This window comes from Nostoc sp. DedSLP04 (assembly GCF_034530775.1).
Lineage (GTDB): Bacteria > Cyanobacteriota > Cyanobacteriia > Cyanobacteriales > Nostocaceae > Nostoc.
Window position 1 is genome coordinate 1 of the sequence record NZ_JAVRCL010000017.1, and the last position, 57,671, is coordinate 57,671.

General features: G+C 42.1%; 50 protein-coding genes, 1 pseudogene and 1 CRISPR repeat array. Of the genes and pseudogenes, 27 read left to right on the top strand and 24 right to left on the bottom strand.

Features of this window, described 5'->3' with window-relative positions:
* Window positions 1-79: 79 nt before the first annotated feature.
* A complete protein-coding gene (locus RMX89_RS12210) occupies window positions 80-2,209 on the top strand; it encodes a class I SAM-dependent DNA methyltransferase (RefSeq protein ID WP_322689182.1) in 2,130 nt (709 codons plus the stop codon).
* A 4-nt stretch (window positions 2,210-2,213) separates the two neighbouring features.
* A complete protein-coding gene (locus tag RMX89_RS12215) occupies window positions 2,214-3,455 on the top strand; it encodes a restriction endonuclease subunit S (RefSeq protein WP_322689117.1) in 1,242 nt (413 codons plus the stop codon).
* A 225-nt stretch (window positions 3,456-3,680) separates the two neighbouring features.
* Here RMX89_RS12215 and RMX89_RS12220 read toward each other — a convergent pair whose 3' ends face one another.
* On the bottom strand, window positions 3,681-4,889 hold the full coding sequence (locus RMX89_RS12220; protein ID WP_322689118.1) for a Fic family protein: 1,209 nt from the start codon (window positions 4,887-4,889) through the stop codon (window positions 3,681-3,683).
* Window positions 4,890-5,400: 511 nt separating this feature from the next.
* On the opposite strand from RMX89_RS12220, the gene RMX89_RS12225 reads away from it, so the two are divergent.
* Complete coding sequence (locus tag RMX89_RS12225; protein WP_322689119.1) at window positions 5,401-8,613, top strand: type I restriction endonuclease subunit R; 3,213 nt, start codon at window positions 5,401-5,403, stop codon at window positions 8,611-8,613.
* Between the two features lie 12 nt (window positions 8,614-8,625).
* On the opposite strand, the gene RMX89_RS12230 is transcribed toward RMX89_RS12225, so the two are convergent.
* The 4 genes from RMX89_RS12230 to RMX89_RS12245 form a co-directional block, all read right to left on the bottom strand.
* On the bottom strand, window positions 8,626-8,808 hold the full coding sequence (locus RMX89_RS12230; RefSeq protein WP_322689120.1) for a hypothetical protein: 183 nt from the start codon (window positions 8,806-8,808) through the stop codon (window positions 8,626-8,628).
* Window positions 8,809-8,829: 21 nt separating this feature from the next.
* A CRISPR array of direct repeats spans window positions 8,830-9,149; the repeat unit is 36 nt; unit sequence TTGAGCAACGCCTAACGGCATAAAGCCACGACTCAC.
* 247 nt (window positions 9,150-9,396) lie between these two features.
* On the bottom strand, window positions 9,397-10,035 hold the full coding sequence (gene cas5 / locus RMX89_RS12235) for a type I-MYXAN CRISPR-associated protein Cas5/Cmx5/DevS (RefSeq protein WP_322689121.1): 639 nt from the start codon (window positions 10,033-10,035) through the stop codon (window positions 9,397-9,399).
* The gene (locus RMX89_RS12240; RefSeq protein ID WP_322689122.1) at window positions 10,032-11,000 is read right to left on the bottom strand and encodes a CRISPR-associated protein; all 969 of its coding nucleotides are present in this window, start codon (window positions 10,998-11,000) and stop codon (window positions 10,032-10,034) included. Before RMX89_RS12240 ends, cas5 begins: the two co-directional genes overlap by 4 nt.
* Complete coding sequence (locus tag RMX89_RS12245; RefSeq protein WP_322689123.1) at window positions 10,981-11,205, bottom strand: hypothetical protein; 225 nt, start codon at window positions 11,203-11,205, stop codon at window positions 10,981-10,983. The genes RMX89_RS12240 and RMX89_RS12245 overlap by 20 nt, the downstream gene beginning before the upstream one ends.
* 714 nt (window positions 11,206-11,919) lie before the next feature.
* On the opposite strand from RMX89_RS12245, the gene RMX89_RS12250 reads away from it, so the two are divergent.
* Entirely contained in the window at window positions 11,920-13,233 is a 1,314-nt protein-coding gene (locus RMX89_RS12250) for a hypothetical protein (protein WP_322689124.1), read from the top strand.
* 18 nt (window positions 13,234-13,251) lie between these two features.
* Here the strand turns inward: RMX89_RS12250 and RMX89_RS12255 are convergent, their stop codons facing one another.
* Window positions 13,252-14,172 carry a lysylphosphatidylglycerol synthase domain-containing protein gene (locus RMX89_RS12255; protein ID WP_322689125.1) on the bottom strand — a complete coding sequence of 307 codons (921 nt, stop codon included), beginning with the start codon at window positions 14,170-14,172 and terminating at the stop codon, window positions 13,252-13,254.
* Between the two features lie 342 nt (window positions 14,173-14,514).
* Between RMX89_RS12255 and RMX89_RS12260 the strand changes: the two genes are divergently transcribed.
* The gene (locus tag RMX89_RS12260; protein ID WP_322689126.1) at window positions 14,515-15,081 is read left to right on the top strand and encodes a DUF6658 family protein; all 567 of its coding nucleotides are present in this window, start codon (window positions 14,515-14,517) and stop codon (window positions 15,079-15,081) included.
* 99 nt (window positions 15,082-15,180) lie between these two features.
* The gene (locus tag RMX89_RS12265; protein ID WP_322689127.1) at window positions 15,181-15,771 is read left to right on the top strand and encodes a hypothetical protein; all 591 of its coding nucleotides are present in this window, start codon (window positions 15,181-15,183) and stop codon (window positions 15,769-15,771) included.
* Between the two features lie 656 nt (window positions 15,772-16,427).
* Here RMX89_RS12265 and RMX89_RS12270 read toward each other — a convergent pair.
* Complete coding sequence (locus RMX89_RS12270) at window positions 16,428-17,300, bottom strand: S-methyl-5'-thioadenosine phosphorylase (protein ID WP_322689128.1); 873 nt, start codon at window positions 17,298-17,300, stop codon at window positions 16,428-16,430.
* A 397-nt stretch (window positions 17,301-17,697) separates the two neighbouring features.
* On the opposite strand from RMX89_RS12270, the gene RMX89_RS12275 reads away from it, so the two are divergent.
* Window positions 17,698-18,825 (top strand): metallophosphoesterase family protein, encoded by a 1,128-nt coding sequence (locus RMX89_RS12275; protein ID WP_322673380.1) that lies wholly within the window; start codon window positions 17,698-17,700, stop codon window positions 18,823-18,825.
* Between the two features lie 237 nt (window positions 18,826-19,062).
* On the opposite strand, the gene RMX89_RS12280 is transcribed toward RMX89_RS12275, so the two are convergent.
* Window positions 19,063-20,295 (bottom strand): FIST signal transduction protein, encoded by a 1,233-nt coding sequence (locus tag RMX89_RS12280; protein WP_322682305.1) that lies wholly within the window; start codon window positions 20,293-20,295, stop codon window positions 19,063-19,065.
* 363 nt (window positions 20,296-20,658) lie between these two features.
* Here RMX89_RS12280 and RMX89_RS12285 point away from each other — a divergent pair, with 363 nt between their 5' ends.
* From RMX89_RS12285 to RMX89_RS12345, 13 genes are all read left to right on the top strand, one after another.
* Window positions 20,659-20,904: a Calvin cycle protein CP12 gene (locus RMX89_RS12285; RefSeq protein ID WP_322673382.1), complete on the top strand. Its 246-nt coding sequence runs from the start codon at window positions 20,659-20,661 to the stop codon at window positions 20,902-20,904.
* 479 nt (window positions 20,905-21,383) lie between these two features.
* A complete protein-coding gene (locus tag RMX89_RS12290) occupies window positions 21,384-21,980 on the top strand; it encodes a DUF3177 family protein (protein ID WP_322673383.1) in 597 nt (198 codons plus the stop codon).
* Between the two features lie 34 nt (window positions 21,981-22,014).
* Window positions 22,015-22,311, top strand: coding sequence for a hypothetical protein (locus tag RMX89_RS12295; protein WP_322682306.1), 297 nt, complete (start codon window positions 22,015-22,017; stop codon window positions 22,309-22,311).
* 175 nt (window positions 22,312-22,486) lie between these two features.
* Complete coding sequence (locus RMX89_RS12300; protein WP_322689129.1) at window positions 22,487-23,338, top strand: hypothetical protein; 852 nt, start codon at window positions 22,487-22,489, stop codon at window positions 23,336-23,338.
* An 88-nt stretch (window positions 23,339-23,426) separates the two neighbouring features.
* Window positions 23,427-23,651, top strand: coding sequence for a DUF433 domain-containing protein (locus tag RMX89_RS12305; protein ID WP_292867582.1), 225 nt, complete (start codon window positions 23,427-23,429; stop codon window positions 23,649-23,651).
* Window positions 23,648-23,980 (top strand): DUF5615 family PIN-like protein, encoded by a 333-nt coding sequence (locus RMX89_RS12310; RefSeq protein ID WP_322682308.1) that lies wholly within the window; start codon window positions 23,648-23,650, stop codon window positions 23,978-23,980. The genes RMX89_RS12305 and RMX89_RS12310 overlap by 4 nt, the downstream gene beginning before the upstream one ends.
* 73 nt (window positions 23,981-24,053) lie before the next feature.
* On the top strand, window positions 24,054-24,392 hold the full coding sequence (locus tag RMX89_RS12315; RefSeq protein WP_322689130.1) for a DUF433 domain-containing protein: 339 nt from the start codon (window positions 24,054-24,056) through the stop codon (window positions 24,390-24,392).
* Window positions 24,393-24,480: 88 nt separating this feature from the next.
* Window positions 24,481-24,780, top strand: coding sequence for a DUF705 domain-containing protein (locus RMX89_RS12320; RefSeq protein ID WP_322689131.1), 300 nt, complete (start codon window positions 24,481-24,483; stop codon window positions 24,778-24,780).
* 220 nt (window positions 24,781-25,000) lie between these two features.
* Window positions 25,001-25,273, top strand: a complete 273-nt coding sequence (locus tag RMX89_RS12325; protein ID WP_322689132.1) for a hypothetical protein — start codon at window positions 25,001-25,003, stop codon at window positions 25,271-25,273.
* Entirely contained in the window at window positions 25,270-25,647 is a 378-nt protein-coding gene (locus RMX89_RS12330) for a clan AA aspartic protease (RefSeq protein WP_322689133.1), read from the top strand. Before RMX89_RS12325 ends, RMX89_RS12330 begins: the two co-directional genes overlap by 4 nt.
* A gap of 142 nt (window positions 25,648-25,789) precedes the next feature.
* Window positions 25,790-26,905, top strand: a complete 1,116-nt coding sequence (cbiD, locus tag RMX89_RS12335) for a cobalt-precorrin-5B (C(1))-methyltransferase CbiD (protein ID WP_322689134.1) — start codon at window positions 25,790-25,792, stop codon at window positions 26,903-26,905.
* A 228-nt stretch (window positions 26,906-27,133) separates the two neighbouring features.
* Window positions 27,134-28,756: a glutamine-hydrolyzing GMP synthase gene (guaA, locus tag RMX89_RS12340; RefSeq protein ID WP_322682316.1), complete on the top strand. Its 1,623-nt coding sequence runs from the start codon at window positions 27,134-27,136 to the stop codon at window positions 28,754-28,756.
* Between the two features lie 595 nt (window positions 28,757-29,351).
* Window positions 29,352-29,756 carry a response regulator gene (locus RMX89_RS12345; protein WP_322682317.1) on the top strand — a complete coding sequence of 135 codons (405 nt, stop codon included), beginning with the start codon at window positions 29,352-29,354 and terminating at the stop codon, window positions 29,754-29,756.
* Window positions 29,757-30,276: 520 nt separating this feature from the next.
* Here RMX89_RS12345 and RMX89_RS12350 read toward each other — a convergent pair.
* Both RMX89_RS12350 and RMX89_RS34495 read right to left on the bottom strand, forming a co-directional pair.
* On the bottom strand, window positions 30,277-30,603 hold the full coding sequence (locus RMX89_RS12350; RefSeq protein WP_322689135.1) for a TetR family transcriptional regulator C-terminal domain-containing protein: 327 nt from the start codon (window positions 30,601-30,603) through the stop codon (window positions 30,277-30,279).
* Window positions 30,604-30,699: 96 nt separating this feature from the next.
* Window positions 30,700-30,891, bottom strand: a pseudogene (locus RMX89_RS34495) (TetR/AcrR family transcriptional regulator); the annotation flags it as partial.
* An 84-nt stretch (window positions 30,892-30,975) separates the two neighbouring features.
* Here RMX89_RS34495 and RMX89_RS12355 point away from each other — a divergent pair.
* Together RMX89_RS12355 and RMX89_RS12360 are read left to right on the top strand one after the other, a co-directional pair.
* On the top strand, window positions 30,976-31,722 hold the full coding sequence (locus RMX89_RS12355) for a 3-oxoacyl-ACP reductase family protein (protein WP_322689136.1): 747 nt from the start codon (window positions 30,976-30,978) through the stop codon (window positions 31,720-31,722).
* 340 nt (window positions 31,723-32,062) lie between these two features.
* Window positions 32,063-32,416, top strand: a complete 354-nt coding sequence (locus RMX89_RS12360) for a hypothetical protein (RefSeq protein ID WP_194046709.1) — start codon at window positions 32,063-32,065, stop codon at window positions 32,414-32,416.
* Between the two features lie 525 nt (window positions 32,417-32,941).
* Here RMX89_RS12360 and RMX89_RS12365 read toward each other — a convergent pair.
* From RMX89_RS12365 to RMX89_RS12375, 3 genes are all read right to left on the bottom strand, one after another.
* Entirely contained in the window at window positions 32,942-33,178 is a 237-nt protein-coding gene (locus RMX89_RS12365; RefSeq protein ID WP_094347157.1) for a DUF4327 family protein, read from the bottom strand.
* Window positions 33,179-34,268: 1,090 nt separating this feature from the next.
* Entirely contained in the window at window positions 34,269-34,688 is a 420-nt protein-coding gene (gene rbfA, locus RMX89_RS12370) for a 30S ribosome-binding factor RbfA (protein WP_322682321.1), read from the bottom strand.
* Window positions 34,689-34,807: 119 nt separating this feature from the next.
* Window positions 34,808-35,014 (bottom strand): DUF751 family protein, encoded by a 207-nt coding sequence (locus tag RMX89_RS12375; RefSeq protein ID WP_322673395.1) that lies wholly within the window; start codon window positions 35,012-35,014, stop codon window positions 34,808-34,810.
* A gap of 165 nt (window positions 35,015-35,179) precedes the next feature.
* Here RMX89_RS12375 and RMX89_RS12380 point away from each other — a divergent pair, with 165 nt between their 5' ends.
* The gene (locus tag RMX89_RS12380) at window positions 35,180-36,037 is read left to right on the top strand and encodes a DNA adenine methylase (RefSeq protein ID WP_322689137.1); all 858 of its coding nucleotides are present in this window, start codon (window positions 35,180-35,182) and stop codon (window positions 36,035-36,037) included.
* Here RMX89_RS12380 and RMX89_RS12385 read toward each other — a convergent pair.
* The 3 genes from RMX89_RS12385 to RMX89_RS12395 all read right to left on the bottom strand — a co-directional run bounded on the left by RMX89_RS12385 (window position 36,009) and on the right by RMX89_RS12395 (window position 39,181).
* A complete protein-coding gene (locus tag RMX89_RS12385; protein ID WP_322689138.1) occupies window positions 36,009-36,485 on the bottom strand; it encodes a PD-(D/E)XK nuclease superfamily protein in 477 nt (158 codons plus the stop codon). The two genes, RMX89_RS12380 and RMX89_RS12385, sit on opposite strands and share 29 nt — an antisense overlap.
* A 410-nt stretch (window positions 36,486-36,895) precedes the next feature.
* Window positions 36,896-38,116, bottom strand: coding sequence for a HetZ-related protein (locus RMX89_RS12390; protein ID WP_322689139.1), 1,221 nt, complete (start codon window positions 38,114-38,116; stop codon window positions 36,896-36,898).
* A gap of 405 nt (window positions 38,117-38,521) precedes the next feature.
* Window positions 38,522-39,181, bottom strand: coding sequence for an L-threonylcarbamoyladenylate synthase (locus RMX89_RS12395; RefSeq protein ID WP_322682325.1), 660 nt, complete (start codon window positions 39,179-39,181; stop codon window positions 38,522-38,524).
* 182 nt (window positions 39,182-39,363) lie between these two features.
* On the opposite strand from RMX89_RS12395, the gene larC reads away from it, so the two are divergent.
* Window positions 39,364-40,650, top strand: a complete 1,287-nt coding sequence (gene larC / locus RMX89_RS12400) for a nickel pincer cofactor biosynthesis protein LarC (protein WP_322682360.1) — start codon at window positions 39,364-39,366, stop codon at window positions 40,648-40,650.
* Between the two features lie 46 nt (window positions 40,651-40,696).
* Here larC and RMX89_RS12405 read toward each other — a convergent pair whose 3' ends face one another.
* From RMX89_RS12405 to RMX89_RS12420, 4 genes are all read right to left on the bottom strand, one after another.
* Window positions 40,697-42,250 carry an NAD(P)H-hydrate dehydratase gene (locus RMX89_RS12405; RefSeq protein WP_322682326.1) on the bottom strand — a complete coding sequence of 518 codons (1,554 nt, stop codon included), beginning with the start codon at window positions 42,248-42,250 and terminating at the stop codon, window positions 40,697-40,699.
* An 83-nt stretch (window positions 42,251-42,333) separates the two neighbouring features.
* Window positions 42,334-43,740 carry a family 2B encapsulin nanocompartment shell protein gene (locus RMX89_RS12410; RefSeq protein ID WP_322689140.1) on the bottom strand — a complete coding sequence of 469 codons (1,407 nt, stop codon included), beginning with the start codon at window positions 43,738-43,740 and terminating at the stop codon, window positions 42,334-42,336.
* 301 nt (window positions 43,741-44,041) lie between these two features.
* A complete protein-coding gene (locus RMX89_RS12415) occupies window positions 44,042-45,451 on the bottom strand; it encodes a family 2B encapsulin nanocompartment shell protein (RefSeq protein WP_322689141.1) in 1,410 nt (469 codons plus the stop codon).
* A 93-nt stretch (window positions 45,452-45,544) separates the two neighbouring features.
* Window positions 45,545-47,896, bottom strand: a complete 2,352-nt coding sequence (locus RMX89_RS12420) for a family 2 encapsulin nanocompartment cargo protein terpene cyclase (protein WP_322689142.1) — start codon at window positions 47,894-47,896, stop codon at window positions 45,545-45,547.
* Window positions 47,897-48,779: 883 nt separating this feature from the next.
* Between RMX89_RS12420 and RMX89_RS12425 the strand changes: the two genes are divergently transcribed.
* On the top strand, window positions 48,780-49,955 hold the full coding sequence (locus RMX89_RS12425; protein WP_322689143.1) for a homospermidine biosynthesis protein: 1,176 nt from the start codon (window positions 48,780-48,782) through the stop codon (window positions 49,953-49,955).
* A gap of 178 nt (window positions 49,956-50,133) precedes the next feature.
* Here RMX89_RS12425 and RMX89_RS12430 read toward each other — a convergent pair whose 3' ends face one another.
* The 4 genes from RMX89_RS12430 to RMX89_RS12445 form a co-directional block, all read right to left on the bottom strand.
* Window positions 50,134-52,038, bottom strand: a complete 1,905-nt coding sequence (locus tag RMX89_RS12430; protein WP_322689144.1) for an adenylate/guanylate cyclase domain-containing protein — start codon at window positions 52,036-52,038, stop codon at window positions 50,134-50,136.
* Window positions 52,039-52,828: 790 nt separating this feature from the next.
* Entirely contained in the window at window positions 52,829-53,974 is a 1,146-nt protein-coding gene (locus tag RMX89_RS12435; protein ID WP_322689145.1) for a hypothetical protein, read from the bottom strand.
* A 748-nt stretch (window positions 53,975-54,722) separates the two neighbouring features.
* Window positions 54,723-55,787: an agmatinase SpeB gene (speB, locus tag RMX89_RS12440; RefSeq protein WP_322689146.1), complete on the bottom strand. Its 1,065-nt coding sequence runs from the start codon at window positions 55,785-55,787 to the stop codon at window positions 54,723-54,725.
* A gap of 108 nt (window positions 55,788-55,895) precedes the next feature.
* Window positions 55,896-56,198: an acylphosphatase gene (locus tag RMX89_RS12445; protein WP_322674686.1), complete on the bottom strand. Its 303-nt coding sequence runs from the start codon at window positions 56,196-56,198 to the stop codon at window positions 55,896-55,898.
* Between the two features lie 150 nt (window positions 56,199-56,348).
* Here RMX89_RS12445 and RMX89_RS12450 point away from each other — a divergent pair, with 150 nt between their 5' ends.
* Window positions 56,349-56,708, top strand: a complete 360-nt coding sequence (locus RMX89_RS12450; protein WP_322689147.1) for a hypothetical protein — start codon at window positions 56,349-56,351, stop codon at window positions 56,706-56,708.
* A 149-nt stretch (window positions 56,709-56,857) separates the two neighbouring features.
* Window positions 56,858-57,235: a DUF1823 family protein gene (locus tag RMX89_RS12455; RefSeq protein ID WP_322689148.1), complete on the top strand. Its 378-nt coding sequence runs from the start codon at window positions 56,858-56,860 to the stop codon at window positions 57,233-57,235.
* Window positions 57,236-57,671: the final 436 nt, after the last annotated feature.

The window sequence follows — 57,671 nt, forward strand, 5'->3', positions numbered from 1 at the left end:
TCTAATTCTATTTGATTCGCGTTCTCTCATATCGCTTTTAGTCTAAACTCCAGTCAATATCAGTCAACTTGAATCTTCCCTGTGGGAAGCCGCAGACCAACTCCGCGCTAACTCAAAACTCAATGCTAATGAATACAGTATGCCCGTACTGGGGCTAATCTTTCTTCGCCATGCGACAAATCGCTTCAATGCTGTACAAGCGGAGATTGAAAAGGGTTTACCCTCGCGGGGTGGAAAAAAACGCCCGATTACTAAAGATGACTTTAAAGGAAAGTCAGCAATTTTTTTACCAATTGAGGCTCAGTACGATCGCATCTTGAATTTGGCAGAAAACGCAGATATTGGCAAGGCAATCAATGCAGCGATGAAAGCCATTGAGGATGAAACTAAGATGTTGGAGGGGGTGTTACCGAAGGAGTACACCAGTTTTGAGCAAGATTTGCTGTATAATTTGGTGCGAATTTTTGACCGGGAGGAGTTACGTACAGCCACTGGTGATGTGTTTGGGCGAATTTATGAGTATTTTCTGAATAAGTTTGCTATGAGTGGCGCACAGGAGGGAGGAGAATTTTTTACACCGCCTTCTTTGGTACGCACCATTGTAAATATGATTGAACCTGACCGGGGAAATGTTTTAGACCCTGCTTGCGGTAGTGCAGGTATGTTTGTGCAGACGGGACATTTTGTGGAAAATCGCGGTGAAGATGCGGCTGCAAAGATTACTTTTTACGGACAGGAAAAATCGGATACTAACACCCGTTTGGCGCGAATGAATTTAGCAGTTCACGGGTTAGAAGGGATAATTCGCCAGGGTAATACTTTTTACGATCGCTGGGAAGAGTTGCAGGGTGAATGTGATTTTGTCATGTCTAACCCGCCGTTTAATGTGGATGGGGTAAGTCCAGAGAAGGTGAAGACTGACTCCCGGCTGTTTACTGAAAAAAAGATACCGGGAATTGCTGCGAAAACTAAAGCAGTCAGTAATGCAAATTACCTCTGGATACAGTATTTTTACAGTTATTTAAATGAGCGAGGTAGAGCCGGGTTTGTGATGGCGAGTTCGGCCTCGGATGCGGGACATGGGGAAAAGGAGATTCGAGAGGAGTTAATCGCCACTCAAGCGGTGGATATGATTATCTCTATTGGGACGAACTTTTTTTACACAAAATCGCTACCTTGTACTTTGTGGTTTTTTGACAAGGGAAAACCAGCAGAACGCCAAGATAAGGTGTTGATGATTGATGCGCGGAATGTCTACCGGGTAGTGACGCGCAAAATCCGCGATTTTAGTGAAGAACAACTCCAGAATATCACTGCGATCGCTTGGTTGTATCGCGGTCAGCAGGAACGTTATTTAGGATTGGTGCGGGAATATTTAAACAAGACGCATCAGGAAGCAGGGACTATAGAGGGTGCGTTGACACAGTTAGAAGAACCGTTAGCTAAGTTGACGCAGATGTTGCAGACTTTTAATGATAGTCTTGGGGCTTCCCTTCCTTTATTAAAAGATTTACCGGAAGTTGAGGGATTAGTTGCTGAAGATATCGCTAATCAGAATATAGAGACTTTCCGCGCTACTTTGGCTGAGTTGGAAGCGGGGATTCAAGAATTTACTGCGGCTAGAGTTGGTTTAATTGGTGAGTTACAAGTGCATCTTGCATGGTTTGCAACTCAAGCTGAGTCACTTTCTACTAATGAAATGCAAAAAGAATGTGCAGCAAGGTTTGTACATTTTATTCCGCAATTGAAAACTCTGCAAAAGCACATTAACGAAGTGCATAAAGTCGGTACTCGCGCTGTAGAACTGGCCGAGAAAAAGCTAGAAGCGCGGAAACAGGATATTTGGGATGGAAAGGAAGTTAAAAAACAACGTGATGCACTGGATATAGTGCGAGATCAGGCTATTTTTGTTATTAAGTCTACGCTGTATATGAAAGCACAAGTTACCTGGTTACAATCTCGCTTTCCCGAAGCGGTGTTTGTGGATGTAGCAGGGTTGTGTAAGGTGGTAACGCGGGATGAAATAACCCAGCAGGATAGTAGTTTAACGCCTGGGCGTTATGTGGGTGTGACGGCTTTGGATGGGGAAGATGAGGAGGATGTTGAGGAGAGGTTGCGGGAAATTCATTTAGAGTTGGCGAGTTTGAATGAGGAAGCAGTGGAGTTAGCGGCGAGTATTGCGGCGAATTTTGAGGAGTTAGGAATTTAGTTGAATGCGACAAATATCCAACTTTTTATTACTTAAAGATTTGCTAGTTCTTACAAAAGATGGTGAATGGGGCAAAAGTGAGCCAACAAGTGATTCCATAGAAATGTATATCATTCGTGGCACAGATTTTGCTGCTGTCCGTTACGGTAATTTATCCAATGTTCCCATTCGCTACATTTCAGAAAAAATAGCAGAACGAAAAAGCCTTCAGCCGAATGATATCTTGATTGAGACTGCTGGAGGTACTAAAGAACAACCAACTGGACGAACTGTTTTTCTAAAACCTCGAATTTTTGAAAAAGCTAGCCTTCCAATTACCTGTGCAAGTTTTAGTAGATTTCTGAGAGTTAATCCACAACTAGCAGTGCCAGAGTATATATATTGGTATCTTCAGTTTCTCTATCAGACAGGCAAAATGGAGCAACACCAAATTCAACATACTGGTGTTGCTCGATTTCAATATACAAGGTTTGCCCAAAGTGTTAATATTCCTTTGCCTTCACATTCAACCCAACAACGCATAGTTGATATCCTCTCAACCTACGACAACCTCATCGACAACAACAACCGCCGAATAGCACTGCTGGAAGAGTCTATCCACCAGCTTTACAAAGAATGGTTTGTGCGATCGCGCTTCCCTGGCTACGAGTCAGTGAAGGTAGTTGATGGCATTCCAGAGGGTTGGAATCGAAAAAGACTTAAAGATATTGCATTATCTATTCGACAATCCATTCATCCTTCAAACACTGAACCAAACACACCTTACGTTGGACTTGAACATATCCCACGACAATCAATGGCCCTTACCTCTTGGGGGTACAGTCATGAAGTTGATAGCAATAAATTCGTATTTACTAAAGGTGATATTTTATTTGGTAAAATCAGACCTTATTTTCACAAAGTTGTTTTTGCTCCAGTAAATGGGATATGTTCTTCTGATGCAATTGTAATCCGACCTATAAACCAAGATTTATTTGGATTAACGCTATCACTTGTTTCTAGTGTTGCGTTTGTTGACTACACTTCAAAGACATCTAAAGAAGGCTCAAAAATGCCTCGTGCTAACTGGGATGTCATGGAACAGTATCCAATACTAATTCCTAATCCAAAATTGTTACAGGAATTTAATAATTTAGTAAGCCTAGTAACTTACCAAATAACCAGCTTAATATTTACTAATCAACGTCTTCGCCAAGCCCGTGATTTACTTCTTCCTCGCCTGATGAATGGAAGCATCGCCGTGTAATTCAGAGGTTTTCCTGCTAATATAGTACACCTTGAGCAACTATTAACAAGCAGATAGCACCACCATAAGAGAGGTACAATTGTCCAATAAATAAATTGTTTATTGTGATGAATCAATTGCTCTCTTCTCTTAAACCAAAAGCTTGAAATACTTGTAGGTAAAATTTTTTACTTTGTAAATATACTTATAAAGTAAATTTATGAAAATTAAGTAATGACAGCATTCTCAAGTAGCACTTAGAAAAGTGTCATCGGAACTAAAGATTTTTTCTTCCTCTATAAAATCGTTATATGCAACGTTCACTATTTCTAAAGCGAAATAGGCTTGAGGGCGATATTCGGATTCAAGTTCATGTAAAATCTGAGCGTTTACAAGTCGCTGTATGTCACTTTTTGCTGTTGGATAAGATATATTGTGTGTACTAGCTAACTGAGTAACAGTTACAACTGGACTTTCAAAAAGTTTGTCAATAATTTTATGCAGACGGACATTACCCCCTATTTGAGAGATAGCGTCGTCATATTTTTTATGAAGATAAACAAGTTGGTCAAAACGCTTGATAGCATCTTTTGATTGTGCAATAGTACCTCTTAGACAAAAAGCTATCCAATCTTGCCAATTACCTTTTGAACTGAATTGAAACAAGTAATTAATATATTCGTCCTTATACTTATCAAAAAACGCGCTTAAGTATAGCCAAGGGTGGCTAAGACCACAAAATTTATAAATCATTAAAGAAAGTAGCAATCTACCTACCCTACCATTGCCATCAAGAAAAGGATGGATAGCTTCAAATTGGTAATGTACCATGAAGCAAAAAATTAATGGGTCAATTTCAATGTTATCTTTATGTATGTACTTTTCTAGATTATCCAAACAGTTGATTATCTCATTATGGGGTGGTGGAATAAATCTTCTGTCTGCACCAATATGGACTTGAGAACGACGAAAATTACCTGGATCTCTGTGGTGTCCACGGACACCACTAAGAAGTTCTTTATGAATATCTTTAATTAGGCGTAGTGAGATTGGGATGTTCTCCAGAAGTTTCTGACCTAAAACTAAAGCTTTGCCGTAATTTGATACTTCTTTCCAAGCATTTACCGGGTCATGGGTTGATTTAGGCTCTCTCGGATCTATTTCATAAAGTAGTAGCTGTTGCGGGGTAGCATAAGTTCCCTCTAGACTAGATGAGCGCAAAGCTTCCCGCTGTTGTAAGGGGCGAAGTAGTAATTCGTAAGCCTCAATATGTCTTCCTACTCCGTCAAGTCTGGCTAATTCTTCACGCGCCTGTACTAACAAGCACCAAATTTTTTCTGGGAGTTCTAATTTATTGGGTAATGGTGCGGGGATAAAAGACCAGTCTTTAGTGCCTTCAACAATAATTTCTCTCAATTCTCCTGGTACTTCATGCAGGAATAGTGATTTATCCATCAATAATATTCTCTCAAAAAATTTTAATTAGACGGGTGCGAATTAAAATTTTAGCCTGTTTTTTTTAAAAATCTGAAACGAATTAAAATTTTTATAGAGTTTGGTGGCGTTGCCTCGTACTTTATAAACATAATTTTGTCAATCGTATAACTAATTTATGCAGAGACTAAAAATATACAAATATAAAGACTGTATAGGATTAGGCCAAAAAATAAATAAAATATTTTTTCTTTACCCCTGCTAATGGTTATTTAAATTTGAAATTGCGAAACAAATATAATTTTGTAATTAGTCACAGTTAGGATCAAAGTCTCAGTTAATAATTTAACCACTTGTTAAATTATTTGACAAGTAACAATAGTGACGACTAAATGCCTTAAAAATGGCAAAAACCCTAAAAATAGCAAAAAATAGAATCATTGTTATTTGAAGTGCATTATGAATGATAATTGTGACTCCACTAATGGGAAAGCTATTTATAGAATAGCTACTCATACCACCCATAACGTCAATGAGTGCCGAATATTCCGAAGACCGCTTAGTGCAGCAAACTACTTCTGATTTTTTTGCAAATACGCTCAAATGGAAATCTATCTACGCATACAAAAAGGAAACCTTCGGCACTAACGGTACACTAGGACGCAAAGATAAACGAGAAGTTGTTCTCACACGCTATCTTCGCCAAGCATTAGAGAAATTTAATCCTGGTCATCCACAGCAAGTATACGACGATGCGATCGCTCAATTCACCACATCCAATATTTCAGAGCAATTAATCACCATCAACCAGAAAAAATACCAACTCATCCGTGAAGGTATCCTAGAGAAACCCTACAAAAACCCACACGGTGAAACCATCAATCCCCGCCTCAAAGTGATTGACTTTCAAAACCCCGAAAATAATCATTTCTTGGTTGTGCGGGAGTTGTCTATTAAAGGCTCTCTCTATTCCAAACGGCCTGATATTATCGGCTTTGTTAATGGAATTCCTTTACTATTTATCGAACTTAAAGCCACGCACCGCAACGTCAGAGTGGCTTACGAAGACAACTACACCGATTACAAAGACACTATACCCGAAATTTTCCATCACAACGCCATAGTCATGTTGAGTAATGGAATAGTAGGCAAAGTAGGTAGCATCACCAGTCGCTACGGCCACTTCCAAGAATGGAAACGTCTAGAAGAAGAGGAACTCGGCAAAGTTGACTACCAAACAATGTTAATGGGGATGTGCCGCAAAGACAATTTCCTCGACATCATCGAAAACTTCATCCTCTTTGATGACAGTAGCGGTAAAACAATCAAAATTCTGACTCGTAATCACCAATTTCTTGGTGTTAACCGTGCATTTACCGCCATTCAACAACGGCAAGTCCGAAAGGGGAAACTTGGCGTTTTCTGGCATACTCAAGGTAGCGGTAAATCTTACTCAATAGCATTTCTCACGCGCAAAGCCCACCGCCAATTACCAGGTAATTTTACCTTTGTCATCGTCACAGACCGCCAAGAATTAGATAATCAAATCGTGCAAACCTTTGCTGGCGTTGGTGCTATCAAAGAAAATAACACCCAAGCCGCCAGTGGTGAACAATTAGCTGAATTACTCAAAGACAACCATCGCTACGTTTTCACGCTAATTCACAAATTCAACAAACCCGGTGAGATTTACTCTCTCCGTCCCGATATTATCGTCATCTCCGACGAAGCGCACCGCACCCAATACGGTAAACTCGCGGAAAATATGCGCCAAGCTTTACCCAACGCATCTTTCATCGGCTTTACTGGTACACCCTTAATGGAGTCGCAAGAAGACCAACTCACCCGTCGAGTTTTCGGCAGCTACGTTTCCACCTACGACTTCCAACGCGCTGTAGAAGATGGTGCAACAGTTCCCCTCTACTACGACAATCGAGGCGAAGAATTATATTATGACGACAAAGGTATTCAACGCCAGGTTGCAGCTGACGAGGAACTAAATCAACGCCTCGCCACCGCCATCGAACAATTTGACCTCGACGCAGAACAAGAAGAAGCCGTCCGTCGCCGCTTGGGGGGAGAATATCTCATCCTCACCGCCGAAAAACGTTTAGACCGAATCGCCCAAGACTTAGTAGCTCACTATACCCAACGTTGGCAAACCGGAAAAGCGATGCTTGTTTGTCTAGATAAGATTACGGCTGTGCGAATGCACGGACTTATCGATAAATACTGGAAACAAGCAATACAAATACAGAAACAATTAGTCAAACAAGCTGGTGATGAACAAGAGGAAGTGGAACATCAGCAACATTTGCAATGGTTGGAGTCAACAGAATATTTAGTTGTGATTAGCGAAGCCCAAAATGAAGTTAAAACTTTCAAAGATTGGGATTTAGATATAGTTCCCCATCGCCAAATTATCAAAAGTCGTAATCTAGAAGAAGAATTTAAGAACGAAAAACACCCTTTCCGCTTTGCAATTGTCTGCGCCATGTGGTTAACAGGCTTTGATGTCCCCAGCCTTGCCACATTATATATAGATAAACCCTTGCAAGGACATACTCTCATGCAAGCGATCGCTCGTGCAAACCGCGTCCACGAAGGGAAAAATAACGGGTTGTTAATTGATTACAACGGTATTTTAACAAGTCTCCGTGCCGCCCTTGCAAGATACTCCCGTGCAGAAGTAGGAAGCACAGACGAGAGTATAACACCTTACAACGACCTGAACCAATTACAAGAAGATTATGCGATCGCACTTCAAAGTTGTATTGACCACATCGCCAACCTGGGGTTTGACCTGCAAGAACTGGTGGAAACAGAAGGATTTGATAAAATTGCTGCTTTAGCAAGTGCAGTTAATGCAGTTTGTACAAACGATGAATCTCGCGCCCGCTTTGAAGTATTAGCCAGGGAAGTCTTCAAAAAGAAACAGGCGCTAATTACTGAACCGAAATTAACAGCACCCTACCAAGGAAGATATAACGCCATTGAGCAAATTTACAAACACTTACACGAACAACACAAAATATCTTTAGATATTAACGCTGTCATCCGTTCCTTACAAGGTATCGTTAGCGAGTTCATCAACGTTGATACTTCTCGTCTTCCAGGTGCAGAGTCAGGCAAAAATTACGATATTAGCAATATAGACTTTGAGTTATTAAAAGCAGAATTTGCTAATTCTCAGACCAAAAATACCTCAGTCCAAACCCTCAAAGAAGCCGTCGAACGCCAACTCCAGCGAATGGTACAACGAAACCCATCTCGCATTGACTACTACACGCGCTATCAACAAGTTATCCAAAACTATAACCGCGAAACTGACCGAGTAGCCATTGAACAAACATTTGAGGAACTTCTACAACTTGTCAAAGACCTCTCGGAAGAAGACACCCGTGCTGTCCGCGAAGGTTTAAGTGAAGAACACCTTGCCGTTTTTGACTTGCTTTGCTCATCTAAAGATAATTTGGATACCAGAATTAGAAACCGCGTCAAACAAGTTGCTCAGTCGCTAATTGAAGCCGTGAAATCACAATTACAGCAACTAGAAAACTGGCGCGATAAGGAATCTACGAGAGCCACAATTAAGAGTTTTATTTATGATTACTTGTACAGCGAAGACACAGGTTTACCTGTAGATGCCTACGATGATAGCGATGTAGACAACCTGAGTAATATAGTATTTCTCCATATTTATCAGCAGTATAAAAGTGCTAATAAGCATCCTTATGCGGCGTAATAGTACTTAATATTACTCCCTAAAGCGTTTGAGGTTTTGGTGTAAGACTTCGTGAATGCGTTGGCGTAGCCCGCCGCAGGCATCGCACCAAAAAAGAATTACAGTCTGCCCCTGACAAAGAGCTTCTAGCGCTACTTGCTTGTCAAACTCTGCCAATTGCAAAGGTTGTTCAGGCGATGAAGTGGCTAATAACATTAGCCACTTCATCTTGCAAGATTGAGCAACGCCTAACCGCATAAAGCCACGACTCACACCGAACGGATCGCATTGGCTCGACGTTTCTGATCTTGAGCAACGCCTAACCGCATAAAGCCACGACTCACACAGGTATTTTTCCACTCAACCAATCACTGGGTAGCTTGAGCAACGCCTAACGGCATAAAGCCACGACTCACGCGATCGCATATTCCGATTAATCCGGTGGAAGTCTTGAGCAACGCCTAACGGCATAAAGCCACGACTCACTCTTCGCTATATAATTTTGCGGATGATTCCATAGTTTGAGCAACGCCTAACGGCATAAAGCCACGACTCACAGCAAAGGCTAAAACCCTTGATTGATGAAGGCTCGCTCACAATTTTACAAGTACCCCTCAGCCGGAGATCCCAAAAAGACAAAACTTATCAATTTCTTGTATTTCTTCAACCTTTAAAACTCAATCCCCCTAACTCTTTCAAGGATTTACAAGCACCTTTTTTTTATCTAAATTGCTATATCCCTTAACCCTGTAATCCTTTCCGTCATTTTTTACCCTCAATTCTCCTCGCCAGCAGGGGTACTTGTCAAATCGGAGATTGAACCATTGTCCAGGCTAAATCAGGAGGTGATAATCTATCCATTTCCTCAATCCGATACCTCAAAAATTGGGTATTTCTTGACCCCACATGGTCAACCCAATAGGGTAAGGTTAACCTGCCTCGATTATCTCTAATCGCCCACTGTCTCACCCCCTCTAGATAATCTTCCGAGACAAGTTTGATCGTTTTAATCAACTGGTCACTTTCTCCCAAAAATAAACAACCAAACCGTCTTACTAGTTCAGGATGGTCAAACGCTAACTGTATCCTCTCCCTTAAACTTGGTTGTATCTTTTCCTCGTCAGAACGAACCCAAATTAAACACTTCAGATTAGACAAAATTTCTTGATAACAGGGAATAACATTCTCTGGATGGCTAAAATCAGCATTCTTAAACCGTCTCATTTGACGCAAAATTCGCGACTTTTTGGGGCTAGATAACATTGCGATCGCCAATTCTACCCCACAGTGGCGATAGACATTCGTTTCGCCTACCAAAGACAACAACATTCCATACACTGTCGCTGGAGGAGGGACAGGATAGGTTTTTCCCATTTCCCTTGCATGGGACTCCCGAAAAGTCGCAAATGGAACATCCAAATAGAGAATTAATGGTGCAATCATTTTGATTCTTCTAAGCCCAAATCTCTTTTAATGACTGTTTTCAAAGCTGCAATCAGTTCATTTCGATTACGATAAATATGCGCCCTGTTAAAAGGGGAATTATCAAAATTATCTAATTGCTGTAACTCCTTAACAATTGTTCCCCCAATCCACAACTTACTAGGGTCAATCTGTCCGCATTCCACTTCATCTATAAACTCTTGTGAAAGTTTTACTTCTTTACTCTTAGGATCAGAATATTCAAAGCAATAGGAAATATATGAAGCAAAATGATTTGTCCATTGAAATACCAAACTATCGGGACAGAAAGGATAATTAAAAATATTACTACTCCCTCCTACCTTGGGCAGATTCATAATCCCATCTATAAAAGGTAAAATCCGCGAAAAATCTTTGAGATGAGTGGCATCAATTCCAAAATAATATTGATATCGAGTTGCATGATATTCTGTAAAATGAAGCGATGTACTATCCTTTTCTCTGCCACTTTTTGCCCCTAACTTGACTGCACCATCATAAGGCGTTAGCGAAACAGCCATATTCATCCCTAAAGCACCCATTCGCTGATTAGGAGTGCTGGCTTTTCTTTGTTTGTTTTTTCTCTTTGTTGTTGAAGTCTCCTCCTCTGTTTCAGCAGACTCTAGTAAAGCAAACCCAAAAATATCATCATCATAGAATTGTTCTGGATCGAAATCTTCACTTGTTAACCGATTAATATTTTCGTCCTCATCCCAAACTCGATTAACTAAATAACCTTGCTTTTGAAGATAAAAACGTAACGCCCAACGAATTGCACTTGAACCTACAAAAGAATGAATCTTACCATCATTCCAATAGCCTTTTTGCAGAATAGTCTTATTTCCTCGTCTAATGTCATGATTTAAGGATGCTAAACCATAACGAGTGAGGACTGTTCCGTAAAGATAATAATTGGGGATATTATTGTCATTCTTCTTCTGACTCATAATTCAATTCTTCTACTTTTTGATTGTTTGGGAATGAACTATCATCCATATTTGTGGGTTTATCTTTGGGTTTATAACTGGCGATCGCTAACAATGACCAAATTCTTAGTTCTTGCCAAGGTGATTTTTTAATTAGTAATGCAATTTCTTCCTGATGCTCATTAAAATACTTATTTAATCCCCCTCTTACTAAAAAGTCGGACAAATATTCCTTGAATGACAATTCATCATAACAATAGTTTAGCTCTGCCCTTAATCAGCGGCAAAGTTATGGTTCCAAGCTGTCAATTTCATCCAAAATTAGCTGACGCAAGAATGAGGGTTATAATGTTGTCGGCGGCAAAGTTATGCTTCCAGTAGCGGCAAAGTTATGGGTAAAGTCACAAATTCAGGTATTTACAGCTAATCCAGGAGCGATCGCCGCAGCTACAAATCAAGGCAAACTTATAACTAGGTAAGCATTGCCCTAACAAACTGCCAGAATTCATACAGCAGTTACTCGCATCTTCAAAATCCATCAAAATGCGATCGCTTGAGCTTCTGTCATTGTTTACAACCCATATTCTTCTAAACCGCTATAACCTATACTGAGTAAGGATTTAATGGATGACATTAATTTGTCACGACGACAAATAATTAGTCACTGTACAGTATGGGCGGGTTATATCTAAATTTATAGATAAACTCGCCCATATACATATATTTATGTGTGGTTTTTTCTAGCAATAAATAAGTAATTTTACTGAACCATTTGATGAAGAATTAAACAATTTATCTTTAATACTTTATTTATAGCCCTAGTTAATCAAATTTATGTAAAAAGATGACTGAATTTCTGAAGAATAGATTGATGCTCCTGTTCGCCAAGGTTAAGCTGGTAATAATATGAACAGGAAGTCTTTTTGTCCTGATAACTGAAATGACCGCTAATCGTTTATCAATTAGTCAGGAAAATTCCCATTGTGTTACATCTAATTCTAGACAATTAGATGTGCAAACTGCCCAAGAAGAGGTTTATAGCTTCTTTATGGGAATTGTCAATAAATTGCCACCAGAAGATGTTTTAGGAGAATTCAAAAATTTATTTATAGACGGTCTTGATTGCGAAGATTCCGATTATATACCTGGAATATATAGTGTTTTTTTAGATGATAACGAGGAAGAATTATACAATACACTTAAGCGGTGTTGCTACATCATAGTTAATAATTGGAAAACTAACCGAAAAGACAAATATATCCAAGACTTAGTTAATTTATTTGTTCATGAAAATCTGAAAATCCAAGACAATAATCCTCCAGTAGTAAAAACTTGTAAAATCTGGTTAGAGAAGTTTGCTAACAGCAAAGATTACAATGATCTGAAATTATTTGCTACTAAATATGAAGAATCATCTAAAGGTCATTGGGCTAATCGCTACACTTCCTATTTATTGATCGATCAATCTGTTAATAATAAGAACCCTAAAGAGCAACAAGAAGCTGCTAGAAGGCTTTCTAAACAGATTAAAGACAAATTTAAGTTTGAACTAGCAATGTATATTGCTCGTTCTCAATCTGCTGTTTCAAGCACAACACGCTATAAAAATCCCAGTATTTTGGGAGATCAAGCTCTGCGCTTAATAAAAGCAATTGTCTTAAAAAAAGGCGTATTTAGCCATGATAATATTGCCCATATATTTATCAAGCAAACAGAAAATCAAACTCTGAAAGAATTTAAAAAAAGTCTAGAAAAATACCTATTTTTTCCTGTAGAAAATCAAGAATCAGTCGAAACTTGGCGGCGGCAGTTTGCACATAGTTTATCGTTATGGAAGACAGATTATAATCAAGAAATTATCACTAAAGAATTGTTTTTGAGAACCTGTAATCGAGTGATTGATTACTTTACAATCGAAAACTCTAAAGAACCTTCACAATTATTTATTTTATTAATTGGTCAAGGTCATGCTCTCACCTTAGTAATTATATTATTAAAGATTATTTTGATTTGTAGAAATTCTCGGAGACATTTAGAAACCCGGATTGCTCATTTGATTCGTTTTTACGAAAACTATTCCGAAGAGGAATGCAAAGGGGTAATAAATTTTATCGAGATTTTTAATATCACTTTCGCAATTTATGCAGAAAATGTAGAATATAACTTGATTAAGATGAAAGAAGAACAAAGCAGTAATCAGCAATTAAATCTGGATAGTTATCGTGTGTTTTCACAGATGAAAGTAGATAGATAAAAATGAGTTTTGCCTGATTCAGGATTTCGCAAGGCGTTCATCTAACCAAGCTAAGGCAGCACCCGCAGTTTCAGCTAAAATACTGATGAGGCGATATAGAGCGATCGCACTAAATACTAAAGCAGATGGAAAGTGGTGTCGTAAAAGTTCATACGCAGTCGCTTCAAACACACCTAACCCACCAGGCGCACCAGGTATAACAAACCCCAACAACCAAGCGCAACTAAAAGCCCCGAATAACAAAGGAATTTGATTCGCATTCAACGAACCCAAGGCGAACATAGTTAGTATAAACCCAGTGGCGCGTAGTCCCATAAAGCCCACTTCTCCTAACAAAGGGCGCAAAGGGTAGCTTTTAAGACTGAAGGGAACAGTTGATTGAGTTGTAGCAGCAGACTTTTTTGCTTTTAATTTATACAAAAAACGAATAACGGGGTTCAAAAACCACGGATGAATCGCACTAAGGACTACAGCTAAACTCAGAAATTGTAGTATTTGGATAACAAGGGTAGTATTAGCTGCTGCAAATTGGCTACTACATAAGACAATGATGATTAAAGCAGCCGCTAGCATGAGTAGCGGTTCTAGCAAAACGCTTAAGGTGGCTGCACCTGTAGGAATATTGGCATTTTTGGCGGCGACAATTCGCCCGTAGTGATGCCAGATATTACCTGGTAAATACTTAGCTATGTTCGTTTTTAGGTAAACTTGGATGAATTGGGGAGATGATACAGGTTGATTTAACTCTTGCAGAATCCAAGTCCAGATCCAGCCTGCCCAAGTATGAGCTAGTAAAGTTACCCCTGTTGCGATCGCCATAATTGCCCATCCTACATCATCAATACGGATAGCAGTTACCTCAATCCAATTGTCCTTCAGAGCTTTCCCTAAAAAAAACAGCGTTCCTCCCAAAATTATCCAGCGTAAAAATTGCTTCATGAATTTAGTCATTTAACGTTGAGAGCAACAAGGGCTGAATACCTTAAGTTTTATGGTGTATCAGCTATATATCCAAATATTTTGAAGTATCAGACAGCTTCATGTAGTTCTTTTTACGAAAAGTATATTACTTTATTTTATATCTCTCTAGAGTTAGATAAAAATATTATTTTTGTACTCCTTAAAATGTAGCCTGCGCTAGAGGTAAAGAGCATTTTATTATTCATATGCTGAATACAGGTTATCAAAAGTGAGCGAACCAAAACAAGCACAATAACTTGCTGACCAATCCAATGATTCAGCAAATTCTTAGTTTATTAATATTTTGGTAAGGAGGACTAAGTGAACGCAGTGAGAGTATTCTTGAAACAAATAAGATTGCGCCAGATATTAACTATCTTTTTAGCTGGACTATTGTTGATAGTTAGCACTGCTTGTAGTGGGGCAAATGCTCAAGGTGCAAATCCACAAAATCCTGCTGTACAAGCCGGTGGAGCAAACAACCCTTATAAGAATGGTGGAGACAAGTATAGCAACTATAGAATGTCTACCGATCCGAAAATAGCAAACCCAAAAGCCAATCAGGGACGTGACCAAGCTAGCTTACAACCAAGTTCGCAATTGTTGATTGCTACAAATACAGAATCTGAGATCCTTTATCCTGGTGGCGAGACACCAGCAGGTCGAATCCAGAAAGAAGCAGAACTGCCATTGATCACAGATAAAGACTTCCGCCAGCCTGAACCCGGCGGTTTGATTCAGAATGAATCAAATGTAGGAGAGCGGGTTAAAGATCGGCTTGAGACTGTAAAAGAAGCTGTTGAAGAAGCTTCCGGCTTTTTGAATAACAAGGCAGATGAAGCTAAAGCAAGACCTGAATTACAGCCAAATCCAGCAGTAAACAGATAAAAATCTTGTTTTTTCTGAATGCTTTGGATGTAAAATTAATTCCAAATGCCATCTTGGTTGAAGTTTAACTTAGTCACAAAAATGCAAGGACTTAGAAGTATGAGAAAAGCAATGAATTGGCTGAAAAATATTCGTCCCTTGAAAGTTGTAACTGTTTTTTTAGCAGGAATCTTTCTATTTATGGCACAGGCTTGTGGTGCTCCAGGAATAGCAACGCAGCCACCACAACCTGGTGCTCAAGCACCTAATATCGAACGATACGATGCCACGAAAGATTATCCTCTGAATTCTCCCACCGGTGGAATGAATAACTTTAGTGATGTAGATCCCAGAGCGACTGATGAAAAGGCAGCTAATGACAAAGCTGAGGCATTAGTGAAAAATGCTCAAAAGAATATTGACCAGAAAGGGGTTAACAGTCCAGGTGAATATATCCGTAATTTCAAGGAAGGTACACCCTTGGGTCAAAGAGGGAAAAATCTGGGTGAAGATATAGGTAGTTCAGCTGAAGAACTTGGCAAAGGTCTTGTTAAGGGAACTCAGCGAGGAATTGAAAATATTAAGGGTAATACCCAGAATGCTGCTGAAGACGTGACGACAAATGTTCAGCGTGGAGCTGAGGATGCTGGTAAAAATGTTAAGCGCACAGCTGAAGATGCAGGCAAAGCAGTTAAGAACACAGTCGATTGAAATTAAGCTGATGCGCTTCTAAATTGTACATTTTGACGTTAAGACTGTCCTAAGTCAATTGGTCATCTGTCCTTTGAAAACAAATAACTAATGACAAGGATCGCTCCTTTAATATACAACTTAAATGCGTAACAGCTTATTCATTGAATCTCTTGTAAAAATATAAAAGCGCCCACAGATTAAAGTCTGGGGTTACTAAAATAAAGCCTGCTTATGCAGGCTTTATTTTAGTTTTATGTGGGCAGGATTTAATATCGCGTGAGTTCGATGAACCTCTCCCTGCCTTGAACTAAAGTTCAAGTCTGTCCCTCTCCGAGTCGGAGAGGGACGGTTTTGCGTAGTAAAACCAGGGAGAGGTCTTTTGATTAGATTTTAGTAATGAGCGATCGCCTCTATAATTTCATGATGATGTTACCTCACCGAATAGCTCTTCGTAGCGATCGCTCTTGTTTTAATCTAAATACAGCATTTCATTAATTCCTAGCGAATTAATGAAAGGCAATACCCTGCATTGTTAATGCGGTGGCCGCCTTGTTAATGCGTTGGCTTGCATTGTTAATGCGTCGGCTTGCATTAAAAACGCTACGCACGCAAAACTGTATTAAGAAACTGCGTAAGCGTAGCCCGTCATAAACATCGCTCATTCATCAGCAATACTACAAATACTTCTGCAACAACAACCCTAACTTTTCCTTTGTCGCTGGTGGTGCTTTATCCAATTGAGTCAAAATTGCATATTGCAACGCCGAATGCGCTTCACTCGGTGGTGGATTTTCACTCAAGCGCCGCACAGTTTCTTGAATCACCTTTTGAGCATTCACAGCATTCCGCAGCAAATTGCCAATCACCATCTCCACTGTCACATTGTCATGGTCTGGATGCCAACAATCGTAATCTGTCACCAGCGCTAAGGTTGCATAAGCAATTTCCGCTTCCCTTGCCAACTTCGCCTCTGGTAAATTCGTCATCCCAATGATTGTTGCACCCCAGCTGCGGTAAAGATTCGATTCTGCCTTAGTAGAAAAAGCTGGCCCTTCCATGCATACATAAGTGCCGCCGCGATGGAGAGTAACTTCTGGTAAATTGAGAGATGCGATCGCATCTGCCAACACAGTCGCCAAATTCTGACAAATCGGATCGCCAAAGGCAATGTGAGCAACAATTCCCTCACCAAAAAATGTTGAAATTCGATTTTTCGTTCTGTCAATAAACTGATCTGGCACCACCATATCTAGTGGTTTCGCCTCTGCTTTCAAGGAACCTACAGCACTAGCTGAAATTAAATATTTCACACCCAATTGCTTCATTGCATAGATATTAGCGCGAAACGGTAATTCAGAGGGTAAAAGCGTGTGATTGCGGCCATGACGCGCTAAAAAGGCTACCCGTGTACCATCCAAAGTCCCTAGAATCAAAGCATCAGATGGTGAACCAAAAGGAGTCTCGACTCGCACTTCTTCGATATCTTTGAGCGCATCCATTTTGTAAAGACCGCTACCACCTATAATCCCAATACTAGCTTGAGCCATGATTCTGAACCTGTTCTTTACCGATCTGCTCAGTTATTTTATCGAAAAGGGGAGTAGCAGAAAACAAAGCGATGTCTACAATGAGCTATGCGATCGTATTTCGTGCCGCTAACACTATTGAATTATTACCCATTAATTGTTTGTTTAGGTGCAGATAGAAATCATCACCCAGTTATTCGAGGGTTAATTAATAATTTTGAGCAATCAAATTTCTGATAATTTTTGGGGATTAATGGTTATCATTAGCCCTTAAGTTAATCGTCACCATAGTGTGTAATCAATATTTAATGTATATAAATATTAAATATACGCACTTCTACGCAGGGAAACAAAGCAAGCGTTATACTTTTGGGAAAAGGCTTATTTTAACCCCTGCTTTTAACATTTTCATAAATCAATGAGTCTCAATTTTCGCTTTGCGGTAGTCAGCGACTTACACCTGGCACTTCCTCACACAATCTGGGATCATCCCAGCCGATTTCATCTGGTGGAAGTAAGTATCTCAGCATTTAAAAGTGTACTAGAACATTTAACACAACTCGATTTAGATTTCTTGTTGTTGCCAGGAGATTTAACCCAGCACGGCGAACCAGAAAACCACGCCTGGTTACAACAATGTTTAGCCCAGCTACCTTTTCCCGTCTATGTTGTTCCTGGTAATCATGACGTTCCTGTGCTGTTGGCCGATCGGCAATCGATTGCTTTTGCCGATTTTCCCTACTATTACACAAAGTTTGGCTACGAAGATCCGCAGCAGATTTACTACATTCGTCAGTTATTGCCTGGAGTTAAGCTGATTGGACTAAATTCTAACTCCTTTAACGACCGGGGAGAGCAAGTGGGGTGTTTGGATACCAAACAGCTACGGTGGTTAGAAGAAGTGCTAGCGGCATCTGGTGATGACTTAGTTTTGGTGATGGTGCATCATAATGTAGTGGAACATCTGCCCAATCAATCGAACCATCCACTGGCAAATCGCTATATGTTGTCCAATTCAACAGAACTATTGCAGCTGTTGAGGCGCTACGGAGTCAAGTTAGTATTTACAGGGCATTTGCACGTTCAGGACATTGCTTACTCAGATGGGGTATATGATATTACCACTGGTTCTTTAGTTAGCTATCCTCACCCTTATCGAGTGTTAGAGTTTCATCGGGATAACCAAGGTAAAGAATCGTTGCAGATTTTATCCCATCGCGTAGAGTCAGTGCCTGAGTTCCCTAACTTGCAACAGTTATCAAGGCAGTGGATGGGCGATCGCTCTTTCCCTTTCCTAATTAAGCTACTAACTCACTCTCCATTAAACTTACCATTATCACAAGCAAAAGAATTAGCTCCTGGTTTGCGCGACTTCTGGGCAACTATTGCCGATGGGGATGCGGTGTTAGATTACCCTCATTTTCCCCCAGAAGTGCGGCGCTACATTCAAACATATAGTGCATTACAACCCCATCCAGGCATAGCCACTGCTGAAAATTTGACGATGATTGATAATAACAGCACACTTGTACTGAATAAGAGTTAGAAGTCATTCAATTTTGGATTTTAGATTTTAGATTTTTACAAAGAAAGGCAATCTAAAATCCGGCATTGCACTGTCAGCATACCAAAGGTGCGGCCAAAATCTCAAATTGCCGAATTAGGAGTGAGGAGTTATATCAAGTCCGGTTGAACACGTAATTATTAGGGCTGACGCAAGGCAGAAGGGAATAATAATAACCAACGCCCAATGACAAATGACAAACGACAAATGACAAACTCATTACTGATTTTGGCGACAAATTCCAAATGCTGAGGTGTAGGCGTGTAAAAAGGTTCTGCCACCAACAGGGCCGATTTCACCGCCACAGAAAAAGCCACCTATAGGAATATCGTTAAGGTAGCGCTGAAATAATTCAGAATCGAAGTTAGGTTTACCATAGAGTCCTTCACCTCGTCCCAGACAAGAAAACATCAAAGCAGCTACAGCCGAGGGTTCAGATTCTCGTTGATGTTGATAACTTTGGAGGAGTAATTCGAGGTCTTCAGCAGAGGCTTGGGCATCGCGTAGATGGAATTGCAGCCTTTGACCAGGACGAACGCGATCGCCAATTGCGATCGCCCCTGCATTTGGATCGACTCCAAGAATACCACGTATTAAAAAGTCTCCTTGCTGCAAAGCCAGCTTAAATTCATCCATTGCCACACCAACAAACAGAGAATGCTGTGCTAAAATCCGTTCTTGTTCGCTGAGACTAGCAATCAAATCTCGCAACACCACTAGAGGCACTTGCTCATCTAACTCTAGAATGATATTGCGATCGGCTTTTGTAACTTGCAATGGCTTGCCAATCGGTCGGCATCCTTGGGCGACAATCGTTTCCAAAACAATATTGCCAGTCAAAGCTATACCAACAGTGCCCTCACGATACAAGTTTTGCTGTTCCTCACCGTTAGTATCGTTACAAAAAAGGGCAACACGACCACCCATACCTCCACCACTAGCCTGTCCCCCGACGATCGTCGATCCTGGATAAGCAAAATCCAGCCCCTGCAACAAATCGTTGATTCCAGAGGCGAAAGAACTAGACAGCAAAATAAACTGCGGTGTCGGTGATGCTGGCACACCGATCAAATCAACCCAAGCATCTGGAGAACTATCTAAATCAGGTAATTCTTCAGCAACAACATGAAAAACTTGAATCTTCACCCCTGGAAGGTGTGCTAAAGTCAAGCTAATAGCTGGTTCAGCTTCTAATTCTTGGGTTTCTCCGCTAACTGTCGTCCCAATTACACCACCACCACTACAGCCAATTAGCACAGGCACAGAAAGTTTCTCAGCTAACAAGGGTAACAGTCGGGAATACTCACTCGTAAAAGCAGACGAAATGAATACCAGTCCTAAATCCGCAGGTGCTGTTAACGATGAAACAGCTCGTTCCACCACATCTGTAACAGCGGCTTCCAGAGAATGACGGGTTGATAGGGCATTTGCCCACTGCATTTGGTCTGCCATGAATTTTGAGCTTCTTTCTCTATTTTAGGCTAGTAGATTTTGACTTTTTATTTTGGGAAGAATTGCATCTTACAATAATTGATGCCAGCCCTTTGTCTCCTCCATCCCAAGAAGCTAGAGTTGTCATTCCCTAATATAGGCATCTAAATATATTGTATGATTATTTATCTATGCTACTAATTCCACAAAATCTTAAAAAATAAAGATAAATGCATTATAGATAGAGTAGCTTGCTGTATTGGTTATAAATCAATGGCTAAAAAACTAACTTACCATCGGCTAAATGGTTAGAATGGTTATTAATCAAGCGAAAACCTGCCATTTTCTATACTAGTATTAACAACACATAACGAGACTAAAGCAATGACCAACATCCAAGAAACAGCAAAAAGCGACATCCAAGAGCAAATCCAACAAGAAGTGGAACAAGCGCGTACTGTCTGTGATATTAACGGTAGCAACTCACCAGAGTGTGCTGCTGCTTGGGATGCAGTAGAAGAATTACAAGCCGAAGCTTCCCACAAGCGCCAAAGCAAGCCAAAAAATTCTCTAGAACAGTATTGTGATGACAACCCAGATGCCATTGAATGCCGCGTTTACGACGACTAGAAATTGAGGTAACTGGATTTTATGTTGCTTGGTTAGCAAACAACCAGCATTGACTAAAGAAGACGCCCAGAGTAGAGGACGTGGAAACTTACCAATGTCCTCCACTCACAAGCGTTTTATTTGGAGCTACTGATTTTAGCCGTGGAAACAAAAAATAAATTCCTTATTTGAATCAATAGGCTTCTTCCAAAGGGATAAGTTGCGATTTTCATAAATTAAACAACCAATTAATTGGCACTAGGGGCGTACATCTGTACGCCCCTATAAATTTTTTGTAATACTCGTGACTTCTAGTCATACGAGATTCAATAAACTATTATCAAGAAGAATTCAGGATGAATTGGAGTCCGACTGACTCCTGAATAAAAGGGTTTAATACCCCTGCCTTATTTAGCAGTCTACATTCAGGTAGTGGTATAAAATCGCACTTACCTTATTCATACTCCTGACTTCTTTTTATCTATTGTTTGAGAAAAAATATGGACTATGATATTTGGTTTCGACCTTTCGTCTGGATTGATTACCGACTGGCAGTATTATTCTTGGTAATTATTCCGCTAATTCTGCTGATTTGGGCATTTGTACAAAAAGCAGAAGGCATACAACGCTTATTGGCTATATACTGGCGAGTATCAAGCTTGGTGGCAATCACGGTTTACTTAATGATTGCCCAGTATCCAGTTAGCTTTATCTCTGGGTTAATAGCTCAGATTTTGATCCCGATATCGCTGTGGTTTTGGGTGGATATCAACGATGAAATTGAGTATCAAACCAGTGGTTCTTTGAAATTGATTTTTACTTCTTGGCGCTGGGCGACAACTGTTTATTGCTTTTTGGGCGCATTAGCATTTATACCTTTTTTGGGTTGTGCTTTTTCTGGCAATATGCTGAAGACTCCCTATTGTCGTGTCTGGTTTGAGGCTCCGTTACTATTCAAAGAATATTTTCATGCTAACAGCAAGGCTGAGTTTTTAGGTTTTCTTGGCATAACTAGTTTAGTAATTTATGTGCTTTATTTAAGCTATTTTGTTTTGATTAAGCTGGGCAAGCAGGGACGTTCAGCCACACCACAGTAACTATCGCTGTGCCACTTAACCTACTCTTAAAAACATGAATTCCATTGGTAAGCGACTGGAACAATACACCGCTAAACGCCCTCAAGAAGTCCTAATTGTAACGGTGGAAATTGCCGATGAGCAAGATACAATTGCTATTTTCAAAGGCTTTTCCAGTTCTTTGATGCGCCCTACAGCATTTGATGCAGATGTACCAGTCCTACCAGATGGGGCAAACATCCTCAATATTGACCGAGTAGCCAGTCCTTACAATCCTGAAGCACCCCGTTATATTCAACAAGGAATTTCTTGGGAAGCGATGGAAGCTCTATTATCAGAAGTAGATGTTTGACTAATTACTAATTCGTAATTCTTAATTTTGCCGAAAGACTTACTCAATTCTGTCATTATTTTAGTTCAGTGACCATCGCCAGTTGCAAAAAATGCTTCCGCTATCACCTATTGCTGAATTGAATTCCGTTGTAACCGACGGAAACATTGTTGCATTCAATGTTGGTTTCGATGAAATGGTCTATGTCGTGCTTGCTGTTAAACCACTCGATTACCGGACTGAACAGCCAGGATGGGCAAGCTTTGCAAAAACGACTCCAGATACTCCGCAGCGTTACCGCATAATTGCCTTTCAAGAAGATAGGCTAACACTCGACATCGATATTGCAGAAGAACAATTTAACATTCACGATATTCAACCTCTTCCTGCAAAAGAGATACTGCTTGTATGTGCCCGTTCTCATTACAAAAGTCCGAATGATTTTGAAAGAAACGGTCGTATTTATAGCCTTGGTGGAAAATTTAGTCGAGAAATCCTGCTTGGCGATGGCATCCAATCTGTTCAAGCAACTTCAAACGGAACCATTTGGACTAGTTTTTTTGATGAAGGAGTTTTCGGGAATTTTAGTTGGGATGAGCCAATTGGATCGTCTGGGCTTGTTGCATGGGATTCAACGGGAAATAAAATATACGATTTTCAGCCAACGGATGGCTTAGATTCCATTTGTGATTGTTATGCATTAAATGTGGAATCTGATACAGATGTCTGGTTGTACTATTACACAGAATTTCCACTCGTTCATTTACATCATAATAAAATTCAGTCAGTGTGGAATATGCCTATTTCGGGCAGTGATGGTTTTGCTGTTTCTGGAAATCGAGCCTTATTTCGTGGAGGATATAGCGATCGAGATACGTATGATTTGTTTTCTCTGAACAACAATGGCAAGGTCAAACTACTCAAACAACTCAAGTTTACAGATGAGGCAGGACAAACAATTATTGCGGAAAGTGTTGTAGGCAGAGGAGGTTCGCTATATATTCTCAGTAATGGATTAGTGTATCGGGTATTTGTATGGGCAGTTTAACGATGTTCTTTCAGCAGACTAATACTGCGTTGGAGCCGACGGACCAAGAGTGATCTGTGAAAGCCAAAGAAAGGTTATGTACTTTTTTATGAATTATCACGACATTATTACGATCGAACCTGGAAAACGCAGTGGTAAACCCTGTATCCGGGGAATGCGAATCACTGTTTATGATATTTTGGAATATCTTGCTGGTGGAATGACTGAAGCAGAAATCCTAGAGGATTTTTCGGAATTAACTTCCGAAGACATTAAAGCGTGTCTAGCTTTTGCTGCTGATCGTGAGAAGAAGTTATTTGTGGTATCCCTGTGAAACTGCTTCTAGACGAAAATTTGTCTGATCGAATTATTTCACGGATTGTAGATTTGTATCCTGATTCAGTACACGTTAAAACTTTAGGGTTAATCAACACAGACGATGTGGTTATCTGGGAGTACGCTAAAGTACACGATTTTGTAATTGCTTCCAAAGATTCTGATTTTCATCAGCGCAGTCTTCTATATGGTCATCCACCTAAATTTATTTATCTCCGTATTGGCAACAGCCCAACTTCTAAAGTTGTCCAAATCCTGCGAGATAACTTTGGTATAATCAGCCAGTTTGGAGATAGCGAAGTAGAAAGCATTTTGGTGTTAGCGTAGGTTGAAAATATGAGCGAAGCCGTCTACATCGAAATCAGCTATTTTGATTAATTTATGGAATTGCAAGACGTTCATGACACTATCAATTATGCCTGAAGTTGCTCCTCTAAAATCGAATGAGGATGGGGTAGTTCTCGTCAGTAAAACCCGCGTCACATTGGACACTGTGGTTGCTGTCTTTAAGCAAGGCGCGACAGCAGAGGAAATTGTTTATCGCTATCCGTCGCTCAATTTGGCTGAGGTTTACGCTACGATCGCCTTCTACCTCAATCATCAACCGGAAGTAGAAGCCTACTTGCAACAGCGACAGCAGCAATCACAAGAGATTCGGGCAATAAATCAAGGGAATTTTGACCCACAAGGCTTACGCGATCGCTTGCTTGCCCGCCAAGCAGCACAGGAAGCATGTTAAAATTCCTTGCTGATGAAAACTTTGATAATACGGTTGTTAGAGGATTATTCCTTAAGTAAAATCAAGCTTTAGCACAGAAAATTCAACTGTGGTCATTTTTGTTGATGTCGATGACACTCTTGTTCGCTCCGTTGGAACGAAACGAATTCCAATACCCAGTGTCATTGAAGTAGTTCGACAGTTAAAGGCGCAAGGATCAGTACTGTACTGCTGGAGCAGTGGAGGCAGTGATTATGCTTGTGCTTCAGCAAAGGAGTTTGGACTAGAGGATTGCTTCGCTGGTTATCTCCCAAAGCCAGAAGCAATGATTGACGATCAACCATTTCCGGCTTGGCGAAGCTTACGTCATGTGTATCCATTGCAGGCTAACAGTTTGCTCAGTGAGTAGGACTGTGGACGACTGTGATAGAGCGATCGCCCAGTTTGATAAGATGGTTGGCATAGTTGGAAAAGCTCATAAGTCATTCACCCTATGACAACCAAACAATATGTTGACTGGCAAGATGAGGAGATGTGGCTTGGCTTTATCTAACCGTAGGCTCTGAGCGAAGCGAAAAGCCCCTAGCCTAAAATAAAAAAATTAGAGGCGTGAACACGAGGCTATTTCTATGACAGTTCGCCAACCCTGCTACGGCAAAGAAGAATTCGCTCGACGTGGCGATGAGATTTATGAATCTCAGGTGCGCTCACAGGTTGAAGCAGATAATCATGGCAAGATTGTGGCGATTGACATCGAAACCGGAGCTTTTGAAGTAGATGCTAGTGAAATAGCTGCTTGCGATCGCCTCGAAGCCCGTCACCCAGACGCTCAAATCTGGATTGTCCGCATTGGTTCTCGCTATGTTCGTCGATTCGGCGGACGCGTGAAAAAAGCCATATGATCGCCGGAATAGTTAACGCGGATTTTGAACCGATTATTTCACTTTCAGTTTGTGGTTCCGATGGCAAAATTTACACACAAGATGCGATTGTGGACACAGGCTTTAATGGTTGGCTTTCACTGCCTCCAGATTTGATGGCTCAGTTGAATCTGAGATGGAAGAGGCGAGGACGAGCCATTCTTGGAGATGGGAGTGAATGCGTTTTCAATGTCTATGAAGCAGTTTTAGTTTGGGATGAAGATATTCTGACAATCCCGGTCGATGAGGCTGATTCAGAACCACTCGTCGGGATGTCCCTGATGGAGGGTTATCAGCTAATGGTGCAAGTATTTGAAGGCGGTCGCGTTGAACTCAGCAAAGTAAACACGGTCTAAATTGCCCATTGCACGCCGACCGTATTGAGGGAGGTAAAGAGGGAACTTTACCCTAAAGGAAGTAAGCTACAACTGATGTCTCAATTGCCATCTGAAACTGTCTTTATTTTTGAAGAATTATTTTTATTTTTAAATTTAAAAAATGTCCCGTTCTGGATACACACTTCCCGTCTTTGCCTGCGCTGCTGCTATTGCAGCTTTACACTGGTTACGCGATCGCAAAACCCTAACTTTAGCATCTATAGATTTGATTGAACCCGCTCAAATCGCAGAAATCCCCATTGAACAGGTAGCAGGACTGTCTGAGAATACAGCTTTAGCGATCGCTCGCAGCGATCCTGGTGATAATCTCGATTTGACTAAAGATACACCGATTTGGGCGCTGGTGGAATGGCGCGAACAGGGTGATGATGCAGTAATTATTAAAGGTGGAGAAGGTATTGGTAGGCAATTAAATGCTGATGACAAGCCGGCTATTTATGCTTATGCTCAAAAGCTGTTGCAAGAGAATTTGCAACGGATACTAGCACCGGGGGAAAAAATCACGGTGACGATTATTTTACCCGAAGGGCGATCGCTTGCTGTTCGGACTTCAAATTCTGCCTTTGGTGTGGTTGAAGGACTTTCGCTTTTAGGCACAACTGGTATTTCTCAATCCTTAAGTACACCAGATCAGCTTGCCGTTTTTCGAGCGGAATTACAAAATAAAGCCAGTCGTTTTGAAACTTTAGTATTCTGTATCGGGGAGAATGGCCTAGATTTGGCGCGTAAACTAGGGATTAATCCCGAACAATTAGTCAAAACTGCTAACTGGCTCGGCCCAATGTTAGTAGAAGCTGATGTGCTGGGTGTAAAAGAAATCTTATTATTTGGCTATCACGGTAAGCTGATAAAGCTGGCTGGCGGGATTTTTCATACCCATCATTACTTGGCTGATGGACGGCGAGAAATTTTGTCAGCGCACTGTGCGATCGCAGGTTTAAAATCACCAGATATCCAAGCTGTGTTTAACAGTGCAACCGCCGAAGCAGCACTAACATACCTAAAATCCCTAGATGCTGCAACTGGTAGTGATTGGGTAAATAAAGTTTACAGTGCGATCGCCGAAACTATCGATGTTCGTTCCCAAGAATACATTCAAAGCCATAGCGAAAGCGGCAAAAAAGTAACAGTCTGTGGCTCTATTCTCTTCGATCGCGATCGCAAAATTATCGTGAAGAGTAAAACTGCTGGTCTGTTGATCGGAAAATTATGTTAATTTATTATGAATAATCGTAAACAATCCAAAAAAATAATCCTTTAAGTAACCACTCTAGGGTAGATTTATCGTTTTAATACCATCTCCAACTCCGGGGTTTGACAAATGCACGTAAACTAGCGTTTGTCAAGGCTTTCTATACCATTATCAGCCTATCCAGGCTGGATAATAGCATCACCATAAACCACAAAGCATCTATTTATCCTTAACAGATATAACACTCCCGTCATGAATACAGCGGTGACTCTACCAACAGAACAAGCGCCCCAAACATTGGAAACTTTTGGGCGGCTCGATCGCCAATTGATTGTAATTTTGGATTTTGGCTCTCAATATTCTGAGTTGATTGCCCGTCGCATCCGCGAAACTCAAGTATACTCGGAAGTCTTATCCTATCGCACTACTTCTGAACATTTGCGCCAACTTAATCCCAAGGGAATAATTCTCTCAGGTGGGCCAAGTTCAGTTTATGGTGATAACGCTCCCCATTGTGACCCAGAAATCTGGAATTTGGGAATACCCATTTTGGGTGTTTGCTATGGGATGCAGTTGATGGTAAACCAACTTGGTGGGGAAGTGGCAAAGGCCGATCGAGGTGAATACGGCAAAGCCTCATTATATATTGACGACCCTACAGATTTGCTTACTAATGTTGAAGATGGCACTACCATGTGGATGAGTCATGGAGACTCAGTTATCCAAATGCCATCAGGGTTTGAATTGCTAGCACATACAGAAAATACTCCCTGTGCTGCGATCGCCGATCACGAAAAGAAACTTTACGGCGTTCAGTTCCATCCAGAGGTGGTGCATTCTGTTGGTGGTCTAGCATTAATCCGTAATTTTGTCTACCATATCTGCGATTGTGAACCCACTTGGACAACAGCGGCTTTTGTCGAAGAAGCAATTCGAGAAATTCGCGCCAGAGTTGGTGAAAAACGGGTACTATTGGCGCTGTCTGGTGGAGTGGATTCTTCTACCCTAGCTTTCTTGCTATACAAAGCGATTGGCGAGCAACTGACTTGCGTGTTTATCGATCAAGGCTTTATGCGAAAATATGAGCCAGAGCGATTGGTAAAGCTGTTTCAAGAACAGTTTCACATTCCTGTTGAATATGTTAATGCCCGCGATCGCTTTTTGGCTAAAGTTGCTGGAATCACAGATCCAGAAGAAAAACGCCGCCGCATCGGACACGAATTTATCAGTGTATTTGAGGAAACATCCAAGCGCCTCGGTCACTTTGACTATCTAGCTCAAGGAACTCTTTATCCAGATGTGATTGAATCTGCGGACACCAACGTCGATCCCCAAACTGGTGAGCGGGTAGCGGTGAAAATTAAGAGTCATCACAATGTTGGCGGTTTGCCCAAAGACCTAAGATTTAAATTGGTGGAACCACTGCGGAAACTATTTAAAGATGAAGTCCGCAAACTTGGGCGTTCCATTGGTTTACCAGAAGAAATTGTTCAACGACAACCTTTTCCTGGGCCTGGTTTAGCAATTCGGATTCTGGGGGAAGTTACATCTGAGCGGTTAAATATTTTGCGCGATGCTGATTTGATTGTGCGGCAAGAAATTAACCAACGCGGTATGTATCATGACTTCTGGCAAGCATTTGCTGTATTGCTGCCAATTCGTAGTGTTGGCGTTATGGGAGATCAACGTACTTACGCTTATCCCATTGTTTTGCGGATTGTTACCAGTGAAGATGGCATGACTGCTGATTGGGCAAGAGTGCCTTATGATGTCTTGGAAGTGATTTCTACTCGAATTGTGAATGAGGTAAAAGGGGTGAATCGCGTGGTTTATGACATCACCTCTAAGCCACCTGGAACTATTGAATGGGAGTAATCAAGCTTTGAGTTGGTCTTTAAAGATGCGAGAAATTGCGTCTCTACATCTAGGTTTTGAGCTGATTTGAACTGTATTGATTTAAAAATGATAATGCCGACCTGACTAGTTTTAAGATTCGGCATTGTCTATTTTTTTGACTTTTTTCAAGCTCCATCAAAATCCAAACCTAATACTTTTCGGTTAAGGGTAAAAGGAGAAAAAGAAAGGGTTTGAATTTACCTTTCCCCCTTTGCCCTTTAACCTTTCCCCAGACCAAAAAAGAGATTATTGGGTTTATCCGAAGAGTATTGAATCCAAACCTGTTAGTAATAAAGTAGTCAGTAGTTAGCAAGATTATTTTTAAACTTTAACGAATAGTTAAAGTTAATTTTTTAATGTAAAGGAATTTAAACAATAACATAATTTTATCCGGTCAATAATTATAAATACCAGTGAATAATTAAGTATCAATTAAATGGTGACTAGACAAATTGAGTTATATTCTAGGAAAATAGGCGCGATCGCAGTAAAATTACCAATGGTATGGTGATAGAGAAAAAATAAGCAGCTCATTGGAAATACATTTCATTCGATCAACATTAATGGAGATGTTATGGAACCTGCTCTTCCCCTTGCTGGCTTAAACATCCTCGTAGTTGATGATGATGATGATAGCCGCTTTTACATTACTACTGTGTTGGAAGCTGATGGAGCCACCATTATGGCAGTTGCATCGGCAGCGGTAGCATTGAAAGTATTACCTGAGTTGCAACCAGATGTCTTGATTTGTGATATTGCAATGCCTGATGAAGATGGCTATACCCTGATCCGCAAGATCCGAGCACTAAAGCCTGATATTTATGGAAAAATTCCCGCGATCGCTTTAACTGCTTATGGTGATAGCGAGTATCGTAGCCGTGCTTTGGAAGCGGGTTTTCAAACTCATGTGCCTAAACCAGTCGATCCCGGAGAACTAGTTGCGATCGTCGCAGATTTGGTTGCTTCTTATAAGAATTAACACAAAAATGCAGTCATTTGTCGGTTTTTATTTGTTATTTGCCTTATCTGCCTCATGTTCCTCATCTAAAAGTGAATTGGTTATTTGAGAGTTATAAGTTTGTTTGAGTGTAAACCCGATCGTACTTAGATGGAAATTTTCTCATTTAGACATTAACTAAAATTTACCTTTGATTAAAAATAAATAAACAATTATCTATTTAAGTCTGTTAGTTTATTTATCTGTATACTCTCTCATTTTTCTATCTGCTCGATTTGAAACGATGTTATGTTTGACAAAGATTCTAGACTAAAAATGAGTTTTCTTTTTCTTTGTTTATGAGCGATCGCTACTTATAAGGTTTGCGAGCATTATAAAAACCATCAGTAGTCTGTATTTCCTCTAAATAACCGATCGGCTTAATGAGTGTTATTTACTATTTGATAAAGATAAGGAAGCTCATAGTTTTTTCAGAAAATTGTCAAAATTTGAGGAGCGAAATCTGACAGTTTCCCCATGTGATACCAAATAGGCACTATCTTTACTGCGGCCACGCTTGCAACGCTGTCTCCACAACCCGCAGGAGTTCCGTTCGGGTAGCTCCGGTTGCTGCCAGAACTGATATTCCACAATTGACCGTTACGACAAAGCGGGCGAGAGCCGCTGGATCGCAATCAGCCGACAAGTCCCCCTCCAAAATCGCCTGCTCGAAACGCTTACGCACAGAAGCTTCACTCGATTTTCGGCGTGCAGACAATTCCTGCCGAATCGGATCGGCTGGATCTCCGCATGAAAGCGTGCCATGAACCCAGAGACATCCGGGTGGATTGTGCGGATTGGTTCCCAAGTCAACGACCCCGTGCATCATCCGCTCGGCGACCTGGCGCGCAGTTGGCTCTTTGAGAGCCTCACGAAGATAAGCTGATGGCCCGTCGGCATAGCGAGCCAGCACTTTGCGAAATAGAGATTCTTTGTTCCCAAAGGCGGCGTAAAGGCTAGGACGATTAATGCCCATAGCCTCGGTCAGATCCGAGAGGGATGTGCCTAGATAACCCTTGCGCCAGAACACATACATTGCACGATTGAGCGCTTCATCGGTATCGAACTCGCGGGGTCGGCCTATGGCGGCAGTGGTTTTTTCCTGTTTCATACTCATCAGTATAATAATTTCTTGACAGGCTTACCCCCATGCTTTATATCTATACCAGACGATACAAAAGTTTAACGACAAAAGAATACTATGAGCAACAAAAAACTTACTGGAAAGGTGGCATTGGTAACAGGTGGCTCACGCGGTTTGGGGGCAGCGATCGCTAAACGTCTCGCCCAGGATGGGGCAGCTGTTGCCCTCACCTACACTAGCTCGCCGCAAAAAGCCGATGAGGTGGTGCAAGCGATCGAAACAGCAGGTGGGCAAGCTTTGGCTATTCGCGCCGACAGTGCCAACGCTGAAGCGGTGAAAAATGCTGTCACCGAGACTGTAAAAGCTTTTGGTCGTCTCGATATCCTTGTGAACAATGCGGGGATCGCCACTTTGGCTACTATCGATGAGTTCTCATTAGATGATTTTGACCGAATCATCGCGGTTAATATTAAGGGCGTGTTTGTGGCAACTCAAGAGGCTGTCCGCCATATTGGCGAGGGCGGACGGATTATTATGATTGGCAGCGTCAACAGTGACATCATGCCATTTGCTGGTGGTTCCGTCTATGCTTTGACCAAGGGTGCGATCGCAAGTTTTACGCGCGGTCTGGCCCGCGATCTCGGCCCTCGTAACATCACAGTAAACAATATCCAACCCGGCCCGGTGGATACCGACATGAACCCAGCGGAGGGTTCCTTTGCCGACACTATGAGAAGTATGACTGCCCTCCAGCGCTATGGTCGGAGTGAAGAAGTAGCCGACATGGTTTCCTATCTTGCCAGTGCAGAAGCCGGTTTCGTTACTGGTGCGAGTCTGAACATTGATGGTGGCTTCACAGCCTAATTCGGCGGTCACAAAACGACCAGATAATACTGTGATTGCAAGCCAATGAAAGCCTGTTACGTAGTAAGCACTTCATCCTAACAAAGACGATGCGCGAACGGGTTCGTTAGTCGCTCATGGGGGAAACCCCCTTGGCGCTAGCCTCTCCCTTTGGGAGAAGACCGCGCTAACTTACTACAAACTTATTTACCCAGGACAGAATACTTGTCTTGACAGACTAACGAATTAGCCGCAACGGTAATAATGGTCTTTGAAGAAGACACCGCAAACTACAGAGTGGGATTCAAACCCCTTATTCCGGTAATATAAGTACTTATCAAGAAGTTTTAATCAAAAAAATATGTCTTCAATTCCTCTAACATTGAACTTGATTGAGGGTTCAGTCTCCTTCAGTTTTTCACCCCAAGCAGCACGAGAATTAAAAACAGCAACGGATCAACTGATGGAACGCCTAAAAGCGATCGCCGCTAAACCTACTCCTGGCGGTGGTAGAGTCACTCCCCAGCCTCCCCTGGAATATCGTTATACGGGTGAAGTATTTTTAGAAGTTTTTTGTAATCCTAATATCTGGCCAACACCCTTTGCAGCCAAAGTTTTGCTGACTGTCCGCAATGTCAACATTCGCTTGACTACTGAGGCTGAACTTACTCGCATCATTGAAGACATTAATCAATATTTAGAGCAAGTAGGATAATAGTTCATCCAATTTTTCTGTTCTTTTCGAGATTTTTTCAGAAAAAATACTATAAAAATTTTGGATTTTGTGAAAGTTGAGCCAGTTGCTGGCGAAGTTCCCTTTGTTGTCGCAACTGGTGTCGGTTAGCCCGACTTAGCAAACTTTTCTAGACGGATTTTGGTTTTGAACAGCAAGCAGCTTATCACTTACTTGAGGGAAGCGATGCCATAAATTGCGAGTCAAAAGTGAAGTTCCTACACTTCTATCGGATCGATGTAGGAACTTCACAGAATTTACATACTAAACTCAAGCCGTGACACCAAATGTACAGAACAAATGGTTTTGATGCCTTCTTTAACTTGAAAAGTTGTATAAATTCAGACTCAAATGCTTCTGTATTAATCAATAACGCAAGATTCTATATAGAGTAATGCTCATCAAAAAACTAGAGATTATTCCCCTAAATTGAGGGTTGAATCGTTGATGGTGAAATCCACACATCAAAAACAAACTCCCAATCCCAAACCCAACATCAAACATTGATTAGTCGTTGTCCCACTGTTCGCGACCAATTAGGTCGCCAATGCGATCGCGTAACAAAAAGTCACATTTCTCTAATTCACATTCAACGCAAACCCACTCTCTCGCTGGAATGTATTGGCAGAGGCTATATATTGGCTGTTGTCGGCTAACCATTCCCTTTTGCACCAGTCGGCGTGCTTCGTCTTGAATCACATCTAGAGAGTAGTAATTGATAGAAGGCACCGTATTCACACTCATGGTTTTTACTCACAAATTAACACTTACGATAGTGTTCCCGTTAAAAATTAGGAACAAACATTACAGAAATTAGACTTGTGGCTAAGATTTTGTAGTTTGCTATACGGAACTATTTTTATTTTGACGCTACATCTCCTGAAATTATCTCAAGAAATGTTAAGAAAGTCAACGAATCCTGACATTACTCGAAAATCCGCTTTACAAAAAAAATTCCCAGTAGTTAACTTAACCTGCTTATGTAACTGTATGACTTTGATGCCACAAGTCTGAAAGTCTTGCCATTACTGTATTTAGACAAGATTTGGTGGGTAGGAAGGGTTTATATCGCCATCGCTTACATATCAAATAATCACCTTAAAAGCTGGATCTACAACTGCGGGTTATTCATCTAAGGTAAGCAACACAATAATATTTGTCAGTTATTAAGGTATAAATTGTTGCAAAACATAACGGACAAAGTATAGTACGAAGGCTTGAACTATAGCATCTGTTAACAATTTCTTAAGTAAGCCTGTATTTTCTTAGTTAATTTCAGCACTAACACCATCCAATTTTCTTTTGAAAAACATCTGTAAAAGGGTCGAGTAACAATACTTGTCGGTTAAAGGGAAAAGGGAAAGAAAAAACCTTTAACCCAACCCCAGTAACCTTTTCCCCAAACCAAATTCTGAGTTCAAAATGCACAAAGCGAGTAGTATTGGGTCGAGTAATACTCTAATTCATAATCAGGACATACATAAACAGGAGTCAGAATTTCAGAATTAGTGAATATTCCACCCATCAAGGAATGGAGTTTTAGCAAGGAAGAATAGACATCTTGCAAAAGTAGCTTTTGCTTTCCGGTTGGAGAAAGGTTAAAGGTTACTGGGTTTGGGAAAATTCCATACCTTTACCCTTTAACCCTTCCCCTTTTCCCCACAAATGCCAAGAAGTCTGATGTTTAAACCTTGTTTCGCCTACAAGAAGAAAAGTATCTTGCTGAATTAGGTTATGTTCACATTAAAACAGACGCGATCTAGTCACGTCTGTAAAGTGTTTGGCGGATTTGCTGAGATTAATTGTTCTGAAGTTACATTGTTGTTTTAGTTACTTATTCGGAGAATTCTTCATCATTTTGAACAGTGCTGTCTTCTACTGCTTGCAGATTTTCTGGCGGGCGATCGTGGTTAAGTTGATTTAGTAGTGCTAATACTTTATTACCGCGTTCTATAGAGCGATCTTCAAGAAATATCACCTCTGGTGTACGACGTAGCCGTACTCGCGCCCCCAGTTCGCTGCGGACATAACCTGTAGCCGACTTTAAGCCTGCCATTGTTTCTACCTTAGCTTCATCTGTACCATAGATGCTGACGTAGATTTTGGCGTGTTGCAGGTCGCCGGAAACATCAACATCAGTCACACTGACCATTCCGGTACCAACACGGTCATCCTTAATTCCGTTAAGCAGCATTTGGCTAACTTCCCGTTTGATCAGTTCAGCAACGCGGGAAACCCGACGATTTGTAGCCATAAAAATTTCGCCTCATCACAGAGGTTGTACGACAAAAATAGATACAGAATAGACAGTACTTAGCGGGAGCAACGCCAAAAGCAACCGTCTGTGGGGCACAGCCCCGATATAACGCTAGTCTAGATTGGACTCAAGCCCAGCATTGCCCGTAGGGTGAAAGTAAGGAAGACTAGGCTGCTCACAAATAAACCCAAGATAGCGATCGAGGTGATAGGGCGTTTCAACAATGGCACTAATGGCGCAAAGGTGTTCAAAAACAAGCCTAAGACGATCGTAATTAAGTACCGGGGGTAGCGAAAAACGTTATCCCAAAATCCGTCAAACATCTGAATTTAAACTGCCTTGTTATATACTTACGTTTGTTTTGATATGCTTTATCTACTCAATTGTAATATATGCGGCTGGAAAATTAGCCAGTTAATCTAAAATTTGGCTTGTCGGTTATATTGGCTTTATTTAGTCATAATTATTTTCAGTTAAATTGTAAGTAAATGGTTATTCAAGCCTCGAAGGAGACTAGTCCGCGTCCATTTTTGAAGTGGGCAGGGGGTAAAAGTCGGTTGATACAGCAATATATTCCTTATTTTCCGAAGAGTTATAAAAATTACTATGAGCCATTTTTAGGTGGTGGTGCTGTTTTTTTCTATCTCCAACCAAGTGCAGCCATTTTAACTGATATTAATGCCGAGTTAATTAACACTTATTGTTGTGTTAGAGATCGCGTCGAAGAATTAATTTCTCTATTAAAACAGCATAAAATCCAACATAATAAAGATTATTATTATAGTGTCCGAAACAACTCTAGTGGTACTGATATAGAAAAAGCGGCTCGTCTAATTTATCTTAATAAGACTTGTTTTAATGGTCTTTATCGAGTTAACTCACAGGGAAAATTCAATGTGCCATTAGGCAGATATGACAATCCCAATATTTGTGCTGAGGTTTTACTAAAAGCTGCTTCCGAAGCACTTTTCCATGCAGAAATTAAACAAGCAGATTTTACAGAAGTCCTAAATCATGCGACTAGCAGTGATGACTTTGTATTTTTTGATCCGCCCTACCATCCTATCAGTGATACTAGCTATTTCACTGCTTATAGTCAAAATTCTTTTAGTCAAAAAGACCAAGAACTTTTAAGAGATACTTGTGCAGAGTTAGCAAATCGTGGTGTCAAAGTTATGGTATGCAATTCTGATAGTGAATTTATTAAAAAAATTTATACTGATATTAATTTTGAAACCTATAAAATTAAAGCAGCACGTTCAATTAACTCGAAAATAAAAAATAGAGGCACGATTGACGAACTATTAATTACATCTTTTAAATATTTTTATTTGCCCAAGCAATGAATCTATCTAAGCTATAAACTGCTAATAAATTCTGGTTATCATTAACTCTTGCTTTCAGCCATTGGCTTGCGCCTTCTCGCATACCTTCACCGCCTAAAATTACAATAGTTGGTGCTGGGTAATAGTGCTGAATATTCATGTTCAAGTAAGGAAACTTTTCATCAACTGAACCGGGGCTTTCTTGCCATTTGCACTCAAAAATTAAACCAGATGGCATTGCAGATGAGCCGACAACATAAAAATCAACCTTCAGATAGGTATGATAAATTCCAGTTCCAATATAGACTTCTTTGCCATAACGTTTTGGCAATAAAGTAGCATTTAGTATAAATTCTTTTTGGACATAGTTCCCTACTTGGAAATAATTATGCCCATGCAAGATTGCTTCTACATTTGCTTCTAAAATATTCCCAGACTTATTTGCCCGTCCGCCTTGAGTCAGAGCCATCTTCAATCCCTCTGCCAAAAGTCCTGCTTATTATAGGATTTCACAGAAGTACGAGAAAAGGTTCAGTTGCTTAATATGAATTTTTGATTTTGATGTAAACAAGGTTGGATTAATGGGTGAAAAATCGGAAAATATTGGTATTTTTGTACTAAATAAATACAAATGTATTAATAATTTGGATGAGGAAGGAGTTAGTAATTTAGATAAATTCAGATAAGAGTTATTTGTGGAAGATTGCGGCGAATTGAGGGGTGAAATTTAAACGCAGAGGGGTGCAGAGGGAAGCGCAGAGGTACGCAAAGAATTCGCTACGAATTAATGAAATTTTGTCCTTGGTGTATAAGCTAAATTCGCGCTCCTTGTCCCAGTCATAAGCTTTGATAATGGTTTTTAGTTATTTCACTTTGGCTTCAACCTGTTTGTGCTTCAGTATGACCGTTGCGGATAGACCATGCTATTTCTAAAAGTTGAGTCCAGCGCTTTTGTAGCTGTTTTGGGGTGCATTTGATGGCTTTGGCGATCGCAATGTCGTTTTCCCGTGCAGTTTTTAACTCTAATATTTGCTGTTGCTGTTCTGTGAGTTGATTTACAAAAATTTCCCACTGCTGGGAAGATAAACCCAGTTTTTGCTCTAAACCCGCGCCTAACCATTGATGTACTAATTGCCAATGGTGTTGCTTGGCAAACTTTTCTACGTGGTATTTAAAGCGCTGTTGGAGATAATCGCGCTGACGGCTGGTTAAACCAAGAATTTGGTCGATTTCTGGGGCTGAAAGGTCTTGAAGTTTCAAGCTGAGGTAGTTCATACAATCAGATTGACCTTGAGACTCCAGGTATTTCATCAATTCAGTGATGACGCGATCGCGTTCTGATTCTTCAGATGGATCGAAATTAGTTTGGGCTATCATTTGCGATCGCAGCTGCTGCACCGCCGAGTTACGCTGGTAAGATTCTGCTTCTTCACCCTTAGCAGACTCTACCGCCATTTCAATATCCACGGTGGTTTCTTGGGGCTGACGACGAGCAAAACCTTGGGCCCGCAAGATAATCAATTGCTGATTTGCACCACCAGGTAAATTGATCCGGCGTTTGGCATACTGTTCTGTAAAAGCCATGTATTCAGCTAATTGCAGCTGAGTACGCGGCGTGTGATTCTCTGGTAGTTCGTTTTCTCTACGGAAAGCTTTGATTGCTTCGATATAAAATGCTTGTAAAAAATCTTCAATTAGGCTGTAACGAGCATCAAAGCCCAACTCCGAACCAGATACAGTTACATGACGGTAAACCATAGCACCCAAATTGCTATGTAATTCCACCCGCCCTTGTTTGGAACCTAGTTGGTAGTAACGTAAGCATTTTTGCATCCGATGCCTTCCCAACGTCATCTGCCAGGACTTGATTTCCCCAGATGTTTGAATGCGGGAGCTTTTATCGCAAATGCGTTCTACTTCTACGGCTATGCGCTTTGCTAAAGCTTCTACGCACTTGGGTGTTGCTTTCACTTGCGCTTGCATTTCTTCAGACAGCAATTGAATCAAGCGATCGCTGCTGCTATGTGAAAATTCTTCAGTTGAAACGTGGTTCTCAAAAATTGGTGTAGAGTTTGGTAGATTGACGACGTTAGCTTTCATGACTTTTCCAGTAGTATTGCACCGTAATTACAACGCAGACACAGCAATCAAGGCTGTCCAAGGCTTGTGAATCTTTAGGCATTCATCCATCAAGACTTGCCGTATATAATGCTCACATCTAAAGCTCATATATCAAAACTATAGGAAATACGAAAGAGTTACAGTTATGGCAATGTGTCGGTTTTCTTCACAAGCCACCATCTCAACGCTGGCACAAGAGTACCCGCCATTTTCTTAAAGTTGTCAAATACCTTACTGTGCCAAGTTTTGCCACCATCCTCTTATATCCACTGTTTCACCGAACAGCCCATCCTAGACATCGCTTTTAAATATGACAATTTTAAAACTGGAGTTATTTTTATCACAATTTCCGAAACGGAAAGGTGCGCCTGTGAAGTGGAATTTTTATACCCATGCTGCTGCTGCTTCCCAACCTAAACCCCTCCGTATAATTGCTGCTTCGTCTCCGGTCATATCCAGGATGGTAGATACTTCATAAGTAGGTTCTTCACCAGTGTCTACAATTATGTCTACCAACTTGTCCAAACGATCGAATAGCTCTACCCGCGACTGAACAATTTCTGGATCTATCCGAACTATGCCATTATCTGCTTCATCTGGTGGCAGATGTGCTGAAGTTGAAATAATCGGATTGCCCAATGCTGCCAGCAACTCCAAACATACAGTATGGTTTGGTACTCTAATTCCAGTAGTTTTCCGCTTGGGGCTTTGCACCAATCGCGGTACTAATTTCGTAGCTGGGAGCAAAAACGTATATGGCCCTGGAATCAGGCGTTTCATAATCCGATAGGCTGTGTCACTTACGAAGGCATAAGTTGCCACATTTGAAAGCGAGGGACATAAAAATGTCAATGGTTTATCGTTTGCTAGCTGTTTAATTTGCCGCACTCGTTCTACCGCCGACTTAGCATTCAAATCACAACCGATGGCATAGACTGTATCAGTAGGGTAAAGCATGACTGCGCCACTAGAGAGCGCCGACTTTATTTCCTCTATTCGGCGAGTTTGAGGATTATCCGGATGAACTGGGAAAATTTTTGCCATAGGACGGGGAGGGGGAGTAGGGGAGCAGGGGAGCAGCACTTCGGCTACGTTCAGTGACCAAGGAGCAGGGGAGCAGGGGAGCAGGGGAAGAAGAACTATTAATTATCGATCAATTCCCAATGCCCAATGCCCAATGCCCCATGACTAATGACTAATGACTAATGACTAATGACAAATTTATTATGAATAAAATTGCTTATCTTCAATGTCCGACAGGAATTTCTGGTGATATGTGCCTGGGTGCTTTGGTAAGTTTGAGTGTTCCTGTGGAGTATTTAATTGAAAAACTTAATGGTTTGGATATTGAACAGGAATATCAGTTAAGGACAGAACTTGTCCAACGGAATGGTCAACAGGCGACTAAAGTCCATGTGGATTTAGTACACGATCGCCATCACCATCACCACGATGGCGAACACAGTCACCATCACACACGCCACTTGCCAGAAATAGAGCAGATGATTCTCAAAGCAGGGTTGCCATCAAGGGCAGAAGCTTGGAGTTTGGCGGTATTCCGGCAGCTAGCGGTGGCAGAAGGGGCGGTGCATGGCATTGCACCTGAAAAAGTTCATTTTCATGAGGTTGGTGCTATAGATGCGATCGTAGATATTGTGGGTACTTGCCTGGGGTTGGATTGGTTGGGGATTGCGAGCAATGATGAAGGATTGCCCCTACTTTACTGCTCGGCGTTTCCGACTGGTGGCGGCACTGTTCGGGCTGCACATGGTCAGATGGCAGTACCAGTACCAGCGGTATTAAAGCTGTGGGAAATGCGGGGTTGTCCAGTTTATAGTAATGGCATTGACAGAGAATTAGTAACACCAACAGGAGCCGCGATCGCCACTACTTTGGCAAGAGATTTTGGTTCACCACCTGCGATCGCTATCAAGCAGATAGGATTGGGAGCAGGAACCATCAATTTACCCATTCCCAATATTTTACGCCTCTGGTTGGGTGAAAGCGCAAGTTTGCAGTCAAATTTCAGTGATTCTGAAGAAACTAGCTCAAATTTGGAAACCATCTCGGTATTAGAAACCCAAATTGATGATTTGAATCCACAAGCGATTGGCTATGCGTTTGAGGCGTTGTTTGCTGCTGGTGCGCTGGATGTTTTTACCCAAGCGATCGGTATGAAAAAGTCGCGTCTGGGAATTTTGCTAACTGTGATTTGTCATCCAGAAAATTTACTCAGTTGTGAAGCTGTCATCTTCCGCGAAACTACAACTTTAGGCATTCGGCGCACAACTCAGCAACGCGCCATTTTACAACGGGAAATTCAACAAGTGGAAACGGAATATGGCAAAGTGCGTGTCAAAGTAGCATGGAAAGGGCAATCGCCAGAAAAAGTTATTGCAAATGTGCAGCCAGAATATGAAGATTGTGCAGACTTAGCCCGAAAACATAATATTCCCTGGCGCGAAATTCACCAGTTGGCGCTACAGCGTTGGTATTTGATGATCGATGCCTGATCCCAATTCCTCGTTCCCAATCGGAGACTGGGAACGAGGAATTTGACTAAGTTAGAGTTTTTAGCAAATATTGTGTCAATGTAAACGCATCTACACCCAATTCGCTACGCTCTTGGGCGGCTATTATACCTGCTTGGGAATGCCACCATGCGGCAGTTGCCACAATATCTTCTACGGGAATCTGCTTCATTGCTGTTTGCGCCAACAATCCACCCAGTAGACCAGTTAACACGTCGCCGCTACCGCCACGCGCTAAGGCAGGTGTGCTTTCAGGAACAATCCAAACGTCACCTTGAGGGTTGGCGATCGCAGTTCTTGCCCCTTTTAACAATACTATCGCCCCACTTTCGGCGGCAGCTTCCTGTACTGCTTTCACTTTGTCATGTTTGGCATCGGCGACATCAGGAAACAATCGTTCAAATTCGCCAGTGTGGGGTGTAAGTACGCTTACTGCTTGGCGTTTTTTTAATGTGGCGATCGCTCCCATTTGTGCCAAGATATTTAAACCATCGGCATCGAGTAGCAAAGGGCGATTGCTATCGATCGCTTCTTGGACAATGGGCGTAGCATCTCGTGTTAAACCGGGGCCACAAGCGATCGCATTAAAGGAACTCAGATCGGTGTTTTGTGGTAATTGTAGGTGGGCGATGGCTCCACTTTCCGTTTCTGGACAACCGACAATTAGTGCTTCTGGCAAGTGTGACACCAAAAGAGATTTCAAGGATTCGGGTACGGCAATCGAAAGCATCCCGACACCACTAGCCCTAGCACCCAAACCAGTTAAAATCGCCCCACCTGCATAGCGCTGCGAACCGCAAATCAGCAGTAAATGTCCTTCCTTATATTTGTGAGTAACTGCTGGACGGGGTAAAGGTAAAGTAGCAAGTGCCTTTGCTCGTGTAATACGTTTAATTTTAGGTGCATCTTTGAGAACAGCTTCCACATCAGCTAAAGGAATATCAAAATCGATTAACTCAGCTTTACCGAGATATTCCAACGCCCGATCTTGGAAGAAAGCGAGTTTCCATAAACCTAAGCAAAATGTGTGAGTGGCGCGAATGGCAGTTCCCAAGACTTCGCCTGTGTCGGTGTGTAAACCTGAAGGTAAATCGATACTATAAATCGGTATAGATAATTCATTTAGCTGATTAATTGCAGAGGCGATGGGATCGGTCAGGTTTCTTTCTAAACCAAATCCAAACAAGCCATCAATCAACAAATCAGAATCTGGTAGTTGTTCAATTGTTTGATAAATTGGAATGCCCAAACTCTGGGCATATTGCAAGTGCTGCGAAGTTAATTCTTTAAGCTTAGAAAAAGGAGAATAAATCCAAACCTCATACCCGCGAAAGTATAATTCACGAGCTACGACTAAAGCATCGCCACCATTATGACCGGGGCCGACAAGAATTCCCACACGAGATTCCCTTAACAAAGGGGTGTTTGCAGGAATTTCTGGAATGCGACGAGCAATTAATCCCGCTACCTTTTCCATCAAAGCAACTACAGGCATTCCCGCTGCAAAGATCCGCTTTTCAATATCGCGCATCTGTCCAGCAGTCACTACCACTTGCGAAATTTGTTCTTGCCTATCTTGCATCAGTCTTGAGTGGTGAGTTATGAGTTTCGTATTAACTCTTATTTTGACACTACCAAAATTGACTCATATTCCACTCAAAAAAGTTACAAACCGATTTCCACATCTTCAAGGATGCCAAGTGCGTCGGGGATGAGGACAGCTGCGGAGTAGTAGGCAGTAACGAGGTAAGAGATAATGGCCTTTTCGCTGATGCCCATGAATCGGACAGACAAACTGGGTTGGTACTCGTCCGGGATACCAGTTTGATGTAAGCCAATCACGCCCTGATCTTTTTCACCAGTGCGGAGTATAAGGATAGAACTGGTCTGATTCTTAGTAATCGGGATCTTGTTACAGGGAAGAATCGGTACATTGCGCCACGTGATTATTTTGCTCCCATCCATGTCTATGGTGTCTGGATAGATGCCTCGACGGTTGCACTGGCGACCGAAGGCTGCAATAGTGCGGGGATGAGCCAAGAAGAACCTCGGCTTCCGCCGACGGGTGACTAATTCATCCAGGTCATCGGGAGTGGGGGGGCCGCTGCGGGTGTAGATGCGCTGTTTGAGGTCGGCGTTGTGCAACAATCCAAATTCGCGGTTGTTGATCAACTCGTATTCTTGACGTTCCCGCAATGCCTCAATCGTCAGCCGCAATTGTTCTTCCGTTTGGTTGTATGGTTGATTGTACAGATCCGCAACGCGAGTACTTACTCGCAACACAGTCTGAGCAATGCTTAACTGATATTCGCGGGGTGAGAGTTCGTAGTCAACAAATGTTCCTGGTAACGTCGTCTCTTGACTATGACCAGTTGACAACGCGATCGCAGCTTCCCCATACTTGTTTTGTGGAAGTTCTGCGCGAATCCTAAATTGCTCAACCTGAGCCTGCAACGCCGGCGACTGGTTGAGCTGTTCTCGAAATGCCTGTTGTGGTAGCGCCAATACCGTGCATCGGGTCACAGCTTTGACCGTAAACTTCCAATTGCTTTCTGACTCCACCAACACGCGATCGCCAAAATAATCACCGTCAGCTAGCATATCCAACAGAGGCTGCTCGTCATACTTGCCAATACCAATTTTGTTCACCTTGCCATGTGCGATCAAGAAAAGCTGATTGGCTGGTTGACCTGACTGGACTATGATATCACCAGGCGCGAACTCTTGCTGAACAAACCGACTTGCCAACGCCCTCAGCACCTCAGTGTTGTCAAATCCTCGCAGCAAGGGCAACTCACCAAGTTCCTGGGGAATCACCTGCACTTCGGCTCCGGTGTTAGAGAAACTTAACCGTCCATCACCCACCGTATAGGTCAACCGACGGTTAACTCGATAAGTCCCACCCTTCGTTTGCACCCACGGTAACATCTTCAACAACCATCGTGAGGTAATTTCCTGCGTTTGCGGTGCAGATTTGGTGGTTGTGGACAAATTACGCGCAGCATCTTTACTCAAACTCAGTTGAGGTTGTCCACTCTCAACATTTAAATTTGATTCAATAAAATCCGTCATCACCTCATCCTCTTAGTTATTAATAAAAGTGCCATTCAGTGCTGAGTGCTGAGTTCCAAGTGCTGAGTTAAAAGACCGCCTACTTTCTTGCGGAGTATCAACAGTAGACCTCTTGCAAAAGTCCCTAACACCCCACCCCCAAACCCTCCCCGCAAGCGGGGAGGGGAGACAAAGCGTAGCTTTGGCGGGGTGGGGTTCTTTCTTATTTTTGATTTATGCAAGAGGTCTAGTCAGCCCTAATTTTACTCACTCAGCACTCACCACTCAGCACTCACCACTCAACACTCACCACTGCTGGTATTTAGCGCCCAATTTCAACATCTTCGAGGATGCCAAGTGCGTCAGGAGTGAGGACGGCTGCGGAGTAGTAGGCGGTGACGAGGTAGGAGATGATTGCCTTTTCGCTGATGCCCATAAATCGAACAGACAAGCTGGGTTGGTATTCATCGGGGATACCAGTTTGATGTAAGCCGATCACCCCTTGTTTTTCTACACCAGTGCGGAGCAAAAGGATAGAACTGGTGCGGTTATTGGTGATGGGGATCTTGCTGGAAGGAAAGATAGGTACGCCGCGCCAAGATGTGACCTGAACGCCATTCACATCTACGCTTTGTGGATAGAGACCCAGGCGGTTGGCCTCACGACCGAAGGCAGCGATCGTGCGGGGGTGAGCCAGGAAGAATCCCGGCTCCTTCCATACTGTCGCCAACAGTTCGTCCAAGTCGTCGGGCGTAGGTGCGCCGCTACTGCTGTAGATACGCTGTTTGAGGTCAGCGTTGTGCAGCAACCCGAATTCGCGGTTGTTGAGCAACTCGTGTTCTTGACGTTCCCGCAATGCCTCAATGGTCAGACGCAGTTGCTCTTCTGTCTGGTTGTACGGTTCGTTATAGAGATCGGCTACCCGCGTACTTACTCGCAACACCGTTTGAGCAATGCTTAACTCATATTCTCTCGGTGTGAGTTCGTAATCGGCGAAGGTTCCCGGCAACTCAGCTTCTTGGGGATGATCGGCTGCCAGTTCAATGGCGGCTTCACCTTGGGGAGTCTGTGGCTGGCTCAGGCGAACGCGGAACTGTTCAACATGAGTTCGCAACGCCTCAGACTGATTGATCGCCCTCTCAAACACCGCTTGGGGTAGCGACAAAACGATGGTTCTGGTAATCGCCTTGAGGGTGTACTGCCAAGTATCCTCGGACTGCACCACAGTTTCATCGCCGAAATGGTCGCCGTCAGCTAGCACATCGAACACGATCTGCTCGCCATACTTGCCAACACCAATCTTGTTTACCTTACCACGAGCAATCAGAATCACGCGATCGGCAGGCTGACCAAGTTCGACGATTACATCATCTGGAGCATACTCCTGCTGAACAAACTGGTTTGCTAATCCGATCAAAACGTCAAGGTTGTTAAACCCTCGCAGCAAGGGCAACTCAGTAAGTTCCAGAGGAATCACCTGCACCGCAGCTCCAGTGTTGGTGAAAGTCACCCGTCCATCACCCACGGAATAACTCAGCCGACGGTTAACCCGATAGGCCCCACCTTTTGTCTGCACCCACGGCAATAACTTCAATAACCACCGCGATGTAATTTCCTGGGTTTGCGGTGCAGATTTGGCTGTTGTCGCCAAATTCCGCGCCGCTGCTGTACTTAAAGTTAAATGGGGCTGCTGATCTTCTACATTCAAATTGGGGTCGTTAGAATACGTCACAACTTAATCCTCCACTTTTTAGTTACTAAAAAAATTGATCTCACGCGATCGCATACTGACCTTGAATTAACTCACCGACAAGAAAACCTAACTTCATTGACCGAGTAATGACTTGAGACTCCCCTGACCGATTGACGAGCCAATACGCCTAGCTGAAGTACCCAGCCCTCTGGGCCCGCTAAGTAGCCGCCCTGCTAACGTACTACGCAATTCAAATTCCTTATAGCGGTCTACTGTTATATGCCATTTGAGGACGCCGCACATCCACTGCTCTAGTTTCTTGACGTATCCGAGCAGTTGCTTGCGGGTACTTGCATCCAGGTCGAAATCATCGAAAAGAACTGGCAGTTCGGTGGCGACGATGTGTTGAAACTGTAGCGCCCTAGAAGTCATCAGGTTGTTGACAACTTCAACGGCCTGTGGTTTACCGCAGTTGAGGAAATTCTGAACGACCAGCACACAGTTATGGATTTCACCCTCGAATTCGATTTCTTTTTGATAGGAGAAGATATCGTTGGTAAAACAGGCGAAGTCGGCGGCGGAATTATCGAGCGATCGCATTGTTCGGGTGCGGTAAATCTCCTGCGGGATCTCGTTGCCCTGAGCTAGTCGGGACAGACTCATGGTCAGATCCGAGCCAAAGGTCTTACGGCGCATTTCAATATAATCTATCGGGTCGGGAATCCGATTTTGGATCTGGTTGGCGAGTTCCCACACCCAGCTATCAGTCATATCCTGAATCGCCCGGCGGAACTGAGTCCGCGCATTTGCGGACATGGGGCCTGCTGTGCGAGACCAAATATCTGCCAAGCCGGCTTCCACTGGATTGGTTGGAACCTCGCTGGGGATGGAGTCATCCAGAGGCATAAACGCCGACAGTCGGGCGTTGAACACTTTCGCACCAGCCATGTTGCGGTTATTTCCGTAAAGCGCCGGGAAGTAATCGTCGGCATAGGTTCCCCAAACAAGCCAGCACGCGCTCAGATTCAGCTCAGGACCAGATCCATTCGGATGGATCAACGCACCGCAAAGGGCTACGTCGGCAACATCAAACTTGTGGTCATCCCAGATGACGGCATCAGGAATCCCAGGTAGTGATTCCAGCATCCCCATCTGGCGCGCCCATTCCTTGGAATGCTTCCGCGCAGCATTCAGATGGGGATTCAAGCTTGTAGTGAACGGCATGTAAAACTTCGGCAGTGTCACCGGTCCCACAGCCTGGTATGGAATGTGAGTAAAGCTCTTGAACCTTCCCAAACCCAAGGCGGCGTATAGCGATTGAATACGCGCAGCCGATGTGCCTAGACCTGTGGGGCCTCCCAGAATCGTAGATGTTGGAGAATTGTCTCCTCCCTTATTCATGTAACGGCTCGATCGCATGTGCCACTCGTGACCGCCCGATTGCCAGTCCTGGAGTCCTTTGATGTAAAGGAGAACGTTAACACGAGCCACTGGATCTAGTCCGTACTCCTCAAACAGGGGGGGCAACTCGGTGACAGCAGTGTTATCAAACTGGTATAACCGCGAGGTCAACAGTTCGTTAGTGAGGTTAGCTGCCTCCTGAGTACTGACATTTAAAAAGCGCTCCAAGACCAGCACGCAGTTAGCGTTCTCACCTTCATCCTCCACTTCTCTTTGGTAGGAGAATAGGTCGTTGCGAAGATGCACTCCATCGGCAAATGTGTCTTTGAGGATACGCATTGGCCGAGTCGAGGCGATTTCGGCCGGAATCTCTATAAACACGGCGTGTTCGACAAGATCCGCTGACCAAGGAGCGCCACCAACTTTGCGGCGCATTTCGACGTATTCGATGGGGTTGGCGACCCGATCTTGGTTGATATTGGCGAGTTCCCACAGAGACTCTTCTAGGAGGTTCTTGGTACTCTCGAAGAATCGAAGTCGCCAGTCCACAGATTTAGTAAAGGCGGTACGAGACCACAAATCAGCCAAGCCGCGCTCTACTGGGTTGGTCGGAACGGAAGGGGTATCAGTGGGATGCACTGGCATAAACGCTGGCAGTCGGTCAAGATACTGCTTTGCCCCAGCCATGTCTTGGGTGCGCTTATAGATTTCTAGGAAATGATCGTCGAAGAAGAATACCCAAACATACCAGTCGGTTACTAAGTCAAGCTCCGCTCCCGGCGCATCTGGATGGGTATAAGAGCAAAGTAAGGCGTAGTCGTGGGCATCGAATGTATGTTCATCCCAAATAACCGAGCTTTGTGCTTCTTCTTCTGAGCCAAGTATCCCCATCTCGTAAGCCCACGCTTTGGAATGGACTCGTGCCGCTTCCAGGTTTGGGTTCAGCCGTGCGGGCCAAGGCGTGTAAAATTCTGGCAGTTCAAAGGGTTGCATGATCTGCGCTAAACCTCCTCTGGAGTCTTCTTCTATCTTTATTTCGTGGACGATCTGAGCATTGTTGCAGTTCGCAAGTATCATCACCATCCAGTTAGATCCCCACATTTGGTTTGCTTGTGGTGGCTCGTTTCAAGGCGATAATATTATTAAGATGCTCATAATCGAATGGCACTAAGAAAACGTGAAACCTAGTCAGGGCAGGGTGTAGGGGGTAGGGTGTCGGGTGTAGGGAACAAATCAAGAAAATGAACAACAAGTGCGAACATTAATAAACTTTTTCGTCACTACACCCGACACCCGACACACCACACCCAAAAGTCTTATGAATACTGGATTTGCTGATATCTTAGTGCCATTCTGCTCATAATCTAAGTAACGAACTATAGGACTAATATTTGGAGTTGTTGGCAAATAAATTTTAATTACTAGATTGTGGTGTTCTCATAACTTTTCATAGTTGTAAATAAAAAGCAAGCCGTACATTGAAGCTGTAAGCAAATAGTTAAATTAAAAATTGAAGAATTAGAAGACACTTAAGACAGTTAAGACCGTTAAACAAATAGTTAAATCAAAAATTGAAGAATTAAAAGACAGTTAAGACAGTTAAGCAGATAGTTAAAAGATTTAAGATAGTTATTAAAGAAAAAATACTAATTGTTAATTTTTACAACTAATGTCCATTAAGGCATCACTATTCCAAAACCGAAAAAGCGATCGCACACACTGGATTACAACCCAGTGCTAGTAAAGCTATGGTGCGATTTTGCAGCAATGTGACTAATATGCCTGTGAAATACTTATAAGGTTTCAAGACAGCTAATCATAAGAAAATCCCAAAAGGGTTGAAAAAGTTTTCTTCTCCTACTGCTCACTTATTTTTTCAAGCTAGTGGTAAAAAAGTATTGCTGTCACTTTGGGTGAAAGCTAGATACTATTAGATTCGGCGTGTTTACTGTTCGGGAGTGCCAAAATGTCTAAACAGCTGGGTCAAAAAATTGCACCTACACCGATATCAAATGATATCAGTGTAGTGGATTTAATCGATCGATACTTCACCGCTTACAACTCAGCGCGGTTGCGGGAAATCTGCCAACTACTGAGTCGCGATGTCCTAACGGAAGGTGTCACGGTGGGAGTTAGCCTTTCCGGTGCGATGACGCCAGCAGGATTTGGGGTTTCAGCGCTTGCACCTTTAATTCGCAACGGCTTTATTGACTGGATGATTAGCACTGGTGCAAATCTTTACCACGATATGCACTACGGATTGGGTTTTGAACTCTTTGCTGGTAATCCGTTTTTGGATGATGTGAAACTTCGTCAAGAAGGCACGATCCGCATTTATGACATTATTTTTGGTTACGATGTGCTGCTAGAAACTGATGCGTTCATCCGCAAGATTCTCCAAGGAGAAGCGTTTCAAAAGCGGATGGGAACGGCTGAGTTTCACCATTTACTAGGTAAATATGTCCGAGAAGTAGAAAAGCAATTGGGTGTGCAGCATTCCTGCTTGCTAGCTACAGCTTATGAGTATGGCGTACCGATTTATACGTCTTCTCCAGGAGATAGTTCAATTGGGATGAACGTGGCGGCTTTAGCATTGGAAGGTTCGCAGTTGGTAATAGATCCATCAATTGACGTGAATGAGACAGCCGCGATCGCATATAATGCCCGTGAATCAGGAGGTAAAAGTGCGGCTGTAATTCTTGGTGGCGGTAGTCCTAAAAACTTTTTGCTACAAACTCAACCGCAACTTCACGAAGTTTTGGGGTTGGAAGAACGAGGACACGATTATTTTGTGCAGTTTACCGATGCACGTCCAGATACAGGCGGTTTATCTGGGGCGACCCCATCGGAAGCTGTCAGCTGGGGTAAAATTGACCCGGATGAGTTACCTAACACAATCGTTTGTTATACCGATAGCACGATCGCTCTACCACTAGTGAGTGCGTATGTGTTAAACAAATGCCAGCCTCGTCCCCTGAAGCGTATATACGACAGGCGAGAAGCCATTTTAGATAAACTGCAAAAAGACTATCTAGCAGCCAAAACCCAACCATCAGATCAAGTTCCAGCAGCAGTTGCTGAAAGTGCTTCACAGCAAACAGCAACTTATCCCTGTGGAAGGCTGATTCCGAATACTCACTAAGGGGATAGGCAGGGAGCAGGGGAGCAGGGGAGACAAGGGGACAAGGGGACAAGGGGACAAGGGGGAATTATTGAACAAGTCTTTTCCTTTTTTCTTGTCTACCTTGTCTCTTCCCCATGCCCCATGCCCCATGCCCAATGCCCAATGCCCAATGCCCAATGCCCAATGCCCAATGCCCTCATCCCTTCCGTCCAATCAACAAATAAGTTGTCATCTTCCCTTTACCTTTAACTTCAATTTCGCCTCGTTTTTCAAATACAAATTCATCGCACAAGCACTTATAAGTATTTTCTGTAACTTGGATTTTACCAGCAATACCTTGCGATTCCATAGAGCGAGCGATGTTTACCGTGTCTTTATATTCATAAGTAAACTTATTCAGATCGATGACTTCCCCGACTACCGAACCGCTATGGATGCCGATACGGATGCTGAAATTTTGGTTATTCTCAGTATTAAATAGAGCGATCGCAGTTTGCATATCCAGTGCCATCAAAGCGATCGCTTCAGCACGATCTTGGCGGCGTGTAGGTAAGCCACCAACCACCACATAAGCATCGTTAATGGTTCTGATTCTCTCTAAACTATATCGTTCGGTGAGGCGATCGAAAACTGAGAAAATTGGGTTGAGTAGGTTCAGCAGTTGAATTGCACTCATAGAAGTAGCAATTTCGGTGAAGCCAATGATATCTGCAAATAAAACTGTGACATCAGCAAAGTCTTCGGCAATTTTTGCTGGTTGTTCTTTTACTTCTCTAGAAATTGCGACTGGCAAAATATTCAGCAATAAACGTTCGGTTTCTTTCTGCTGATAACGAAGTGCTTCTTCTGCTGCTACTCGCTGGCTTATATTGCGAAAAATGCCGCGAATCGCAACTGGATGACCTTCAACAAATTTACAATTAATATTACCTTCTAGAAAGATTGTTTGGCCGTCTTTAGTAACGAATATAGCTGTTACTTGCCCAAGGTTTTCTCCTGATAGTACGCGATAAAATCTTTGCAAACAGCTTTGTTTAAACTCTGGATGTATAATATCGAAAATACTCATATTCGCAATTTCAGCTTCGCTATATCCCAAAGTTTCTCGCCATGCACGATTGACATATAAAAACCGACCAAATGGATTGACACATTGAATCAAGTCATTAGCATTTTCAAATAAATCTCGATATCGCTCTTCACTTTCAACAAGAGCATTTTCTGCTTGTTTGCGTTTGATAAATTGGGCAATTTGGCTACCAATAGAACCCATCATTTGCAATAGGTCTTTATCTTTTGGTAGTAACTCCCGACTAAAGAAAACCATCACTCCTAAGATTTCACTATCGTCTAAAATGGGGAAGCCAAAAGCTGCGTGCAATCCAGCCTCCGCAGCCGGTAGCGATCGCCTTTGATCTCCATCTACTGTGATATCTTTAATCCACAAAGGCAAACGTCTGATCCAAATTCGACCAGGTAAGCCAACACCAGGTGTATAAGTAGTTTGCCAAGTGATTGCTTTAAACTCTCGGACAGAAACTAATCGACTTGACCAAATTTCTACACACCTTAGTACTGCATTAAGACTATCTCCTTGTAGGGAAGTGCCAATATATTGGCTTGGTGTCCAAAGTTCGCCTAAATCCCATCCCAAGTTTTGACAAATCGACTGCAAAATTTGGGGAATTCCCTGTTTTATGCTTTGTGATTCTGATAATATGCGAGTAATAGAATACTGGGCACTTGTACGCTGTTCTCGGCGTTGCCAAGCAGTAATATCCCGACCAATATAGACAATATCTTCTAGCCCTTCTGTTTTTTTGGGAATCACTGAGCAAGAAAAAGCAATCAACAGTTTCTCTCTAGTTTTGGTTCGACAAACCACTTCTAGATTTTGGGCATTATGCTTTAAATAAAAATGTTGACAAATAGCTTTAATTAAAAATTGATCCTCATCAATAATTAATGATATTGGTTGATTTATTAATTCTTCTTCCTGAAAACCAAATAATTGTTGAGCAGCATGATTTACTTTTTTTATTTTTCCTGAATTACTGGTTACTAACAAAGCATCTGGCATTGAAGTAATGACTTGTTCCATGTAATTAATGTTTGATTAATATACAAGCCTGTTTTTCCAAAATATTTTTTTACTAAGTTTATATTACTTGATTAAGCGTGCTATTTTTTCACCTTAATCGAGTATAATTGAGCAAAAACCACTAGTTCGCTGTGGCGGAAATTTGCCTACCTTTAATAAGTTGTTCAGAGCAACTTATCTAGTTAATTGAGATAGTAGCTAGATTTCCGTCGTGCTGTACTAGTCCAATGTCTAAGCTAGTGCAAGAGGTTTTATAATAAGCACTTTAGTCTTTACTACAAACTTGCTTACCCATTTAAACTAAATAAGCTTGATTAATCTTTTTAAGACACTTCTTTTGGGGGATTGACAATTTAATATAATATTGCTGTTCAAGTAGCTGCTTGTTAACAGTAGACTTCATGTTTAATTTTAATCCTATGTGGTATTTTACAAAACGGCGAATTAAATAAGTATTTCAACCAAATATTGCCGTAAACACCTTTCATTAGTTTCGCTATCTTGAAAGTTGATTTTTCAAGATAGCGCGATCGCCAGTATCTATGAAATTTTAAACCCATCACTTTATAAGAGAGTGGCGACTCTGTAGCTAGGTTCTTGCCACTTTCTTCTTCTTCAATTTCATCAATGAAGTTTATGACTGGAGTTTAGACTAAATTCTTTTTTTAAGGCTACAACCTGTGTGTGGTAAGCATTTTAGACTTCGGAATTATATCAAGCCTAGAAATTATCAAAGCTTGTCTGGATAAGGGTTTAGCGGTTTGATGGGTAAAATTAGTCTAAACTCCAGTTATGATTGTGCGCTGGCGACAATTTGATTCCAGGCTTTGACTGCTGTCTGTAAATTCTTTGGCAGGTTATTTTGAGAAATATCGTTGTACTGAACCGTACCTTCTTGGCTGGTAAGGGTGTAGGTGATGTAATCAGCAGCACCACTGGGGGCTGGGTAACTCAAATTCCGAAATTTACTAAACTGAGAACGTTCTAGCGATCGCACAAATTGTTGTACCTGTTGCACAGAAACGCGGCGAACACTACGTTCAGAATCATTAGCATCACCAATCCGCACGCGAATCAGTCGTCCATCTTTGAGTAAAACAGTCTCATAGGTTCTGCCAGCAAAACCCCCACTGGAGATTTGGCGAAATACTATATCTCGATCTAACGGTGGTGGTAACTCACTAGCTGGAATTTGCACAGGCCCCAGTGTAGTTTCGTTAGCCTTTTGATTCAGCCTCAGTGCGGAACCTGTTTGATTAGTATGATAAACCAAAGTTTGACCGACTCCGCCGACAACCACCCGCCAGCCTGATACCAAAGCTTGGGTACAGAATTCATCAGGATTAGCTAATTCTAAACAGCTATCTCTCCAAGTTTGCTGTTGAGCCTCAATAATGGTTAACTGAGAAATTGGCTGTTGCAAACGTCTGGATGCGGCTTGTAAAACAGCATTTTTTACAGATGTGGGTAATTTATTTGGCAGATTTTCTGAGGGAGTATTTGCCGAAGCTAAACGTAGCGATCGCCCATTATTATTGGTATGATAAACCCAATTTTGTTTGCCATTAGATACCACAACCCGCCAACCAGGAACTAAGGCTTGGGTACAGAATTCATCAGCTTGAGGCAGTTCCAAGCAACCATTGCGCCAAGTCTGTTGATTGTAGTCAATAATTTGCAGTTGTCTAGTAAAAATTCCCTGCCTGCGGGCTAAATCGCGCAGTACCGCATTAGCTACTGGACGTGGCAAGCGGTTTGGTTTAATATTCTCTTTGAGAACTTCATTGCTTGTTTCTAGCGATAAATTTGCAGAAGCCCCCGTAGCACCTTTTACAAGTGTTAAACCGCTAGCAACAGACAAAAATCCAGTCAAAATCAAAGCAGTGAAAATTCGCCCTTGATTGGTGTTAAAGTAGTTTTTCAGCATGATTTTCATAGTAAAATATAACTAAAAATAGTATCCAGCCACTAAGTAGACAATAAAGTATATAATTCCAAAACTTCAGCACTTGGAATTAATTTAGTATTTGTGTTTTCAGAGAGATATAGAGACAGACGCTAATGTACTGATTGTTTGTTCCTTATATAAATTCTGGTTGAAGAATAATTCACAAGTCAGAACAATCAGTAGGGAATACCCTATGGGATCTTGCTACAGACCCGCCACTGATTGAAAAGCACTAAATCTTCTTTTTCAGAGACGTTATACCAATCAAAAAAAATGCGACAAATAGAGCATTTGTACAGGTGCGATTCATCACGTCTTTACTTAAGGATGTGTTGCGATCGTTAATAGAATTGGTATTAGGGACTTCCAAATAAAAAAATATACAACTATTTATTGTGGGGTGGGCGATACGAGCGCCCATAGTCAAAGGCGGGCAAGATGCCCACCCCACAAGATTGGATAATTTATTTCTTGGAGAGTTTTGGCTCCCCTCTGGGTGTCCAAGAGGGGTTGGGGGAGAGGTCAAAAAAGGGCTTGTCGAACTCACGTTAATTTAGTGGGGGTTTTAAAACTTCTTGTTCACACGCGACGCTTTAATACTGGCTACTGCTGCGCTATCGCGGACTCTCGTAGAGAAGCCATGCCGTTGGCGATCGCGTAGCGTATCGCAGACAGATGCTACGCGAACGTAGAGAAGTGTCGTACAGAATTAATTGTGTTAGCGGATAGCTAAGGTTTAGCCCATTCTGACTCCTGACTCCTGAATTCTGTTTGATAAATCCATCAAATTTGCCAGCTTGTAAACTACCCGCGCTCCCACATTACCATCCCACTCCGCATCACCAACTTCGCAGATATCAAAGCCAATAATTTTTCTTCCACTATTGACCAATTCTCGGAACAGACAAAAAGTTTGCTCCAATTCCAACCCACCTGGAACAGGAGTACCCGTACTCGGACATAGTTTTGGATCTAAACCATCTACATCAAAGCTAATATAAACATACTCAGGTAAATGACTGATAATTTCTCGGCATAAATCAATCCAAGTTGTGCCAGAGTAAAGCTTTTGCTTAATAGCGGGATCGTAATAAGCAATAATGCGACTATCAGATTCGTCAATCATTTGTACTTCATCATGACTAATATCACGCAAACCTACCTGCACTAACTTAGTAATTTGGGGTATTTTCATCGCATTAAACATAATCGACGCATGGGAAAACTCAAATCCCTCATAAGCATCGCGTAAATCTGCGTGGGCATCAATGTGCAAAATGCCATAGTTTGGATATTTAGCTGCTAATGCTTGAAAATAACCTAAAGGCGAACTGTGGTCTCCACCGATGACTGCAACTCGCTTTCCATTATCAATTGCTGCCTGACAATTTTCAAACAGCCATCGATTAATCCGTTGACTAGCCTGATTAATTTCTGTGAGGACAGATGTTAAATCTGGTGTATCTGAAAGTTGTTTACCTTCGGCTAATCGCTCAATAATTTTTGCTGCCAAAGCGCGGTAGTATGTGTTCTTCTCTAAAATATCTTGGGGAATTTCTTCCATAAAAATTCCCTGCTTCCAACCATCAGGGTGATCGAAATCGAACAAATCTAATTGAGTCGAAGCATCTAGAATTCGCTGTGGGCCATTAGCAGTGCCAGCACCATAAGAAACAGTAACTTCCCACGGCACACCAAAAACAATCAAGTTTGCAGACTCATAATCGCAGGGCAAACCTAAGAGGTTGCCATTTATTTCACCTACGCCGCTGGGATTGTAGTCTTTTAATTGATTACTCATTGAGTATCTTCTGGATTTACGTGGATAGACAGCACGCCGCCTAGTGGACATCTGCATTGTAATCAAAATTTTTCACAGGCAGTAAACTAGCGGTCTATGACTAACTATTTACTCAACCCGCTTCACTTCAAATCCCCGCAACCCTTCCGGTTCTTCATACTCAACCACAATATCTTTAACTACAGCAGCAGGTGGCCCAGAATGACACCAGCGAACCATATCATCTACGACCTCTCGCGCCCCTTCAAAGACTGCCTCTACTCGATTATCGGGGAGATTCCGCACCCAACCGGTTAATCCCAACTGCCTAGCTGTATCGACAGTGGAATAGCGATAGCCTACTCCGTGGACTCGGCCAGAAATGAATACATGGGCGCGGATAATCTTTGGCAGTGATGTGGAATTGTGCATAGACTGGTCTAATCTTTACGATTCCAGTCTACCTAGTTTGTGTATACACAACCTGTTTTTAACTCCAACTTGCAATAATTAATCCTGCTCTTCGTTATCATCGTCGCCGCGATATCTGTACTGGCGGTCATCGTCATCATCATCGCCACGATGTCTGTACTGGCGGTCATCGTCATCATCATCGCCACGATGTCTGTACTGGCGGTCATCGTCATCATTATTGCCGCGATGTCTGTACTGGCGGTCATCGTCATCATCGCCACGATGTCTGTACTGGCGGTCATCGTCATCATCATCGCCGCGATGTCTGTACTGGCGGTCATCGTCATCATCATCGCCGCGATGTCTGTACTGGCGATCGCGATTATCCCATTCTTGATCGCGTTGTTTCTGCTTGCCACCGACTATATTTCTGAACATATCCTCTATTCCCATAATTTTCCTCCTGAGTTGGCGAATTTCTTTATTTGGGGTCATTTTAGTAGTTTGTCTAATGGTTGTAGCGAATAAATCTTCCAGCAGGTATAGATAAAAATAAAATTATCCCCCACTTTGGGAGTGCCGCAAACTAGTGATAAAGTATTTTTAACTACCTCCTAACTGTAGTGAATTTAATTAATTTAGTAGTCAGTTTTTCAACTTAGAATTTTGAATTGTTTATGTCTAACCTGCCACCACTTAATACAGAAACAATTTGGGCAATTCTTGACGATAAACTTGATGATGCCACAGTCAACCAGTTGCTATGGCATTATTTAGGCTATCGTTATGACTCTTCAATTGCACAATGGGACACCAGCTTAGTTGCACCAGAATGGCAAGATGAGTACCCACAACCACCAGATTTTCTTGAATCTCGCCCCGCAACAGTCAAGTTGACTCGTTCCATTCCTGCTGAAAATAAACAAATGCTAAAAGAAAAACTGGGTTTCAAAGGTTACAAAATTGGGGAATTTGGCCCTCGACAAACTCGCAGGGCAACGGCAGCAAATTGGTTGTTAAGTTATCTGCAAAAAACTAGCAGCAAAATTGAGTAATCCAATACCGCAGATATTTAGCAAACAATCCCTTATCCTTACTAAATATCTGCTATTTAAAAACTTAAGAAAAAGCCATTAATCTATCCGTTCTAAGAGGTTGTTTGAAAAGTGATGGGCTGTGATTTTAATTGCATTTTTACCCCCCTTAGTCCCCCCTTATAAAGGGGGGAAACAAGAAAAATCCGGTTCTCTCCCCTTTATAAGGGGAGGGTTAGGGTGGGGTAAAAAAATATTTGATACATCAATCGTGACTTTTCAAACATCCTCTAATTTTACACTTTGAGTTCAATAGCATTTTAGGCTTAGTAGTATTACGGGCGAAAAATGCCTGACGTTGAATTTGATATTAGTAAAAAAATATGATAAACAGTCAAAAAATATTAATCACAGTAATTCTTTACAATTTTATTGATAAATTCATCCTGAAGATAGA

Coding starts and splice junctions, on each gene's coding strand:
- RMX89_RS12215 (WP_322689117.1), top strand. CDS start 2,214: ATGCGACAAATATCCAACTTTTTATTACTTAAAGATTTGCTAGTTCTT.
- RMX89_RS12220 (WP_322689118.1), bottom strand. CDS start 4,889: ATGGATAAATCACTATTCCTGCATGAAGTACCAGGAGAATTGAGAGAA.
- RMX89_RS12225 (WP_322689119.1), top strand. CDS start 5,401: ATGAGTGCCGAATATTCCGAAGACCGCTTAGTGCAGCAAACTACTTCT.
- RMX89_RS12230 (WP_322689120.1), bottom strand. CDS start 8,808: ATGTTATTAGCCACTTCATCGCCTGAACAACCTTTGCAATTGGCAGAG.
- cas5 (WP_322689121.1), bottom strand. CDS start 10,035: ATGATTGCACCATTAATTCTCTATTTGGATGTTCCATTTGCGACTTTT.
- RMX89_RS12240 (WP_322689122.1), bottom strand. CDS start 11,000: ATGAGTCAGAAGAAGAATGACAATAATATCCCCAATTATTATCTTTAC.
- RMX89_RS12250 (WP_322689124.1), top strand. CDS start 11,920: ATGACCGCTAATCGTTTATCAATTAGTCAGGAAAATTCCCATTGTGTT.
- RMX89_RS12255 (WP_322689125.1), bottom strand. CDS start 14,172: ATGAAGCAATTTTTACGCTGGATAATTTTGGGAGGAACGCTGTTTTTT.
- RMX89_RS12265 (WP_322689127.1), top strand. CDS start 15,181: ATGAGAAAAGCAATGAATTGGCTGAAAAATATTCGTCCCTTGAAAGTT.
- RMX89_RS12270 (WP_322689128.1), bottom strand. CDS start 17,300: ATGGCTCAAGCTAGTATTGGGATTATAGGTGGTAGCGGTCTTTACAAA.
- RMX89_RS12275 (WP_322673380.1), top strand. CDS start 17,698: ATGAGTCTCAATTTTCGCTTTGCGGTAGTCAGCGACTTACACCTGGCA.
- RMX89_RS12280 (WP_322682305.1), bottom strand. CDS start 20,295: ATGGCAGACCAAATGCAGTGGGCAAATGCCCTATCAACCCGTCATTCT.
- RMX89_RS12285 (WP_322673382.1), top strand. CDS start 20,659: ATGACCAACATCCAAGAAACAGCAAAAAGCGACATCCAAGAGCAAATC.
- RMX89_RS12290 (WP_322673383.1), top strand. CDS start 21,384: ATGGACTATGATATTTGGTTTCGACCTTTCGTCTGGATTGATTACCGA.
- RMX89_RS12295 (WP_322682306.1), top strand. CDS start 22,015: ATGAATTCCATTGGTAAGCGACTGGAACAATACACCGCTAAACGCCCT.
- RMX89_RS12300 (WP_322689129.1), top strand. CDS start 22,487: ATGGTCTATGTCGTGCTTGCTGTTAAACCACTCGATTACCGGACTGAA.
- RMX89_RS12305 (WP_292867582.1), top strand. CDS start 23,427: ATGAATTATCACGACATTATTACGATCGAACCTGGAAAACGCAGTGGT.
- RMX89_RS12315 (WP_322689130.1), top strand. CDS start 24,054: ATGACACTATCAATTATGCCTGAAGTTGCTCCTCTAAAATCGAATGAG.
- RMX89_RS12325 (WP_322689132.1), top strand. CDS start 25,001: ATGACAGTTCGCCAACCCTGCTACGGCAAAGAAGAATTCGCTCGACGT.
- RMX89_RS12330 (WP_322689133.1), top strand. CDS start 25,270: ATGATCGCCGGAATAGTTAACGCGGATTTTGAACCGATTATTTCACTT.
- cbiD (WP_322689134.1), top strand. CDS start 25,790: ATGTCCCGTTCTGGATACACACTTCCCGTCTTTGCCTGCGCTGCTGCT.
- guaA (WP_322682316.1), top strand. CDS start 27,134: ATGAATACAGCGGTGACTCTACCAACAGAACAAGCGCCCCAAACATTG.
- RMX89_RS12345 (WP_322682317.1), top strand. CDS start 29,352: ATGGAACCTGCTCTTCCCCTTGCTGGCTTAAACATCCTCGTAGTTGAT.
- RMX89_RS12350 (WP_322689135.1), bottom strand. CDS start 30,603: ATGATGCACGGGGTCGTTGACTTGGGAACCAATCCGCACAATCCACCC.
- RMX89_RS12355 (WP_322689136.1), top strand. CDS start 30,976: ATGAGCAACAAAAAACTTACTGGAAAGGTGGCATTGGTAACAGGTGGC.
- RMX89_RS12360 (WP_194046709.1), top strand. CDS start 32,063: ATGTCTTCAATTCCTCTAACATTGAACTTGATTGAGGGTTCAGTCTCC.
- RMX89_RS12365 (WP_094347157.1), bottom strand. CDS start 33,178: ATGAGTGTGAATACGGTGCCTTCTATCAATTACTACTCTCTAGATGTG.
- rbfA (WP_322682321.1), bottom strand. CDS start 34,688: ATGGCTACAAATCGTCGGGTTTCCCGCGTTGCTGAACTGATCAAACGG.
- RMX89_RS12375 (WP_322673395.1), bottom strand. CDS start 35,014: ATGTTTGACGGATTTTGGGATAACGTTTTTCGCTACCCCCGGTACTTA.
- RMX89_RS12380 (WP_322689137.1), top strand. CDS start 35,180: ATGGTTATTCAAGCCTCGAAGGAGACTAGTCCGCGTCCATTTTTGAAG.
- RMX89_RS12385 (WP_322689138.1), bottom strand. CDS start 36,485: ATGGCTCTGACTCAAGGCGGACGGGCAAATAAGTCTGGGAATATTTTA.
- RMX89_RS12390 (WP_322689139.1), bottom strand. CDS start 38,116: ATGAAAGCTAACGTCGTCAATCTACCAAACTCTACACCAATTTTTGAG.
- RMX89_RS12395 (WP_322682325.1), bottom strand. CDS start 39,181: ATGGCAAAAATTTTCCCAGTTCATCCGGATAATCCTCAAACTCGCCGA.
- larC (WP_322682360.1), top strand. CDS start 39,364: ATGAATAAAATTGCTTATCTTCAATGTCCGACAGGAATTTCTGGTGAT.
- RMX89_RS12405 (WP_322682326.1), bottom strand. CDS start 42,250: ATGCAAGATAGGCAAGAACAAATTTCGCAAGTGGTAGTGACTGCTGGA.
- RMX89_RS12410 (WP_322689140.1), bottom strand. CDS start 43,740: ATGACGGATTTTATTGAATCAAATTTAAATGTTGAGAGTGGACAACCT.
- RMX89_RS12420 (WP_322689142.1), bottom strand. CDS start 47,896: ATGGTGATGATACTTGCGAACTGCAACAATGCTCAGATCGTCCACGAA.
- RMX89_RS12425 (WP_322689143.1), top strand. CDS start 48,780: ATGTCTAAACAGCTGGGTCAAAAAATTGCACCTACACCGATATCAAAT.
- RMX89_RS12430 (WP_322689144.1), bottom strand. CDS start 52,038: ATGGAACAAGTCATTACTTCAATGCCAGATGCTTTGTTAGTAACCAGT.
- RMX89_RS12435 (WP_322689145.1), bottom strand. CDS start 53,974: ATGAAAATCATGCTGAAAAACTACTTTAACACCAATCAAGGGCGAATT.
- speB (WP_322689146.1), bottom strand. CDS start 55,787: ATGAGTAATCAATTAAAAGACTACAATCCCAGCGGCGTAGGTGAAATA.
- RMX89_RS12445 (WP_322674686.1), bottom strand. CDS start 56,198: ATGCACAATTCCACATCACTGCCAAAGATTATCCGCGCCCATGTATTC.
- RMX89_RS12450 (WP_322689147.1), top strand. CDS start 56,349: ATGTCTGTACTGGCGGTCATCGTCATCATCATCGCCACGATGTCTGTA.
- RMX89_RS12455 (WP_322689148.1), top strand. CDS start 56,858: ATGTCTAACCTGCCACCACTTAATACAGAAACAATTTGGGCAATTCTT.